The 57671-nt window shown below is 54.4% G+C and carries 49 protein-coding genes and 4 tRNA genes (2 of these 53 only partly in view); 42 read left to right on the top strand and 11 right to left on the bottom strand.

The genetic code is table 11. The features are described 5' to 3' along the window. The 5 genes from ACN0VL_RS01025 to ACN0VL_RS01005 form a co-directional block, all read left to right on the top strand. Window positions 1-356 carry the final stretch of a CoA-acylating methylmalonate-semialdehyde dehydrogenase gene (locus ACN0VL_RS01025; protein ID WP_417614238.1) on the top strand. The gene continues 1138 nt to the left of window position 1, outside the view, so 356 of the gene's 1494 nt are visible here — the last part of the coding sequence; its start codon lies off the left edge, out of view; its stop codon occupies window positions 354-356. Between the two features lie 95 nt (window positions 357-451). Further along, on the top strand, window positions 452-1606 hold the full coding sequence (locus ACN0VL_RS01020; protein ID WP_417614236.1) for an acyl-CoA dehydrogenase family protein: 1155 nt from the start codon (window positions 452-454) through the stop codon (window positions 1604-1606). 296 nt (window positions 1607-1902) lie between these two features. Beyond that, entirely contained in the window at window positions 1903-3030 is a 1128-nt protein-coding gene (locus ACN0VL_RS01015) for an enoyl-CoA hydratase/isomerase family protein (RefSeq protein WP_417614234.1), read from the top strand. 11 nt (window positions 3031-3041) lie between these two features. Then, window positions 3042-3944: a 3-hydroxyisobutyrate dehydrogenase gene (gene mmsB / locus ACN0VL_RS01010; RefSeq protein ID WP_417614232.1), complete on the top strand. Its 903-nt coding sequence runs from the start codon at window positions 3042-3044 to the stop codon at window positions 3942-3944. A gap of 47 nt (window positions 3945-3991) precedes the next feature. Beyond that, on the top strand, window positions 3992-4753 hold the full coding sequence (locus tag ACN0VL_RS01005) for an SDR family oxidoreductase (RefSeq protein ID WP_417614230.1): 762 nt from the start codon (window positions 3992-3994) through the stop codon (window positions 4751-4753). Window positions 4754-5627: 874 nt separating this feature from the next. Here the strand turns inward: ACN0VL_RS01005 and ACN0VL_RS01000 are convergent. Further along, a complete protein-coding gene (locus ACN0VL_RS01000; RefSeq protein ID WP_417614228.1) occupies window positions 5628-7277 on the bottom strand; it encodes an electron transfer flavoprotein-ubiquinone oxidoreductase in 1650 nt (549 codons plus the stop codon). 151 nt (window positions 7278-7428) lie between these two features. Between ACN0VL_RS01000 and ACN0VL_RS00995 the strand changes: the two genes are divergently transcribed. The 13 genes from ACN0VL_RS00995 (at window position 7429) to rpoS (ending at window position 19220) form a co-directional block, all read left to right on the top strand. Further along, the gene (locus ACN0VL_RS00995) at window positions 7429-8178 is read left to right on the top strand and encodes an electron transfer flavoprotein subunit beta/FixA family protein (RefSeq protein WP_417614226.1); all 750 of its coding nucleotides are present in this window, start codon (window positions 7429-7431) and stop codon (window positions 8176-8178) included. Further along, window positions 8178-9104, top strand: a complete 927-nt coding sequence (locus ACN0VL_RS00990) for an electron transfer flavoprotein subunit alpha/FixB family protein (RefSeq protein ID WP_417614224.1) — start codon at window positions 8178-8180, stop codon at window positions 9102-9104. Before ACN0VL_RS00995 ends, ACN0VL_RS00990 begins: the two co-directional genes overlap by 1 nt. A gap of 278 nt (window positions 9105-9382) precedes the next feature. Then, on the top strand, window positions 9383-11020 hold the full coding sequence (pyrG, locus tag ACN0VL_RS00985; RefSeq protein WP_417614222.1) for a glutamine hydrolyzing CTP synthase: 1638 nt from the start codon (window positions 9383-9385) through the stop codon (window positions 11018-11020). Between the two features lie 87 nt (window positions 11021-11107). Further along, window positions 11108-12409 carry a phosphopyruvate hydratase gene (gene eno / locus ACN0VL_RS00980; RefSeq protein ID WP_417614220.1) on the top strand — a complete coding sequence of 434 codons (1302 nt, stop codon included), beginning with the start codon at window positions 11108-11110 and terminating at the stop codon, window positions 12407-12409. A gap of 157 nt (window positions 12410-12566) precedes the next feature. Continuing rightward, window positions 12567-12869 carry a cell division protein FtsB gene (gene ftsB, locus ACN0VL_RS00975; RefSeq protein ID WP_417614218.1) on the top strand — a complete coding sequence of 101 codons (303 nt, stop codon included), beginning with the start codon at window positions 12567-12569 and terminating at the stop codon, window positions 12867-12869. Continuing rightward, window positions 12866-13582, top strand: coding sequence for a 2-C-methyl-D-erythritol 4-phosphate cytidylyltransferase (gene ispD, locus ACN0VL_RS00970; protein WP_417614216.1), 717 nt, complete (start codon window positions 12866-12868; stop codon window positions 13580-13582). The genes ftsB and ispD overlap by 4 nt, the downstream gene beginning before the upstream one ends. 153 nt (window positions 13583-13735) lie before the next feature. Continuing rightward, complete coding sequence (gene ispF, locus ACN0VL_RS00965) at window positions 13736-14212, top strand: 2-C-methyl-D-erythritol 2,4-cyclodiphosphate synthase (protein ID WP_417614214.1); 477 nt, start codon at window positions 13736-13738, stop codon at window positions 14210-14212. Next, complete coding sequence (gene truD, locus ACN0VL_RS00960; RefSeq protein WP_417614212.1) at window positions 14209-15252, top strand: tRNA pseudouridine(13) synthase TruD; 1044 nt, start codon at window positions 14209-14211, stop codon at window positions 15250-15252. Before ispF ends, truD begins: the two co-directional genes overlap by 4 nt. After that, complete coding sequence (gene surE, locus ACN0VL_RS00955; protein WP_417614210.1) at window positions 15233-15979, top strand: 5'/3'-nucleotidase SurE; 747 nt, start codon at window positions 15233-15235, stop codon at window positions 15977-15979. The genes truD and surE overlap by 20 nt, the downstream gene beginning before the upstream one ends. A 3-nt stretch (window positions 15980-15982) precedes the next feature. Further along, window positions 15983-16609: a protein-L-isoaspartate(D-aspartate) O-methyltransferase gene (locus tag ACN0VL_RS00950; protein WP_417614208.1), complete on the top strand. Its 627-nt coding sequence runs from the start codon at window positions 15983-15985 to the stop codon at window positions 16607-16609. Further along, window positions 16606-17187 (top strand): YqaA family protein, encoded by a 582-nt coding sequence (locus tag ACN0VL_RS00945; protein ID WP_417614206.1) that lies wholly within the window; start codon window positions 16606-16608, stop codon window positions 17185-17187. Before ACN0VL_RS00950 ends, ACN0VL_RS00945 begins: the two co-directional genes overlap by 4 nt. Next, window positions 17187-18209: a peptidoglycan DD-metalloendopeptidase family protein gene (locus ACN0VL_RS00940; protein ID WP_417614204.1), complete on the top strand. Its 1023-nt coding sequence runs from the start codon at window positions 17187-17189 to the stop codon at window positions 18207-18209. Before ACN0VL_RS00945 ends, ACN0VL_RS00940 begins: the two co-directional genes overlap by 1 nt. Window positions 18210-18251: 42 nt before the next feature. Continuing rightward, complete coding sequence (rpoS, locus tag ACN0VL_RS00935) at window positions 18252-19220, top strand: RNA polymerase sigma factor RpoS (protein WP_417614202.1); 969 nt, start codon at window positions 18252-18254, stop codon at window positions 19218-19220. A gap of 79 nt (window positions 19221-19299) precedes the next feature. Here rpoS and mutS read toward each other — a convergent pair whose 3' ends face one another. Continuing rightward, the gene (mutS, locus tag ACN0VL_RS00930) at window positions 19300-21891 is read right to left on the bottom strand and encodes a DNA mismatch repair protein MutS (protein ID WP_417614200.1); all 2592 of its coding nucleotides are present in this window, start codon (window positions 21889-21891) and stop codon (window positions 19300-19302) included. An 866-nt stretch (window positions 21892-22757) separates the two neighbouring features. Here mutS and ACN0VL_RS00925 point away from each other — a divergent pair. The 5 genes from ACN0VL_RS00925 to ACN0VL_RS00905 all read left to right on the top strand — a co-directional run bounded on the left by ACN0VL_RS00925 (window position 22758) and on the right by ACN0VL_RS00905 (window position 29257). Next, window positions 22758-24476 (top strand): dynamin family protein, encoded by a 1719-nt coding sequence (locus ACN0VL_RS00925; RefSeq protein ID WP_417614198.1) that lies wholly within the window; start codon window positions 22758-22760, stop codon window positions 24474-24476. Window positions 24477-24490: 14 nt separating this feature from the next. Then, window positions 24491-26719, top strand: a complete 2229-nt coding sequence (locus tag ACN0VL_RS00920; RefSeq protein WP_417614196.1) for a dynamin family protein — start codon at window positions 24491-24493, stop codon at window positions 26717-26719. Continuing rightward, window positions 26716-28377 (top strand): dynamin family protein, encoded by a 1662-nt coding sequence (locus ACN0VL_RS00915; RefSeq protein WP_417614194.1) that lies wholly within the window; start codon window positions 26716-26718, stop codon window positions 28375-28377. Before ACN0VL_RS00920 ends, ACN0VL_RS00915 begins: the two co-directional genes overlap by 4 nt. A gap of 202 nt (window positions 28378-28579) precedes the next feature. Next, window positions 28580-28987 carry a hypothetical protein gene (locus ACN0VL_RS00910; RefSeq protein ID WP_417614192.1) on the top strand — a complete coding sequence of 136 codons (408 nt, stop codon included), beginning with the start codon at window positions 28580-28582 and terminating at the stop codon, window positions 28985-28987. A gap of 126 nt (window positions 28988-29113) precedes the next feature. Beyond that, window positions 29114-29257 (top strand): hypothetical protein, encoded by a 144-nt coding sequence (locus ACN0VL_RS00905; RefSeq protein ID WP_417614190.1) that lies wholly within the window; start codon window positions 29114-29116, stop codon window positions 29255-29257. Between the two features lie 163 nt (window positions 29258-29420). On the opposite strand, the gene ACN0VL_RS00900 is transcribed toward ACN0VL_RS00905, so the two are convergent. Continuing rightward, window positions 29421-29723 (bottom strand): hypothetical protein, encoded by a 303-nt coding sequence (locus tag ACN0VL_RS00900; protein ID WP_417614188.1) that lies wholly within the window; start codon window positions 29721-29723, stop codon window positions 29421-29423. Window positions 29724-30001: 278 nt separating this feature from the next. On the opposite strand from ACN0VL_RS00900, the gene ACN0VL_RS00895 reads away from it, so the two are divergent. Next, window positions 30002-30676 (top strand): hypothetical protein, encoded by a 675-nt coding sequence (locus ACN0VL_RS00895; RefSeq protein ID WP_417614187.1) that lies wholly within the window; start codon window positions 30002-30004, stop codon window positions 30674-30676. A gap of 316 nt (window positions 30677-30992) precedes the next feature. Here the strand turns inward: ACN0VL_RS00895 and ACN0VL_RS00890 are convergent, their stop codons facing one another. The 6 genes from ACN0VL_RS00890 to ACN0VL_RS00865 all read right to left on the bottom strand — a co-directional run bounded on the left by ACN0VL_RS00890 (window position 30993) and on the right by ACN0VL_RS00865 (window position 38790). Further along, window positions 30993-32027, bottom strand: a complete 1035-nt coding sequence (locus tag ACN0VL_RS00890) for a helix-turn-helix transcriptional regulator (RefSeq protein ID WP_417614186.1) — start codon at window positions 32025-32027, stop codon at window positions 30993-30995. Window positions 32028-32047: 20 nt separating this feature from the next. Further along, window positions 32048-34141 (bottom strand): AAA family ATPase, encoded by a 2094-nt coding sequence (locus ACN0VL_RS00885; protein WP_417614185.1) that lies wholly within the window; start codon window positions 34139-34141, stop codon window positions 32048-32050. Window positions 34142-34224: 83 nt separating this feature from the next. After that, complete coding sequence (locus ACN0VL_RS00880) at window positions 34225-34599, bottom strand: RidA family protein (protein ID WP_417614183.1); 375 nt, start codon at window positions 34597-34599, stop codon at window positions 34225-34227. Between the two features lie 102 nt (window positions 34600-34701). Beyond that, the gene (locus ACN0VL_RS00875; protein ID WP_417614181.1) at window positions 34702-36270 is read right to left on the bottom strand and encodes a BCCT family transporter; all 1569 of its coding nucleotides are present in this window, start codon (window positions 36268-36270) and stop codon (window positions 34702-34704) included. A gap of 54 nt (window positions 36271-36324) precedes the next feature. Further along, window positions 36325-37335: a dipeptidase gene (locus ACN0VL_RS00870; RefSeq protein WP_417614179.1), complete on the bottom strand. Its 1011-nt coding sequence runs from the start codon at window positions 37333-37335 to the stop codon at window positions 36325-36327. Window positions 37336-37347: 12 nt separating this feature from the next. Then, a complete protein-coding gene (locus tag ACN0VL_RS00865) occupies window positions 37348-38790 on the bottom strand; it encodes an aldehyde dehydrogenase family protein (RefSeq protein WP_417614177.1) in 1443 nt (480 codons plus the stop codon). 94 nt (window positions 38791-38884) lie between these two features. Here ACN0VL_RS00865 and ACN0VL_RS00860 point away from each other — a divergent pair, with 94 nt between their 5' ends. The 16 genes from ACN0VL_RS00860 (at window position 38885) to ACN0VL_RS00785 (ending at window position 53304) form a co-directional block, all read left to right on the top strand. Next, window positions 38885-39775, top strand: a complete 891-nt coding sequence (locus ACN0VL_RS00860; RefSeq protein WP_417614175.1) for a LysR family transcriptional regulator — start codon at window positions 38885-38887, stop codon at window positions 39773-39775. A gap of 617 nt (window positions 39776-40392) precedes the next feature. Continuing rightward, entirely contained in the window at window positions 40393-42114 is a 1722-nt protein-coding gene (locus ACN0VL_RS00855) for a hypothetical protein (protein ID WP_417614173.1), read from the top strand. Then, window positions 42114-42863: a DUF3726 domain-containing protein gene (locus tag ACN0VL_RS00850; RefSeq protein ID WP_417614171.1), complete on the top strand. Its 750-nt coding sequence runs from the start codon at window positions 42114-42116 to the stop codon at window positions 42861-42863. Before ACN0VL_RS00855 ends, ACN0VL_RS00850 begins: the two co-directional genes overlap by 1 nt. A gap of 210 nt (window positions 42864-43073) precedes the next feature. Then, entirely contained in the window at window positions 43074-43811 is a 738-nt protein-coding gene (locus tag ACN0VL_RS00845; RefSeq protein ID WP_417614169.1) for a sulfite exporter TauE/SafE family protein, read from the top strand. A 53-nt stretch (window positions 43812-43864) separates the two neighbouring features. After that, window positions 43865-44350, top strand: coding sequence for a CinA family protein (locus ACN0VL_RS00840; RefSeq protein ID WP_417614167.1), 486 nt, complete (start codon window positions 43865-43867; stop codon window positions 44348-44350). Between the two features lie 161 nt (window positions 44351-44511). Further along, entirely contained in the window at window positions 44512-45573 is a 1062-nt protein-coding gene (gene recA, locus ACN0VL_RS00835; RefSeq protein WP_417614166.1) for a recombinase RecA, read from the top strand. A 51-nt stretch (window positions 45574-45624) separates the two neighbouring features. Continuing rightward, entirely contained in the window at window positions 45625-46092 is a 468-nt protein-coding gene (locus ACN0VL_RS00830) for a regulatory protein RecX (protein WP_417614165.1), read from the top strand. A gap of 126 nt (window positions 46093-46218) precedes the next feature. Beyond that, entirely contained in the window at window positions 46219-48843 is a 2625-nt protein-coding gene (gene alaS, locus ACN0VL_RS00825) for an alanine--tRNA ligase (RefSeq protein ID WP_417614163.1), read from the top strand. A 181-nt stretch (window positions 48844-49024) separates the two neighbouring features. After that, window positions 49025-49216, top strand: coding sequence for a carbon storage regulator CsrA (gene csrA, locus ACN0VL_RS00820; protein ID WP_417614161.1), 192 nt, complete (start codon window positions 49025-49027; stop codon window positions 49214-49216). Window positions 49217-49351: 135 nt separating this feature from the next. Continuing rightward, a tRNA-Ser gene (locus ACN0VL_RS00815) sits at window positions 49352-49444 on the top strand. Window positions 49445-49450: 6 nt separating this feature from the next. Then, window positions 49451-49527 (top strand) — tRNA-Arg (locus ACN0VL_RS00810). A 61-nt stretch (window positions 49528-49588) separates the two neighbouring features. Then, window positions 49589-49665: transfer RNA gene (locus ACN0VL_RS00805), tRNA-Arg, on the top strand. Window positions 49666-49704: 39 nt separating this feature from the next. After that, a tRNA-Arg gene (locus ACN0VL_RS00800) sits at window positions 49705-49781 on the top strand. A gap of 282 nt (window positions 49782-50063) precedes the next feature. Continuing rightward, complete coding sequence (locus tag ACN0VL_RS00795) at window positions 50064-50306, top strand: OadG family protein (RefSeq protein ID WP_417614159.1); 243 nt, start codon at window positions 50064-50066, stop codon at window positions 50304-50306. Window positions 50307-50361: 55 nt separating this feature from the next. Continuing rightward, the gene (gene oadA / locus ACN0VL_RS00790; RefSeq protein WP_417614157.1) at window positions 50362-52164 is read left to right on the top strand and encodes a sodium-extruding oxaloacetate decarboxylase subunit alpha; all 1803 of its coding nucleotides are present in this window, start codon (window positions 50362-50364) and stop codon (window positions 52162-52164) included. A gap of 9 nt (window positions 52165-52173) precedes the next feature. Then, window positions 52174-53304, top strand: a complete 1131-nt coding sequence (locus ACN0VL_RS00785; RefSeq protein WP_417614156.1) for a sodium ion-translocating decarboxylase subunit beta — start codon at window positions 52174-52176, stop codon at window positions 53302-53304. 552 nt (window positions 53305-53856) lie between these two features. On the opposite strand, the gene ACN0VL_RS00780 is transcribed toward ACN0VL_RS00785, so the two are convergent. After that, a complete protein-coding gene (locus ACN0VL_RS00780) occupies window positions 53857-54720 on the bottom strand; it encodes a Tim44 domain-containing protein (RefSeq protein WP_417614154.1) in 864 nt (287 codons plus the stop codon). A 221-nt stretch (window positions 54721-54941) separates the two neighbouring features. Between ACN0VL_RS00780 and dnaB the strand changes: the two genes are divergently transcribed. After that, window positions 54942-56336, top strand: coding sequence for a replicative DNA helicase (gene dnaB, locus ACN0VL_RS00775; RefSeq protein ID WP_417614153.1), 1395 nt, complete (start codon window positions 54942-54944; stop codon window positions 56334-56336). Between the two features lie 9 nt (window positions 56337-56345). Continuing rightward, complete coding sequence (gene alr, locus ACN0VL_RS00770) at window positions 56346-57434, top strand: alanine racemase (protein WP_417614152.1); 1089 nt, start codon at window positions 56346-56348, stop codon at window positions 57432-57434. Window positions 57435-57538: 104 nt separating this feature from the next. Here alr and zur read toward each other — a convergent pair whose 3' ends face one another. Beyond that, a protein-coding gene (zur, locus tag ACN0VL_RS00765; protein WP_417614151.1) for a zinc uptake transcriptional repressor Zur crosses the window boundary here: on the bottom strand, window positions 57539-57671 show its final stretch. The gene runs 302 nt beyond the window's last position; only the last 133 of its 435 coding nucleotides appear in the window; its start codon lies off the right edge, out of view; its stop codon occupies window positions 57539-57541.

Raw genomic sequence — 57671 nt, 5'->3', positions numbered from 1 at the left:
AAGAAGAAATATTTGGCCCTGTGCTCTTGGTGATGCAGGTAAACAGCCTGGCCGAGGCCATCGCCCTGGTGAATGCCAACCCTTACGGTAATGGCACCGCCATATTTACCGCCTCGGGGGCAGCCGCTCGCCAATATCAGCAGCAAATACAGGTGGGTCAGGTGGGCATTAATGTGCCTATTCCCGTGCCGTTGCCGTTTTTCTCGTTCACCGGCTGGCGCCACTCTTTTTACGGTGACCTGCACGCCTACGGCAAGCAGGCGGTGCGTTTTTATACCGAAACCAAAACCGTCACCGCCCGCTGGTTTGATGACGACGCCAGTGGTGATCCTAATATGACGATACACCTTGAGTGACAGCTGTCAGCCATAAGCGATCGGCCTAAGTATCTGGTCTTGGTATGTTCTGACCGCTTCAGGCTGATGGCTGGCCGTTTTTTTCAGGAGAGCTTATGGACTTTGAACTGAGTGACGAGCAGCGGGCCTTCGTTGAGCTGGCCGATGACTTTGCCCGTAACGAACTGGAACCCCACGCCGCCGATTGGGACAGAGACCATCATTTTCCCGTTGAGGTATTGCGACAAGCGGGTGAGCTTGGATTTTGCGCCTTGTACACTCCGCAAGCTTGCGGTGGCCTGGGCTTGAGTCGACTGGATGCCAGCCTGATCTTCGAGCGGCTGGCCATGGGGTGTACCTCCACCACGGCGTTTATCACCATTCATAATATGGTCACCTGGATGGTGGCAAGCTTTGGTACCTCTACGGCCTGGTCTCGCTTTGGTGAGGGGCTGACCAGCGGCCAGTCACTGGGCTCTTATTGTTTAACCGAAGCCAATGCGGGGTCCGATGCCGCGGCACTCACTACCCGTGCGCAAAAGGTCGGCGAACAGTATGAACTGACGGGCAGCAAGATGTTTATTTCCGGCGCAGGCAGTACCCAGGTGCTGGTGGTCATGGCGCGCACGGGGGCAGCCGGGGCCAGGGGGATTTCCGCCTTTGTGCTGGATGCCGACAGCCCAGGCATAGAGTACGGCCGCGCCGAAGACAAAATGGGCTGGAACAGCCAGCCGACACGTACCGTGACCTTTAACGGCGTAAAGGTCCCGGCCGAGCAGTTGCTGGGTCAGGAGGGAGAAGGCTTTCGCATCGCCATGAAAGGGCTGGACGGCGGGCGCATTAATATCGCCAGCTGCTCGGTAGGCACGGCACAGCAAGCGCTGAACAAGGCACGGCAATATATGCAGGAGCGCAGTCAGTTTGGCCGAAAGCTGGCCGAGTTTCAGGCGTTGCAGTTTACCCTGGCCGACATGGCCACCGAACTGGTTGCCGCTCGCCAATTGGTCCGCTTTGCCGCCAGCAAGCTGGATGGGGCGCATCCTGATGCCACTACTTATTGTGCCATGGCCAAGCGTTTTGCCACCGATGTGGGCTTTCAGGTGTGCGATCAGGCGCTGCAGCTGTATGGCGGCTACGGTTATATCAAGGAGTATCCGCTAGAGCGCTATCTGCGCGACACCCGGGTACATCGCATTCTGGAGGGCAGTAACGAGATCATGAAGCTGCTGATCGCCCGTCGGGTGCTGGCGGAAGGAAGCGGGGAGTTGTGACGGTTGCAGGTGTAGTCGGAACCATCGAAGGGCTAAACAAATCGGCAAGCCAGCCCTTAATCACAACGGATTACCAAGAGGCAGCAGGATTACTTACGCCGACACGCTAAACCGCATCCCTGCGGCGCTCGGCAAATGCCCTCCCTGGCATTTGACGGTCGGCTACGGCAATTCCTGCAGCCTCTTCCTGCGATATGGAGTCGTCAGTGGATGATGACCGCAAGCCACATAGTTGCCTGATGTCACCACCCGCATCAAAAAATGGGTGACTAACTAAGAGACACAAAGGAGAGGGCATGAGCGGTGTGTTAATAACAGAGCATGTCACCCTGGACGGGCGGCGACTGGGCCATATTCAACTTGATGCCGAGCGCAGCCTGAATGCCCTGACGTTGGCGATGATAGAGCAGATGCTGGCAGTGCTCGGGCGCTGGCAGCAGGACGCCGACTTGGTTGCGGTCTTACTGGACGGCGCCGGCGACAAGGCATTTTGTGCCGGTGGTGATGTGGTGAGCTTATACCATGGCATACGAGCAACCGAACCGGCTGCGGCGGACGGGCTGGGGCCCATACCGGCACTGGCGGCGCGTTTCTTCGAGCAGGAATACCGGCTCGATTATTTATTGCATACCTTTGGCAAGCCGGTGCTGTGCTGGGGGAGCGGTGTCGTGATGGGCGGCGGCATGGGGCTGTTGATGGCCAGCTCGCATCGTATAGTGACCGACAGCAGTCGGCTGGCGATGCCGGAAGCCAGCATAGCGCTCTACCCGGATGTGGGGGGCAGCTGGTTTCTCAATCGTTTGCCGCCAGGAGTGGGTGAGTTTATTGCGCTGACCGGCTGTGCCATCAACGGCAGCGACGCGCATTGGCTCGGGTTGGGTAACCGGGCAATCGCCGCCGACCAGCGGAGTCACTTGCTGCCAGCCCTGTTGGCGGTATCGAACTGGAACCTGGCCGAAGTGGCGATCAATACCGTACTGCGCCAGTTGGAGGAAGACTCGCTGGCGGCGTTTGCCGGCTTGCCGTCGCCCTTGAAGTTACATCAGCCACAGATCCGCCGTTTGCTGGATAAAGACAGTCTGCAGGAGAAGATGGCGGCGATACTCGGCGCTGAGCTTGAAGACCCCTGGTATCACAAGGTCCGGCAAAGTTTGGCGGCGGGCAGTCCGCTGGCCATCGCGATCATTGCCGAGCAGTTGCGTCGCAGCCGACATTGCTCGCTGGCCGAGGTGTTTCAAAAAGAGCTGGCGCTGTCGGTACAGCTGTGCCGGTTTCGAGAGTTTCCCGAAGGGGTGCGGGCACGACTAATCGACAAGGACAACCAGCCTGACTGGACGTTCAACAGCCTGGCGGAGGTGAACGAGAAGCTGCTGGCCGAGTTGTTCGAGTCGCCCTGGGCGATCAATCCGCTGGCAGATTTGTAACGGAGGTGCACATGAAGGCAAACATCGCATTTATCGGTCTGGGCAACATGGGGCTGCCCATGGTCGCCAACCTGATCAAGGGCGGGCATCGGGTATGGGCTTACGACTTGCAGCCCGAGGCGATTGACCGTGCCGCCAGGCTGGGAGCCACTGCAGCCCGGTCGGCCGTTGAGGCGGTGCAACAGGCAGAGGTGGTGATCAGCATGTTGCAAACCGGCCACCAGGTGGACTCACTCTATGTCAGCGGGGGAGATCCTCTGTTCAAACACCTGGCGGCGGGGGCCCTGGTGATCGACTGCTCGACCATAGACGCGGCCACCGCCAAAGCCACGGCCGCCCAGGCCATGACCCATGGTCTGGACTTTATCGACGCGCCCGTGTCCGGTGGCGTGGCTGGCGCCGAGGCCGGCACGCTCACCTTTATTGTCGGCGGTACCGCGGCGCAGTTTGCGCGCGCTCAGCCTGTGTTAAGCCAGATGGGACAAAAGGTACTGCATGCGGGGGAGCACGGGGCTGGGCAAATGGCCAAAGCCTGCAACAACATGTTGTTGGCGGTGCAAATGGCCGGCACCTGCGAGGCGCTGAATATGGGGATAAATAACGGCCTGGATCCCGGGGTGCTGTCCGAGATCATGCAACAAAGCTCCGGCAATAATTGGGTGTTGCAGCACTACAATCCGGTGGCGGGCGTGATGGACAAGGTGCCGGCAGCCCAGGGCTACAGCGGTGGGTTTAAAGTCAGGCTCATGTGCAAGGATCTTGATCTTGCCATGGATCTTGGGCAGACGAGTAGCTCGCCGGTGCCCATGGGAGCGGCGGCCAAGGCACTGTTCAACCTGCATCAGGTGGCGGGCCATGAAGATCTCGATTTTTCCAGCCTGTTGATGTTGTTTCAAAAGGTCAACAGACCCTAGTGGCCGACGGAACACCCATGATGACTATTTTGCCAAGGAGGTAACCCGTGGATATTAAAGGTAAGGTCGTCGCCATTACCGGCGCAGGTCGTGGCTTGGGTCAGGCGATGGCGCTGCACCTGGCATCAAGGGGAGCCATTTTGGCCTTGCTGGATAACAACGAGCAGGATCTGGCCAAAACCGGCGAAATGATTGCCGCCAAAGGCTCGCGAGTGGGCGTTTATTGGTGTGATATCCGCGATGAAGAACAGGTCAATCAGGCGTTTTCCAGGCTGGTTCGCGAGTTGGGCGGGCTGCATCTGCTGGTGAATAATGCCGGTCTGATGCAAGACGCGCTCCTGGTGAAGTGGCAAGACGGCAAGCTGGTGAACAAGATGAGCCTAAGCCAGTGGCAGTCGGTGCTGGATGTGAACCTGACCGGTACGTTTCTGTGTGGCCGGGAAGCGGCGGCGCACATGGCCGAGTTGGGTGAAGGCGGCTTGATTGTGAATATTTCATCGGTGGCACGGGCGGGTAATCGCGGGCAAAGCAATTATTCAGCCACCAAAGCAGGTGTCGCCGCGTTAGTGGTGTGTTGGGCCGGTGAGCTCAGTCGCTATGGCATTCGAGTGGCGGGCATAGCGCCGGGCGCCATTGCCACCGACATGACGGCGCAAATGAAGCCCGAGGCCATGGCTCGCCTCACCCAGCAAATACCCGCCAAGCGCCTGGCCGAAGTGGACGAGTTGGTACACAGCCTGCAATACATTATCGAGAACGATTATTTTCACGGACGGATACTGGAAATGGATGGTGGCCTAAGGCTGTAAGCCAGTTGTTTAAGTAATACGGCATAACTGATGTGGATACTGGGGCTAGCTTTTCTTTCTCGTCACCCTTCAATGCCTTTGTTGCTCTTCGCCTGTGGGGTCCGTGGATTCCGTGGCAAATAATGCATTTTCGCTTTTAGGTTTTGATGTTCTGTAGTTGATCAGCTTGTCTCTTAGTCACAAGTCAGTGAATTAATGCCCAGAGGCAACCGGGTAGCCTCCTCCGACACGCTAAACCGCATCCCTGCGACGCTCAGCACATGACGTCCTGTCATGTGATGGTCGGCTGAGGCTATCCCAGTCGCCTCTTTTTAGGTCCCGAGTCGTCGGCGAGCACCACTGACCGACGGCACCGGTGTCAATGGGAAGGCAGAGGGTGTCTGCTCAACCGACCATCCGCGCCAGGGATGGCGCGGTTTGAGCCCCCATGGATGGGTTCACGGCGAGTCGGAGGAGTAGTGCCCTCTGCCTGACAAGCCACACTGATCTCAAAAAATATCAATAAATAGTTGTGACTAAGAGACAGGTTGTTGATCAGCTTATAGCTGACGGCTTACCACTATGTTTTTACACGCCTGCTATGCTGAAGTGCCTTATGAACTGGATATTGATTGAAACTGGCTTGTTTAGAGCCGAACGGTGCCGTTCAGGACTACAGCAGGACTGCAGATAGAACTAAAGTCTAGCTTGTGTAACACAGTCGTTAAGCGTAATCTTTTGCATTGCAATACAGGCGGAACTGTCTTGCATTAAACAGAGCCAATGACAAAAAATAATAATGACAGCCATATCCCTGAACGTATTGATTCTTCTCGCTCATTAGAATCACTGCCTTCAGGGATTTTTTATGCCCTTTGTGCGCCACAGGCTTCGGCTACATGTTTGGATAATTGGGGCCGCTGCCGCCTTCTGGTGGCGTCCAGCGGATGTTTTGCGCCGGGTCTTTGATATCGCAAGCCTTGCAATGCACACAGTTGGCGGCATTGATTTGAAAGTGAGGCTCGCTGGCCTGAGTGACGATTTCGTATACCCCCGCAGGACAGTAGCGTTGGGCGGGCTCTTGATAAAGTGGCAGGTTGTCGCGCAGCGGGAGCCGGGGATCCGCTAGCCGTAAATGACCGGGCTGATCTTCATGGTGGCTGGTATTGGCCAAGTACACGGACGACAAGCGATCGAAAGACAGTACCCCATCGGGTCTGGCGTAAGGAATTTTTGGGTGCTTGCTGGCCTGCTCAAGCCGAGTGTGATCAGGCTGCTTGTCATGCAGCGCAAAAGGCAGCTTTCCCCCCAGCCAGTTATGCTGAATGTAATTAAAGGCGCCGCCTAGCCAGGGGCCGAACTTGTGCAGTGCAGGAATGAAGCTTTTACTTTGCTCCAGCTCCTCTTGTAACCAACTGGCATTAAATGCGCTATTAAAATGCGCCTGAGTCGCCACCTCGTCGTCACGGTTAGTGCTCAGGTTGGCGATGAGGCTATCGGCGGCCAGCATGCCGGACTTCATGGCAGTATGAATCCCCTTTATTTTGGCGCCATTGAGTGTGCCCGCATTACAGCCCAGTAACAGGGCGCCGGGCAGGATCATGCGGGGCAAGGAATTCAGACCTCCCTTGGTCAGGGCGCGCGCGCCAAAGGCCAGGCGTTTACCATCATAAAGATAGCGTGCCAGCAGAGGGTGATGTTTAAGGCGCTGAAACTCCTTGAAGGGATCGAGCCAGGGATTGCGATAGTTAAGGTCGACAATCAAGCCCACCGCCAGCTGCGTTTCATCGCAGTGATACATAAAAAAGCCGCCCTGGGCGTCGCTCAGGGGCCAACCGCTGCCGTGGATCACCAGCCCCGGTTGATGACGCTCAGGCGCAACCTGCCATAACTCCTTGATGCCTAGGGCATAATGTTGCGCATCACGCCCTTCATTCAACTTGAAGCGCTCGATAAGCTCCTTGCCAATATGGCCCCGGCTGCCCTCGGCAAACAGGGTATAAGGGGCGCGTAGCTCCATGCCGGGCACATGATTTTCCTTGGGGCTGCCATCGGCTGCCAGGCCCAGGTCACCGGTTAAAACCCCGCATACGCTACCCTGTTCATCATACAGGGGCGCTTGTGCCGCAAAACCCGGAAAGATGGTGACGCCCAGTTGTTCGGCCTGGTTGGCGAGCCAGCGGCATAAATTGCCCAGGCTGATGATATAAGCATCCGTGTTGTGCATGGGCCTGGGCAGTAAGGCCTGAGGGAGCTCCACGCCGCCTCGTGCGCTCGACAGCATATAAAAACGGTCGTCGCAAACGGCGGTATTAACCGGTGCCCCTCGTGCTTGCCAGTCGGGGAACAACTCCTCCAGCGCGCGAATATCAAGCAGGGCGCCCGATAAAATATGAGCCCCCACTTCGGCGCCTTTTTCCAGCACACACACTTTAAGTGAACGCTGTGCCCGGTTGGCCTGTTGCATTAACCGGCAGGCGGCGGACAAGCCGGCAGGGCCGGCCCCCACTATCACGACATCAAACTCCATCGATTCCCTTGGCATGACTGGCCTCGCTGTTGTTCAGATTGGGGCGCTCAAAATTGGGCATGGCTAAAGTATTGTATTGATTGTGATATTTAACAAAGAGGAATAGGGCAGATTTGACGAGCTTGGCTAGAATTACATAAAGCACATCTTAAGGTCAGGGGACGGCATGAAGGTACTGGTCACGGTAAAGCGGGTGATTGATTATCACGTCAAGGTGCGGGTGAAGTCCGACGGCAGCGACGTGGATCTGAATAACGTGAAAATGGCAGCCAATCCCTTTTGTGACATCGCCCTGGAAGAAGCGGTGCGCATGAAAGAAGCCGGCTGGGTGTCCGAGATTATTGTCGTATCCATTGGGCCAACGGCGGCGCAGGAACAGTTGCGTCTGGCCCTGGCTCTGGGCGCCGACAGGGCGATGTTAATGGCCACCGACGAGACGGTAGAGCCGCTGACCGTGGCTAAATTACTGGCCAAACTGGTGGAGCGTGAACAGCCGCAGCTGGTGTTGCTGGGCAAGCAGTCGATTGATACCGACAACAATCAGGTGGGGCAAATGCTGGCGGGACTAACCGGTTGGCCCCAGGCGACCTTTGCCTCCCACATTGCGCTGGAGGGGGACGAACTGCTGGTCACTCGCGAAGTGGACGGTGGCTTGCAAACCCTGGGGTTAGCCCTGCCGGCCGTGGTGACCACGGATCTGCGCCTGAACGAGCCTCGTTATGCCTCTTTGCCCAACATTATGAAAGCCAAGCAAAAACCACTGGAAACCTTGACCCTGTCCGAGCTGGGGGTGACGGTAAAACAACACAGTCAGCAGTTGAAAGTGACGCCCCCCCCAAAACGACAGGCCGGTATCAGGGTCGCGGATACGGCCGAGCTGGTGGATAAACTCAAACACGACGCAAAGGTGATCTAATGGCAACTCTGGTGATAGCCGAGCATAACAATAGCGAATTAAAGCCTGCTACCTTGCATGCATTGGGTGCCGCGGCCGAGCTGGGCGATGAGACAGACTTGCTCATCATGGGCCACCAGTGCCAGGCGGTAGCGGATGCGGCCGCCAGGCTGAAGGTCAATACCGTGCTGCTGGTCGATGCACCCGAATATCAACATCAACTGGCCGAGCCCTGTGCCAGCCTGGTGCACTCTTTGGCCCAGGATTACAGCCACCTGCTGGCCGCGGCAACCACGGCCGGTAAAAACCTCTTGCCCAGGGTGGCTGCCTTGCTGGACGTGGGCATGCTGTCGGATGTGATCGCCATTGAGTCGCCCGATACCTTTTGCCGGCCCATTTATGCGGGCAATGCCATCGCCACAGTGCAGTCTCTCGATCCCGTCAAGTTGCTGACGGTGCGCACGACCGCCTTTGCGGCCGTTACTGACTGTGACCAGGGCGCCAGCATTCGCAAGCTGACCCACAGGGCCGAACCGGGTGGTAGTCGCTTTGTCAGTGAAACACTGGCCAGCAGTGCACGGCCCGAGTTAACGGCGGCGCGGGTGGTGATTTCGGGTGGTCGGGGCATGGGGGCCAAAGACAACTTTGCATTGCTGGAGCGGCTGGCCGACAAGCTGAATGCGGCAATCGGCGCGACCCGGGCGGCGGTGGACGCAGGCTTTGCCGCCAACGACATGCAGGTAGGGCAAACCGGAAAAATAGTGGCCCCCGAACTGTATATAGCCGTGGGGCTCTCGGGGGCGATACAGCATCTGGCAGGCATGAAGGACTCCAAGGTCATCGTCGCCATCAATAAAGACGCAGACGCGGCCATCTTCGAGGTAGCCGACTACGGCCTGGTAGCGGATTTGTTCGAAGTGTTGCCCGAGTTGGATAAACTGCTGTGAAGGGTGAAGCGTGAAGACGGCCAGGCTGCGATTGGCTACAGGTTAGAGAGCCCGATTCATCCCGGGTATTACTCTTATAATATCAATCTTTTAAAGGCATCGGCTGGCCGTCAGGCAGCCGATGCTTATCGTTAATTCTGTAGTGTGCAGCCGATGGCTTACGGCTGTCGGTATGGCTTTATGCATTGTTTCGTTGTCGTGCTGGGGCTTATTGCGTATACTTTCACCCCGTCTTGAATTCCACATTTCATTCGTTCCCTAGCTTCTTCAGGTTCTGCATGACAACTAAATATATTTTTGTTACTGGTGGGGTTGTCTCGTCCCTGGGTAAAGGCATTGCAGCCGGTTCCCTGGCGGCCATCCTCGAGGCTCGCGGTCTTAGTGTGACCATCATGAAGCTGGATCCCTACATTAACGTAGATCCAGGCACCATGAGCCCGACTCAGCACGGTGAAGTTTTCGTAACCGATGACGGTGCGGAAACCGACCTGGACCTCGGCCATTACGAACGTTTCATTCGTACCAAAATGACGCGTCGCAACAACTTCACCTCCGGCCGTGTATATGCGGACGTGCTGCGCAAGGAACGACGTGGCGATTATCTGGGCGCAACCATTCAGGTGATTCCGCACATTACCAACGCCATCAAGGATCGCGTGATTGCCGGTGCCGAAGGATACCAGGTGGCGATTGTCGAAGTGGGCGGTACCGTAGGTGATATCGAATCACTGCCGTTTCTAGAAGCATTACGCCAGCTGGCGGTGATAGTAGGGCGCGAAAACACCCTCTTCATGCATCTGACACTGGTCCCTTATCTGGCCGCCGCCGGCGAGGTGAAAACCAAGCCGACCCAGCATTCGGTAAAAGAATTACTGTCTATCGGCATTCAGCCCGATATTCTGATCTGCCGCAGCGATCGGGTGATCCCGCCGAACGAACGCGCCAAAATCGCGCTGTTCTGCAACGTATCCGACAAAGCGGTTATCTCGCTGAAAGACGTGGACTCCATCTATAAAATCCCGGCGCTGCTGCGCTCGCAAGGGTTGGATGAGCTGGTCGTCAAGCGGTTCCACCTGGATTGCCCAGCTGCGGATCTGTCCGAGTGGGAACAGGTTATTTACGAAGAAGCCAACCCGACCGGCGAAGTGACCATCGGCATGATCGGCAAGTATGTTGAACTGCCCGATGCCTATAAATCGGTCAACGAAGCCTTGAAACACGGTGGGTTGAAAAATCGTCTGTCGGTCAATATCAAGTACATTGACTCCCAGGATCTCGAGAGCAAAGGCCTGGGCCTGCTTGATGGTCTGGATGCCATTCTGGTGCCCGGCGGCTTTGGCGCCCGCGGCGTAGAAGGCAAAATCATGGCGGCTCGATACGCCCGTGAAAACCGGGTGCCTTACCTGGGTATCTGCCTCGGCATGCAGGTTGCGCTGATCGAATATGCCCGTAATGTGGCTGGCCTTGAAGGCGCTCACTCCTCAGAGTTCGATCCGGAAAGTCCTTATCCGGTGGTGGGCTTGATCACCGAGTGGATCGATGAAGAAGGCAACGTGGAAGTGCGTGACGAAATGTCGGATCTGGGCGGCACCATGCGCCTGGGCGCACAGCTCTGCCACCTTGAGCCGGGTTCCAAGGTGCACGCCCTTTATGGTTCGGACACCATTTATGAGCGTCATCGTCACCGCTATGAAGTCAACAACCGTCTGCTGCCGAAAATAGAAGCGGCCGGCATGAAGGTGACGGGACGTTCGGCCGACAAGAAACTGGTCGAAATCATTGAGAACCCGGATCACCCCTGGTTTGTGGCCGCGCAATTCCACCCGGAGTTTACCTCTACCCCGCGGGATGGCCATGGCCTGTTCGCCGGCTTTATCAAGGCGGCAGGTCAATATCAGCAGGGTGAGCAGGAATAACCGAACAACACGGCTGAGCATGAGGCTCGGCCGTCTTTTTTAGTGCTTTATCTCGTTTTTACCTTTCAATTAAGAGGAAGTTAGAGAATGGCTAAGATCGTTAAAGTGATCGGTCGTGAAATTATTGATTCGCGTGGCAACCCGACAGTAGAAGCCGATGTACACCTGGAAGGTGGCTTCATGGGACGCGCAGCGGCACCATCCGGTGCTTCTACCGGTTCACGCGAAGCGCTGGAGCTGCGTGACGGTGACCAGTCACGCTATCTGGGTAAAGGCGTACAGACCGCCGTTACCAATATCAACGACCTCATTGCCAGTACTCTGATTGGCAAGGATGCAACTCAACAGGCCGAAATCGATCAGCTGATGATCGATCTGGACGGTACCGACAACAAGGCCAAGCTGGGCGCCAACGCCATTCTGGCCGTGTCTCTTGCCGTGGCCAAGGCCGCCGCTGCCGCCAAGGGCATGCCTTTGTATGCATGGATTGCCGAGTTGAACGGTACCCCGGGTCAGTACTCCATGCCGCTGCCGATGATGAACATCATCAATGGTGGTGAGCACGCCGACAACAACGTCGACATTCAGGAATTCATGATCCAGCCCGTTGGCGCCAAAAACATCAAGGAAGCCCTGCGTATGGGTGCCGAGGTGTTCCATCACCTGGCCAAGGTGCTGAAGGCCAAGGGCCTGTCTACCGCCGTGGGTGACGAGGGTGGTTTTGCGCCCAACCTGGAGTCCAACGCTGCTGCCCTGGCTGCCATCAAGGAAGCCGTGGACCAGGCCGGCTACGTGCTGGGTAAAGACGTGACCCTGGCCCTGGACTGTGCCGCCTCCGAGTTCTTCGACAAGGAAGCGGGTAACTACAACCTGAAAGGCGAAGGCAAGGTATTCAGCTCCGAGCAGTTCTCCGACTACCTGGCCGAGCTGTGCAACCAGTACCCGATCGTGTCTATCGAGGACGGTCAGGACGAGTCCGACTGGGACGGCTTCGCCTACCAGACCAAGATTCTGGGCGACAAGGTGCAGCTGGTGGGTGACGATCTGTTCGTGACCAACACCAAGATCCTGCAGGAAGGCATCGACAAGGGCATCGCCAACTCCATCTTGATCAAGTTCAACCAGATCGGCTCCCTGACCGAAACCCTGAACGCGATTCAAATGGCGAAAAAAGCCGGTTATACCGCGGTTATTTCGCATCGCTCCGGTGAAACCGAAGATGCCACCATTGCCGATCTGGCCGTGGGCACTTGCGCCGGCCAGATCAAAACCGGCTCCATGAGCCGTTCTGATCGTGTTGCCAAGTACAACCAGCTGATCCGCATTGAGGAAGAGCTGGCAGGCAAGGTCGCTTACAATGGCTTGTCCGAGGTTAAAGGCCAGGCTTAATCTGCCAGGCCCCGGCGCGTTATCCCGGTCATAGCGACATTATTCAGACGATAAATCGCGCCCTTAGCCGATATGAAGATGAAACCCCGCCCAGTGCGGGGTTTCTTTTGTTCGGTGCTCGAATATGGGAAACTAGCGCACTACTTTTGGAGGATTGATGCGCACGCTCACGCTGATACTGCTCGCCCTGTTAGGCGCCCTGCAATACCACCTGTGGTGGGGCAAGAATGGCCTGGCTGAATACAATGAAGCCCAGGAAAATGTAAGCCGGCAGGTGGCAGACAACGAACAGCTGGTGACCCGAAACGCCTTGTTGTATCGGGAAATCGAAGATCTCAATAAAGGCCTGGCGGCAGTGGAAGAGCTGGCGCGTAATGACCTTGGCATGATCAAACCCGGCGAAACCTTCTATCGCCTGCTGTTGTCGGACAAACCCTTATCAAACAGGTCAGCGCCATGAGTCAGCACGCCTTTTCATCCGCTAATAATACAGTTCACAGCATTGCTCCTTACACCGCAGTCGTACCTGCGGCGGGCGTGGGCAGCCGCATGGCAGCCGACCGGCCCAAGCAATACCTGACGCTGGCCGGCCGTACCCTGCTGGAGCAAACCCTGATGCGATTGCTGGACCACCCTGGCATTAGCCGTATTATTGTGGCCACGGCAGAGCAGGATCCCTGGTTTGCGCAATTGCCCCTGGCCCGGCACCCTCGCATTTTACGGGTAAATGGTGGCCGGGAGCGGGCCGATTCGGTATTGAATGCCCTGCTGCAGGTGGAGACCGACCAGGTGCTGGTCCACGATGCGGCACGACCCTGCCTGCACCGGGACGATCTGGATGCGGTGATGGCTGCCGGTCTGCAGCCCCAGGGGGCCATTCTGGCCTGCCGGGTACGTGACACCATGAAACGGGGCAATGGCGAGGGCGCGATTGCCAGCAGTGTCTCGCGCGACGAACTCTGGCATGCGCTAACTCCCCAGTGTTTTAACACCGAGACCTTGCGACAGGCACTGACGGACGCCTTGGCGGCGGGGGTCTCCATTACCGATGAGGCGTCGGCCATGGAGTGGGCCGGTTTCCACCCGCAGCTGGTGGAGGGACGCGCCGACAATATCAAGGTCACCCGGCCGGAAGACCTGGCACTGGCCGGCTTTTTCTTGCAACAGCGTTAAAGTCGCTATCAGCCGACCGCTGCAGGCGTTAGGCGTAAGACGTAAATCGTTAGGCGTAAAGCGTAAGGCGTAAGGCGTAAGGCGTACAACGTAAGGCGTAAAGTGTCAGGCGTAAGACGAACGACTTAACAGATAACAGAGAGCAAACATTTGATGATGCGAATTGGACACGGTTATGACGTGCATAAATTTGGTGGCCAGGGGCCTTGTATTCTGGCCGGAGTCGCTGTGCCATATGAACAAGGGTTATTGGCCCACTCCGACGGTGATGTGGTCTTGCATGCCTTGAGCGATGCCCTGTTGGGGGCCATTGGTGCCGGCGATATTGGCCGTCACTATCCCGATACCGATGCGGCCTACGCGGGCATAGACAGCCGTGTATTGCTGCGGGACGTGGTGGCTCTGGTCAAGCGGGCCGGTTTTACCCTGGGTAACGCCGACATTACCGTACTGGCTCAGGCCCCCAAACTGGCGCCCTTTATCAACGACATGGTGGCCAATATTGCCGCCGATCTCGAGGTGGAAACCTCTCTTGTCAACGTCAAGGCCACCACCACCGAGCAGCTCGGTTTTGTGGGCCGCAAAGAAGGCATAGCGGCGGAAGCCGTGGTGCTTCTGGTAACAGCATGAACAACAACTGGCACTATCTGCACGGCCAACCCGAGTGCAGCGGTCGGCTGAAAGCCGTGCCCGAAGATTTTATCGTCCGCGAAGACCTGGGCTTTTTGCCTTGTGGTGAAGGCGAACATATTCTGCTGCACATTCGCAAACGCGGTCAGAATACCCAGTGGGTGGCCAGAGAGCTGGCACGGCTCGCCGGGGTGGCCCAGCGAGATGTGACCTGGGCGGGACTGAAAGACCGCCACGCGGTAACCGAACAATGGTTTGGCGTACACCTGCCTGGCAAGGCCGAGCCGGACTTCTCGAGTCTGGAGAGTGACGATGTGCAAATACTGGCCTGTGCCCGGCACAACAAAAAGCTCAAAACCGGTGCCCTTAAAGGGAACTGGTTTGAGCTGACGGTCACCGAGTTATCCAGCCAGGCGTCGTTGGCATCGCGATTAGCCGCCATTAGTGAACGGGGTGTACCCAATTATTTTGGCGATCAGCGCTTTGGTCACCACTTTGGCAACCTGGATCAGGCGCGGGCCATGTTTAATGGCCGACGCATTAAAGACCGCAACAAGCGCTCGCTGTATTTGTCGGCGGCGCGCAGCTACTTGTTCAATCTGGCCGCCAGCATGCGATTGGCGGCCGGACTTGGCGAGCAATTACTGGCGGGCGACTGCCTGATGCTGGCCGGTACCCAGTCTTTTTTCACCCTGAACGAAGACAACCCGCTGGATGATGCCATGCAGGCGCGCTTTGCCGAAGGCGATGTACGCATCAGTGCACCTATGTGGGGCCGGGGGCGACTGCCCAGTGCAGAGGTCGCCGCCGAGCTTGAGCAGTCGGCATTGAGCGAACAGCAAGACCTGTGCCAGGGGCTTGAGGCCAACGGGCTAAAGCAGGAGCGCCGTCCGCTGTTGCTCAAGCCGGTCAACATGAGCTGGCAACTGGAGCAGGACCGTCTGCGGTTGTCGTTCTGGTTGCCTGCCGGGAGTTATGCCACCAGTCTGGTGCGAGAGTTAGTTAAGGATGAACAAGCGAATGAAGATATTAGTGAGTAATGACGATGGCGTGAATGCCCTTGGTATTCGCACCCTGAGTCGTGTGCTGTCGGAGTTTGCCGAAGTGGTTACTGTGGCACCGGACCGAAACCGCAGCGGAGCCAGTCACTCATTGACGCTGGAGGTTCCGCTACGGGCCGATAAACTGGACGACAGTGGCTTTTACTCGGTGAAGGGCACGCCGACCGATTGTGTGCACTGGGCGGTCAACTGCCTGCTCGACCCCGATCCCGACATGGTGGTGGCCGGCATTAACCATGGTGCCAACCTGGGCGATGATGTGCTTTACTCGGGCACGGTCGCCGCCGCTACCGAGGGTCGTCACTTGGGGCTGCCCGCCCTGGCGGTGTCTTTATGTGGCAGCCGTCACTTTGAAACGGCGGCGCATTATGCCAGTGTACTGGTACAGGGCCTGTTGCGTGCACCGTTAGCGACCAATCAAATACTGAATGTGAACGTTCCCGACTTGCCCCTGGCCGAGATTCAGGGTATCAAAGTGACTCGTTTGGGTAGTCGACACCGCTGTGATCCCGTGCTCAAGGAATATGATCCACGAGGACGCCCCATTTACTGGATAGGCCCACCCGGCGCCATTCAGGATGCAGGAGAAGGCACCGACTTTGATGCGGTAGAGCGAGGCTATGTCTCTATTACACCGCTTACCATAGACATGACGGCGCATGACAAGATGGCGGCGCTGGCCAGTTGGATAAAAGAAGTGGAGTAAGGGGTGTTAACGTTAGCGGGACAGCAGCTCTATCGCATGCTGCAACAGCAAGGGATCAAGAACGAGCAGGTATTAACGGCCATTACCAGTTTGCCAAGAGCCCAGTTCGTGGATGAAGCCATCTCGCACAAGGCGTGGGAGAACAGCGCCTTGCCGATAGGCTTTGGTCAGACTATTTCTCAGCCCTACATAGTGGCAAGAATGACGGAAGTACTGATGCAGCAGCACCCCAAAAGGGTACTGGAAGTCGGCACTGGCTCCGGCTTTCAAACTGCCGTGTTGGCGCAGCTGGTCGAGCAGGTGTATACCATAGAGCGCATCAAGTCGTTGCAGTATCAGGCTCGTCGCCGGTTGCAACGGCTCGACCTGCACAATGTGGCCACCAAGCATGGCGATGGGTGGCAGGGCTGGGCCAGCAAGGCTCCCTTTGATGCCATTATGGTCACGGCCGCCGCCCAGGAGACCCCCCAGGCGTTATTATCGCAACTGGCCGATGGCGGATGCATGGTGATCCCGGTGGGGCAGGCACGACAATCGTTATGGCTGTATCAGCGCCGTGGCAATCAATTTTCTCGTACCGAACTGGAATCGGTGCGTTTTGTTCCTTTAGTGAAAGGCGATCTTGCGTGAAGATATTTTCCCGGTTGTATCAACAAGTGATGATTTGGGCCATGCACCGCCATGCGCCGGTTTACCTGTCTTTAAACAGTTTTGCCGAGTCCATTTTCTGGCCGGTACCGGTCGATGTCATGCTGGCGCCCATGGCGTTATCCAAGCCCAAGCGGGCCTGGTACTACGCGGGGCTGGCCACGGTATTTTCGGTACTGGGGGCCTGTTTTGGCTACCTGCTCGGTTATGCGCTCTGGGATCCCGTGGTGCAACCCTTTATTGCCACCATGGGCTATGAAGGAAAAATCGATGTTGCCCGCCAGTGGTTTGAAGAGTGGGGCATCTGGGTTATTTTTATCGCCAGCTTCACGCCGATTCCCTATAAGGTCTTTACGGTAACGGCCGGCTTGTTGCACATGGCATTGCTGCCCTTCGTGCTGGTGTCACTGGTGGGGCGGGGACTCCGCTTTTTCCTGGTGGCGGGCTTCATGGTCTGGGGCGGCGTGAGAATGGAAGCCAAGCTGATCCGCTATATCGATATTATTGGCTGGCTATGTATCGTAGCGGCCGTGGTGGCCTACCTGATGTTGAAAAGCTGATGCAGAGGTGGAATCGGCTGCTCAAACTGACGTGCATCAACCTGGTGTTGATCACGCTGCTGAGCGCCTGTTCCGCCTCTCGTCCCGCGCCGGTTTCTGCCGTTAATGCCCGGGGGCAGGTGAACGCCAGCGGCAGCCATTACGTGGTTGTCAAAGGCGATACCCTGTATTCCATAGCCTGGCAGGCCGGCACCGATGTGCCCACACTGGCACGTCATAACCGTATTACAGCCCCCTATGCCATTTACCCGGGGCAAACTCTGCGTCTGGATGTGCCCGGTGCCAAGCCAGCGCAATACAGAGTTCGCCGTGGCGATACCCTGAGCAGCATAGCGCGGCGAACCAACCACAGAGTCGCCGATCTGGCGACCCTTAACGGCCTTAAACCTCCCTATCGTATTTATGTCGGCCAGGCCCTGAAACTGCACTCCCGGGCCGCACCGCAGACTCGGCTCAAGCCACAAAGTGCTGTGCCTGCCGTTCAGCCGAAACCCGTATCGGCTCCCCCCACTACGGCAAGCAACACCCGGGTTAATCAGCCTGAAAAAACAGGTAACACAGTTGTTAAAAAACCGTCAAAGCCACTTGCACCGGCTCCGGGAAAAGCATACGCTGGTTCTGGAGTACAAAAAAGCGCCGCTGTCAATACCAGCATTACCTGGCTCTGGCCAGCCACAGGGCCCGTCATCTCGGGCTTTTCGCTGACAGAAACCGGTAACAAGGGGATTGATATCCGGGGCAGCAGAGGACAGGCTGTTAAAGCCGCCGCAGCAGGAAAGGTTGTTTACGCAGGGAATGCACTACGTGGTTACGGCAACCTGGTGATCATCAGGCACAACGATGATTATTTGTCTGCCTACGCTCACAATGAGGTGCTGCGTGTTCAAGAGCAGCAAACGGTGAGTTCCGGGCAGCACATTGCGGATATGGGAAGCAGTGATGCAACTGATGTGCGATTACATTTCGAAATCCGGTATCAGGGAACATCGGTGAATCCGATGAAATATCTGCCAAAGCGATAAACTCCGGGAAACAGGTAGTACCCGGATTAAGGGAGAACTGCCATGAGTCATAGTAAAAAAACAACCCGTAAAGATGACATGGACTTTAATGCTGATACCGCATTGGATGCAACTATCAGCACTGAAAAAGACACAGCGGACAAAGATGAAGTCGCCAGTGCGGCCAACAGCCGCACCCTGGATGTGACTCAGCTGTATTTGGGGGAAATTGGCTTCTCTCCGCTACTGACGGCAGAAGAGGAAGTGTTATATTCTCGCCGAGCGCTGCGTGGTGACTTAATCGCACGCAAGCGAATGATAGAATCCAACCTGCGGCTGGTGGTCAAAATCTCTCGCCGGTATAACAACCGGGGTCTGGCCTTGCTCGACCTGATAGAAGAGGGCAACCTTGGCCTGATCCGCGCCGTCGAAAAGTTCGACCCCGAGCGGGGGTTTCGCTTCTCAACCTATGCGACCTGGTGGATCCGCCAAACCATAGAGCGTGCCATCATGAATCAGACCCGTACCATACGTCTGCCCATTCATGTGGTAAAAGAGCTCAATGTGTATCTGCGTACCGCGCGCGAACTGGCCCAGCGCCTCGACCATGAACCCACCGCCGAAGAAATTGCCGATGCACTCGATAAGCAGGTGAGTGATGTATCGCGCATGCTGAAGCTGAATGAAAAAATCAGCTCGGTCGATACCCCTATAGGGGGTGACGGTGACAAGGCGTTGCTCGATGTGATCACCGACGAAAACGACCTGGATCCGGAAACCGAGCTGCAAGATACCGACATGAATAACAGCCTGGTACGCTGGCTGGAAGAGCTTAATCCCAAACAGCGTGAAGTGCTGGCTCGCCGTTTTGGCCTGCTGGGATACGAGGCCTCTACGCTGGAACATGTGGGGCAGGAAATTGGCCTGACTCGCGAGCGAGTACGCCAGATCCAGGTAGAAGCACTGCGCCGCTTGAAAGAGATACTGACCCAGCACGGGCTGTCGGTAGAAACCCTGTTTCACAGCGATTAAAGGTCAAGTAAGGGGATAGGCGTAAACGTGAGGGGCCCCCTCACGCCTGTAACCACGGCGCCACATCCCCCCGCATCATTTACGCTTCGCGCTTTTGCTTCAATTGATACAGTAGTTCCAGCGCCTGGCGCGGCGTCAGTTCGTCTGGCTCAACCTCATCCAGTAACAACAGGGCGGCATCCAGCGGCTGTTCGGCAAACAGGGGCAGCGTGGTTTGTACCTCTGCTGGCCGGGGCGCAGAGGTCTTGTTAACGGGCTTGGGCAACTGCAAGTGGCCGGTTTCCAGCTCGGCCAGTTTGTGGCGGGCCAGAGCCAGCACGGGTCTGGGCACGCCGGCCAGGGCGGCGACTTGTAAACCGTAAGAGCGGCTGGCCGCCCCTTCCTGTACCGCGTGCATAAAGGCGATGGTGTCTTCGTGCTCCACCGCATCCAGATGCACGTTAGCCACTTCCGGCCACAGACCGGCCAGCTCGGTCAACTCAAAGTAATGGGTCGCAAACAGGGTGTAGGCATGCAGTTGGTTGGCCAGTGCATCGGCACAGGCCCAGGCCAGTGCCAGACCATCGTAGGTACTGGTGCCGCGACCAATTTCATCCATCAGCACCAGGCTGTGCCGGGTGGCGTTGTTGAGAATGTTCGCGGTTTCGGTCATTTCCACCATAAAGGTAGAGCGGCCCGACGCCAGATCGTCAGAAGCGCCAATGCGGGTAAATATACGGTCTACCTTGCCAATGCTGGCACTCTGGGCCGGCACGAAAGAGCCCATGTAAGCCATTAGCACAATCAGGGCCGTTTGCCGCATATAGGTAGACTTACCCCCCATGTTCGGCCCGGTTATCACCAACATCTTGCGCTGCCCAGACATTTGCAGCGGGTTGGCTATAAAGGGATCGTTCATTACCTGCTCGACCACGGGGTGACGACCGGCTTGAATATCAATCACCTCATCCTGGGTGAGGGTAGGCCGGCAGTAATCGAGACTGTCGGCTCGCTCGGCCAGGTTGGCGAACACATCCAGCTCCGCCAGGGCGCCGGCACTGCGCTGCAGCGGATGTAACTGCTCCAGCAGGCGATCCAGCAAGGCTTCATAAAGCTTCTTTTCCAGAGCCAGGCCCTTGCCCTGGGCATTCAGTACCTTGTCTTCGTACTCTTTCAGTTCGGGGATGATATAGCGTTCGTTGTTTTTCAGCGTCTGACGACGAACATAATGCATGGGCACCAGATCGGCGCTGGCACGGCTGACTTCAATATAAAAACCGTGTACCCGGTTATAGGCCACTTTCAGGGTCGAAATACCGGTGGCGGCTTTTTCCCGCGCTTCCAGTGCTTCCAGGTAACGGTGGGCACCGGCCGCCAGTTCACGCAACTCATCCAGTTCGGCATTAAAACCGTCACGGATCACGCCGCCATCGCGTATCAACACCGGTGGCGTGTCTACGACTGCCTGCTCCAGCAGCTCTGCCAGCTCGGGGTACTGGCCAATGGTGGCACCCAGCTGGCTCAGGCAAGCGCCATCGGCGGCGGCAAGTTGCTGCTGGATCTCGGGCAGGGCCTGCAGGGCACTGCGCAAGCGACTCAGGTCTCGCGGCCGTGCCGAGCGCAGCGCCAGTCTGGCCAGCACCCGCTCCATGTCACCCACCTGGCGCAGCGGCGAGCGCAGATCATCATAACGACCGTGTTCCATCAGCAGGGCTATGCTGTCCTGGCGACGGGTCAGTGCGTCAATGTTGCGGCTGGGTTGATGGATCCAGCGTTTGAGCAGACGGCTGCCCATGGGGGTGGCGGTATTATCCAGCACCTCGGCCAGGGTGTTTTCCACCGTGCCTGACAAGTTAAGGGTCAGCTCCAGGTTACGGCGGGTGGCCGCATCCATGATCACCATGTCCTGGCTGCGCTCCAGGCTGACGCTGTTAATGTGCGGCAGGGCGGTGCGTTGGGTGTCTTTCACATATTGCAGTACACAGCCGGCAGCACAGAGTGCCGTGGTGGCCTGCTCGACACCAAAGCCAATCAGATCGCGGGTACCAAACTGCTGACACAAGAGCGTACGCGCCGTATCCAAATCGAACTCCCACTCGGGGCGGCGGCGCAAGCCCTTGCGCTGTTCAATGGCAGAAAAATAGGCAAAGGATTCGGGGTACAGCAGCTCTGCCGGCTGGGTGCGCTGCAGCTCGGCTGTCAGCGCTTCTTCACTGGCAAACTGGTTCAGCACGAAGCGGCCGGTACTCACATCCAGAATGCCGTAACCAAATTGCTGTCCATCGTGGAATACCGCCGCCAGGCAGTTATCCTGCCGCTCAACCAGCAAGGCTTCATCGGACAGGGTGCCCGGGGTGACAATGCGCACCACCTGACGTTCAACCGGCCCCTTGCTGGTCGCGGGGTCGCCAATTTGCTCACAGATAGCAACCGACTCGCCCATCTGTACCAGGCGTGCCAAATAGTTCTCGGCGGCATGGTGCGGCACCCCCGCCATGGGAATGGCACTGCCCCCGGATTTGCCGCGTTTGGTCAGGGAGATATCCAGCAGCCGCGAGGCTTTCTTCGCATCGTCATAAAACAGCTCATAAAAATCACCCATGCGATAAAACAGCAGGATATCCGGATGCTGTGCCTTAAGGCCAAGGTATTGCACCATCATGGGGGTATGTCGGGTGTTGTCTTGATTCATAGTAAAATCAACGCCTTATATCTTTATGAGACTGGTAGTGAAAGTGGCGCAGGCCAGCAGATGCCGATCCTTGACCAGGAGTGGCATGATACCAGCAACCGGGTTTGAAGGCATGGGCTTAGAAAAGCAGCGTGAAATGCCAAACCGATTAAATAACGGCTCTAATTTAGTTGCTCTGCAAAAATAGGATAAAGGTATCTACTCCTCCGACTCGCTCGGGCACATCTCTGTGACGCCCATCATATAATATCCCTGTTATATGATGGGCGGCGGAGCAGCTCTCTTAATCCTCCTTGATGCAACTGTGTTGTCTGTTGGTGTTGTCTACGGAACACTTGGGGTTAGGCAGCGATAAAGGAAGCCAGCACCACGAAAGTGAAAATCCAAGGCCTATAAAGTACTTTTAACGTTGGCATATTCAGCATTTTTTACGGTCAGGCTGCATTTATTATTCACATGGGATGAGTTTGTTTCGCAGTGACAAATTTTTAAGCTGTCGGGCTCGTATATCAAGGGAAATAAATACATTCCTAAATAAAAAATAAGCAATATTATTTTGCATTTATCCATCGATTAGGCAAGATAGTTAACATGCTTATTGTGTATCCAGCTCGGCATAATTTAGATAGCTCTTGCGAGTTTCTACTGCAGAAATGCAGCAGAACTGTCTCGTTGTTTTTAGCGATACACCAACGATAATGTGCAGCTCGAGAGGAAAACTGTATTTAATTTTGAGCTCAATAAACGCAACGATTTTAGTAGCTCAACCAGCAGGCGACGTAGTATGTCGCCTGCTGGGTTAGAGTAGGTCATGTCAATTGCACACATTTAAAGCCGGAAAATTATCAAAAAATAAGGTGCGGGTTATGTTTACAAGAAAGCAGGAACTGCTTAGCTATATTGAAAGTCTAAGCGCTGAATACAAGATAGCAGTGGAAGCCGCCCCCCAGTTATTGGATGACGCCAACACTCGCTTTGAAGAGCAATATCACAAGCTACATCAGACATTAGAAAGTGGTGAGTTGCTGGTGCCTGTAGTGGGGGGGTTTAGTGCGGGTAAGTCGACAGCCATTAACGGAATAATCGGTGATGAAATATTACCGGTAGCGGTAACGGCAGAAACGGCTATCCCGGCCGAGTTACGTTATAGCCATGATGAGTACATTCTGGCTCAGAACATCAACGGTAACGAAGAGCGCCACCCGGTATCGGCATTGACTGAGCTGAGTGCGAATGCTGCAAACTATGAAGTGGTAAAGGTGTTCCTGAACCGACAGGCGCTCAAAGATATCGCTCCCTTTACCTTGGTAGACATGCCTGGGTTCGACTCGGCATTAGAGCAGCACAACAACGCTATTCTTCGCTACTTAACCCGTGGTGCCTTTTATTTTTATTTGGTGAATGCCAAAGACGGCACCTTACGCAGCCAAGATATCCGTCGCTTGCATGAAGTAATGGACATGGGGCGAAATTTCTCAATATTTTTGACCAAAAAAGATCTGGCAACCGAGTCTGAGCTGGCTGAGGTTCAGGCATTTATTAATGATCAGGTTGCCATTGACCTTGCTACCGATGTCCATGTTGGGTGTATCGACATGGATGATGCTTCTTTGTTACTGAAAGAACTAGCGAAAGCCGATTCTAACCAAGTGTTTAATCAGCTATTTATCAGCGCCGTTAAAGATCTTTACTACATGGCCAGCGCGGATATTAACAGTGCGATTAGTGCCTTGAAAAAGAGCAAAGATGAAGGCCGTGAGCAAATAGCAACACTGCAGCAAGCCTTGAGCTCGATGATGAATGAGCGTGAACGGAACCTGAGAACGATTCAATCAGACTCTGTTGTTAGTGTGGATAGACGCATTATTTCTCGCCTCGAAAGTGAACTGAATGGCTCTGTTAATGAGTTTGTTTCACTGGCAAAAGCGGGTAACAATGCGCTTGGCCGAGCGATATCTGATTTGGTAAGAAGCTCGCTGGTCAGTGAGCTGCAAAAAGCCATCGGTCAGCTTTCTAACGAAGTGATCCGCAACGTATCCGGTTCGTTAAATGTCACGCTTGATGCAGACTTTAACTTCAGTGATGACTGGAAGCAGAACTTGATGTCTAACCTGCAAACTGAGGTGATGAGCTCGTTAACAAGCTCTGTTAATAACAGCGCTGTATCTAAAGGAATAGGTGTTGGTGGAGCATCAGGAATACTCTTTGGTATAGGACGGTTTATTCCCATTCCTCTGCTTAATATTGTGCTGGCTATCCTGCCAGGTATTGTTGATCAGTTGTTCCAAGGTGCACGCGAAGCGCGAGAAAAAGAGCGTTATGCCGAAGCAATCCGCACTCAGGTTATTCCAAGTGTACTACGCCAAGTTGCTCCTGAGGTAAGTAGCGCATTGGCACAAGTAAGTCAGAGCATGGTTCAGGCAGTTACTGAACAATTTGAAGTGAAAATCAGCCAGCAGCAAGAGATCTTAGAAAAAGCACAAGCTGATTCCGATGCCAGTGCCACAGATATTGAAGCCAGTGTTACTGCGTTAGAATCCGTACGTAAAAACATTAATACCATGGCCGAAAGCAACATTATTTAAGGGAGATAGCACTGATGGATAGTACCAACTTAGAAAGTAAATTGTTGAGCATTGATAACATCTTTACTCAGTTTGAAGATGTATGTGACGGTCATGCCAAGGAAATTCGTAACTCCACCTGTAGTTATACGGCAGAGAAAATTACCAATCATCTTACTGCGATGCAGAATACGGATCGGTTACTAAAAATTGGCATAATTGGCCGAGTAAAGGCGGGTAAGTCTTCACTGATTAATGCGTTGTTATTCAATGGTCGAGATGTGCTGCCAAAAGCTGCCACCCCCATGACTGCCGCCTTAACGACCATTGGTCATAGTAAGCAGTTTACTGCCACAGTAGAGTTTTTCTCGCAAGACGATTTAACTTCGCTACGAGAAAAAGCACTGCGTTATCAAACCGAGTTACAAAGCGCGGTGCAAGAACAAATAGAAGAGGCACAGCGCAGGCAGCAAAAACGTTTGATGCCAGGGCAGTCCGCGCCTGCTATTGATGAAGAGCGCCTGCGCTCAATGGCATCACGTCAGTTGGATGACCGAGAACCTACTCTGAAGTCAGCTGCCGATTTACACGAGCGTATTAAAAAGTCTAACGTGGATATTCATAGCTTAAGGGAAAGCAAAGTACTGCAAGCGAGCTCTGAGGCAGAGCTGAATAAAGAGCTATATGAATATGTGGGTTCAGAGGGCAAGTTCATGCCTTTTACTCGCTCGCTGCACATTGGCTTGCCACTTGGTTCGCTTAACGACATGTTGGTGGTGGATACCCCAGGGCTTAACGATGCGGTGGCTTCTCGCGAGCAACGCACCTACGACATGCTAAAAGAATGTAACGTAGTGTTTATTGTTAGCCCGGCGGGGCAGTTTTTGAATGCACAAGACTTAGAGCTCGCGGGTCGCTTGACCAAGCGAGAGGGCATTCAGGAAATTTTTGTGGTCGCCAGCCAGGTAGATACGCAGTTGCACAGCAGTGAGCGTCAGAAACACCAAGGCCAGTTGCCATTGGTTATTGAAGGCCTGCAGGGCATATTGGCACAGCAGTCTGCCAGTACCTTGCGTAACCAAGATAATGAAGTATTAAGTGCCGTCGCTGACCAGCAGCATGAAAGACTGTTTGTTACTTCCGGCATTTGTCAGACCTTGCTGGCTCAGCCAGAACAGCAGTGGGATGACACCGCTAAGCACACCTTAAGCTTATTAAAAAGAAACTACGCTGACTACTTCACCACATCAGAACAGCAACAGGTTTATCTAAAAATGCTGGCGGGTCGAGAGCCATTACTGAATACCATTGATACGGTACGTCATAAGAAAAACGATATATTAGCCAAGCAGGCTCAAGACTTTATTCGTGCCCAAGAGCAATCTGTTACAGAAGTTGCAATTAAGCTAACCGACTACTTTACTACCGAAATCGAAAAAATAACAAATGCAGATCTGCACACCGTAGAGCAAGACTTACAACAGCTAGAAACAGTACGCAGTGCAGGAAAAAACACTGCTAATAACCTGTTCAAAGATCACGCAGAAGAGTTTGAACTGTTATTGGCGGACGAATTAAGATCCCTGCTCAAGCAGTTTCGCAGTGAAATCAGGGGAGATATGGAATCTGCAGAAGGCACTGTGACCGAGACTTACAAGCGAGAAAAAAGGGGGGCTACTTCCTGGCTCGCCAGAAAATTATGGGGTGGTGGTCATGAAACTGTCAACGAGACTTTAACTACGTTGGATGCACGTAGTGTTCGAGCTGCTCTTGAAGATATGTACAGGTTTATCCAGGATGGACTACTGGATGTAGCTCAGCATCGCCTGTTGCTGTGGCGTAAAAAGCTGACCATGGAGCTGATTAGCAAGCTGCGCGAAACGATTGGCGATGACAGAGTGGATGCCGACAAGTTGGCTTCCGTGTGCCGCACTGCCATTAATAGCATGCAGGATTTACCGCAACCGACGCTGCCTGAGCTACCAGCCGAACTGGCAAAAAGCGGTAAGCTGAAAGGTTACAAAGCTGAAGAATACATTGAGCAGGCTGGCAATTATTTATCGTTATTGCTAACAGAAGCGGATAATTACGCCGACCAAATTCGTACTGCCACTAAAGGTCTTTCAGGTTTCGATATGGGCGGTAAGCTGTTCGACAGCCTACAGCAAGAAATGATGCAGTTACGGGATATGGTTGAAAACAAACGACTGACTATCGATAAAATGAACACAGTACTACAACGTCTGCGTGAGGTGGCGGCATGAATCAAAATATAAATCAGCATTTAGAAGTGGCTCACGCAGAGCTGCAAAGTCGTTACCACCTCGTATCTTCGGCTATTTCTGCCGAAGTAGTACAGAGTCCGCGTTATCTGCAGTTCACTCAGTTGCTTAAAGATATGTTTCTCCCCTTTGCCAATAGAGTAAATGTATTGGCAAACGAAGCGGAGGCAATAATTCGCTTGAAAGCGGTTGAAGATCAGGTGCGTCTGGTTGAATCCTTGTCTCGTTTTAAAAATAAAACAGTAGTCGCCGTGTCTGGCGGATTTAGTAGTGGTAAATCCTCATTTATCAGTAGTCTGTTCTCGGACAAAAATATTCAGCTACCGATAGGTGTGCAGCCGATTACCGCCATTCCGACCTATGTGTTTCACTCGGAGCAAAACCAAATCGTCGGTTATAGCGCCCACGGCGGTGAGGTGAATATTCCTGCCGATATTTATGCGCAGCTTTCTCATGAGTTTGTACAGGAATTCGGCTTTAATCTGCGCGATCTACTGCCCTTTATCGCGCTGGAAACGCCAATAGAGCACTACGAAAACCTGTCATTTATCGATCTTCCCGGCTATAACCCGGGGGATAGAGAAGGGTTTACCGGCCATGATGAATCATCGGCCTCCGAGTATATGACTCAGGCCCAGTGTATTCTTTGGGTAATTGGCTTAGATGCCAACGGTACTATTTCTCGGGCCGATATCGACTTTTTGCTTGATCATGTTCCCCCTGGAGTACGCTTGTACGTGATCCTGAACAAGGCAGATCTTAAGCCTTTGTCGGATGTGCAAAAAGTAATGCAAGAAGTGGCCGACATGTTGTTTATGGATGGCGTCGAGTTTGAAGGGATCAGCGCTTACAGCAGTGAATGGCAAGAAGAATTAGCATTTGAACAGCAGTCGTTGCATGATATTTTATCTGAGTGGAATCAGCCAAAAGACACCTATCATGTGTTGGTGGAAGAGGTTGATCAAATATTCATCGAATATAAGCAGGCATTTCTTGCGGATATTAAAAACCGTAAGGCCAAAACTGCGCTACTTAAAGCACTGGAGCTGGATTTATACGAGCTCGGTGCATTTGATGACGGTATTCAGGCTGAACCTTTTGATATGAGTGCTTATCGTAGTAAACCCAAAACCAAAAAAAACAACAAAAAACCAAAAAATACAACTGCAGATAAATTATCATCACTACTTCAAATGCTTGGTGAAAATGAGGAGGGAGAGGATGATGAAGCGGAAGAAACTACATCACAATTAGATCGACAGACCAATCAACCGGACTCGCAAGAGCAACGTATGGATAAAATCATGCTGATTAAGCAGCACCTGAGTGAGTTACGTTTAGACTATGCAGTAAAGTATCGAGAGGCTGAACTTGATGAGTTAATGTCTCTATGGAATGCTTTCCGCGAAGCCTTATCTGCTGGTCCCTATCAGGACGTTGAACGGAAAGAGAGCACTGATAAAGCTCCCGACATTGCGAACCCGCCGATAATAACAGCATCAGAAAGTGTTGATGAACCACAGACACTAGATACTCGATCGGAAATGAAAAATAAAGAGCAAGAAACTCAAGAGAATATAGATAAACATGCTCAGTTACTTTCAATGTTATCTAGTCTATCAACAAGAACATTTGGTTAGCAATGATCTTTTATTTTTACTGACTAAGGTGTTGGGTTGCTTCTCTGAAGTGATTGGAAAAAATCTATAATAGATACTTATCAAGTGGTTCGGTAAGTGCTTGATTGCAAGGCGTGTTTTGTACGTTGTGTCAGACCTGTTCTAGAATAAATTAAAAATATTAATATGTAAACTTTGTTATTTTATTGAGGGGTTTTTAAAGATGACTAACAACGAGAAGGTGAATATCGCAGATTTAAGTGCATTAGAATATTTATCTATGATTCAGGATGCTTTGGTTGTTAGCTGCCTGCGGGGTTCGGATATTGATTCTCTCGCCAAGTGTGTTGTCTTCGAAACATTGGTAGGCCCGAGAGCGATTGTCCGTTCTTTGGATTGGGAGGGCGAAGATATGTATCTGATGGGCATTCCAAAACTCATGGATATGACAGGGTTTATTGTCATAAATTCGTCAATGCATTTAAGTACCATAGAAGGAGATCGAGCCATGTTTAAAGATTATTTGCCCAAAGGAGTAACGTGGCAAGCTGTTTTTAGTGTGGCTAAAGTAGCACTGCAAAAAAAATCGATTGGAGTTACATCTAAAGTAGTGAAACTTCCCTCTATTTAGAATGCTCTGGATAATTAGGTGTCAGTTATGCTGAGCTAATTATTTGATGTCGATTATTTTTATCATAAATTAACTTAACAAGCTCCTGCTAGGGGGCTTTAAATGACAGTGATGTGAGTAGTTTTCATGAGTGAAAAAGTGCTCAGTGTATATGGCAGAATTGTTGTTTCAATATTCACATGGGCAAGGATTGTTTCTTTATTTAAAGCGGGTGTTATATCTGCTGTTAGTCAGTTTTTATTTTTAATTATACTTTTAAAAGCTGCATAAGTATTTGGGAGCTGGATTTTTTCAGATAAGTAAGAGTTTATACTGCGTGTATGTGTCTATATTTCACACAAGGGTTAATAGCGATATTCACATCCTCGCAGATCGTCGAGCAACTTCTTGGTGCTCTGGAGCGAGAGAGAAAAAAACGGTTATTTTTTCTGGTCTAAGTACACATCAAACTACTCGGCAGTCTGAATTGTTTCCTGAACGCATGCCAGTCATTGTCGTCGTTACGCCAGCCCACAGATTCTGGTATCCAGTAGGCATTGCCGTCGATCAGTAATTTAACGGTATTGTTGTCACTGGGTGAAAGATCTTCTCCATTGGCAAGGTTGAAATCAATAATATTTCTAAGGGTGAGCTCGCCGTTTTCCGAGTAGCCAATGCCACACTTGATGATGAGCCTGTCTTCGTTCTCGTTGGATATGCCATAAGCCTGAACCCTTGGCCAAACTAGGATGCCCATATGTTGGGAATGCCTTGAGCCGCTGTGGTGGTCAGCTGGTTGGTGGCAAAGATAATGGGCTTTACAAGAACTCTTATATTTATTCCTTTTTATTACCCTGAGTGTGAGTATTTACTTGTTACGGAGTAGCAATAGCTCTGTGCTCTGTAATGTGACCAATAGCCGAATTTTTTTCGGTTAGCTTTTATTTTTAATCAGCCTGTTGACATAAGCTGTAGCTTGTTAGAAAGGAACTGTCTGGTTAATATACAAACATTTAAATAATAAGGAATGCGAGCATGGCAGCGGAATATAAAATATTAAAAGAGCGTCAGCGCGAGGAGCGTGAAAGTTATCCAGAGGGCTTGGCACTACGGGTGCATCGTGCCTTGAGTTGGTTGCATAGAGCCGAGCAAAGTGAAGACGAAGATGGCCGTTTTATTTTTCTGTGGATTGCCTTTAACGCCGCTTATGCCAATGAGCTAGGTGAGCAGCGGATGTTTGAGGGCGAGCGTTTTAATCGTTATTTAGAAAAATTAGTAGGGCTGGATAGCCGCCAGCAATTATATAACCTGGTGTGGCAGCGTTACTCTGGGGCGATTCGAGTGCTACTGGATAACATTTATGTGTATCAGCCGTTTTGGGATCACTCTAATGGCTTGGTGTCCGGTGATGAGTGGCAATCGCGCTTTGCAGCTGCCAAACAGACCGCTAATATTGCTTTGGCCAGCAAAAATACCACCCTGGTATTGAGCGTGGTATTCAACCGGCTTTATACCTTGCGTAATCAGCTGGTGCACGGCGGAGCGACTTGGAACAGCAGTATGAATAGGCAACAACTCAAAGATGCGAATGCCATTCTGGGGGATGCGGTGCCCATTATTATCAGTATTATGATGGATAACGCCGATGCTTTATGGGGCAATGCCAGCTATCCACCAGTAACAGGTGAAAATCGTTTAAGTCCTGCTTAATTTTCACTGCAGAAGTAGTGGCTTACAAGAACGGCGGTATGCCCTCACCTCCATGCTCCTGTATGGAGGTGAGCCTTGGCTGCGGAGCGAGCAGAGCGGCATTTCGTTGCTGGCATGGGAACGCGACAAGCTCGTTCATCGCTAAGGGACTTGTGTACCCGATCCAGCGCTGCCGGATTTCGCGGCTAAAGCGCGCGACTACATTCGTGTAATATGTAGATATCGACGCCGTCTGTTCACTCTTGTCAATGAGAGCCCTTTCAGATCTGCTCGCTATTTTTCCGTGGATTATGTGGGTTCCGTGGCAAAGGAATCTTTAATCTTTAAGGTTCCGGGCGCTCGGCGCTGGCTCATACATCGCCAGCATCTGTTTGGCTTGTTCGGCAATGGCGTCTCTCCATGAGCTGGGTTGCAGTACTTGAATGCGGGCGCCAAAGCCCATGATCCACCATTGGGTTTGTTGATCGTTGGGCACTGTGGCAGTCAAGGTCACCCAGCCTTCTTGGTCTGGCCCAGACAGTTGCTGTTGTGTGCTGACTGGGGTTTCGGCCAGTAACCAAGCCATGCCTCGATCTATTTTAGCCACCAGCTCGAGTTGTTGTTGGTCTAACGGATACCCAAAGGCACCCTTGGCAATATAACCCTCTACGCTAAAGCCCGGATGTTCGCGATAGCGATTTTCGCTGGGGTTGAGCTTACGAATGCGATGCAGGGCAAACTGGCGAATGTCGTCATAATTATTCACCGTGGCCAGCAAGTAGCTGACGCTGTGGCGCACCACCAACCCTTGGGGGTGCAGCGTGAAAGGTTTAACTTCTCGTTGCTGGCGACTTAAATATTCCACATCAATCGCCCGGCGCTCGAGTAGCGCATCACTGATTCCTTGCCATACGGGAGGATCAATGGCGGCCGGCAGCAGTGCTTTACCATTGGGAATGGCGCGCACTTGCCGTGCCCAGCTGGCATAGCTGTTTTCTTGCAGGGCATCGAGAAACTTGCGCGCGGCATCAAATTGCGGGTTGAGCTTGTCGATGGCAATTTGTGGTAGTAAGCCTTTTAAATACTCTTCGGCTAATACTAAAGTGAGCGCGGTTGCGGTATCCATGGCGGGTAAGTTGCTCTTAAAGCCGGGATCAAATGACCAACGATAAGGGCGTTCGTCTTTGTTACATAACAGCGGAAAGTGCGACGACATTTTCTCGAGATCACGCTGAATTGAGCGCAGTTCAATGTTAAAACCGCGTTCGGCTAACAGAGCCTGCAGCGTGGTGGTGGCTTTATAATGGGGCGAGCGCGGAATAAGCTGCAGCATTGCCAGATATCGAAACAGGGTATCGCGTTGCGTCGCCATGGGGCCTCTTGTGGTGTTATTTATGTGTTGGCCAAAAAGCCGATGGGTTTGCTTTGGCCAGCGGTTTTAAGGCTGTATTCTTGCTGTAGCCCCGCCAATAAGCTGCCTGGGCTGATAGATTCGCCCATAACCTGGTGGCGGCGAACCACGGCGGAAAAATCACCTGGGGTGAGTTGCGTAAGTTGACTCACTGCCGGGTGTAAATGGGCGACGTCTTGCTCGCAAAAATCGTCTTTGATGGCCAAGCCTAATACGGTATTAAAATACATCCAGGCTTGTTCGGCATTAAAGTAAGTAAAGCGCACTTTAAAATCAAAACGCCGCAAGGCCGCCGCATCCAGGTGGGTCATAAAGTTGGTCGCCATCACTAGAATACCGTTAAACTGTTCCATTTGAACCAATAATTCGTTCACTTGGCTCACTTCCCAGTTGCGTACTGCACCGGCGCGGTTGGCCAACAAACTATCGGCTTCATCTATTAACAGTATGCCGTTACAGGCTTTAGTCTCGGCAAACGCTGCAGCCAGTTTCTTTTCGGTACCCCCGACGTAAGCGTCCAGCAGATCCGAGGCTTTTTTGGAGATGAGAGTTTTATCAAGGGTAACGGACAAATGACGGGCCAGCGCCGTTTTACCGGTGCCGGGAGGGCCAAATAAGCACAGTCGGCCCATACCACTGCGCTGCAGGCCATTGATCATAGGCGTTAATTTAGTATCGGTGGCGCACAAAGCGGGGTTAAATAGCGAAGAGTATTTTGGCTGAGCCAAGGATTGCCATTGATAGCCCAGAGCTTGGTATAAGTTAGCTAACAAGTCCTCCATTGCGGCTTCTATTTTTTCTGCTTTACGATAACCCAGCTTTTTCACCACCTTGACTGCTCGCGCCAAATGAGCCGGCTCCAATTGCTTCTGTTTTGCCAGTTGTTGTAACCAGGTCTCCGTGACATTCAGTTTACTCAGTAGTCGCCTAGCGATGCTCAACCGTACTTCTGCTGTGAGCTCTGGCATGGCTAACACCAAGTCGAAACGACGAATAAAAGCGGGGTCCATACTCGATACATCATTGCTTAGCCAAAAAGTTGGGCGTGGATTACTTTCCAGTAGCCGGTTCACCCAAGCCTTTTGACCCTCACTGGTGCGTTCGTTAAAGACGTCCTCTACCTCATCAAATAACACCAGACTGTGGGCATCATTGCGCAGCACCTGCTGGCATAACTGGTAACGAGCAAACCGTTCGCGGCCGCTAAGTGCCTCACCTTGATTATTGGCAAACTTGACTTCGTGCAAGCACCACTGCAACTCGGCCGCCAGAGCGCGAGTCAGCTCGGTTTTTCCTGTGCCGGGAGCGCCATAAATCAATACGTTCACGGCCAGTTGTGGCTGGCGAGCCGATCGAGACAAATAACGTAACAAGCGCTCGATAAAAGGCTGCAAGTGCGCAAAGTCATTCAGGGTTAACGAGGGAGTTTGATTGCTGATAGAAAAAGCGGTTAGCAAAGAGTGTGGGCCATCTTGTTCATATAATAAGATATCGTCGAGGCCCCGCATTATCTCTAGCCCATTACCATGTCGCTCGGTTTGCACTAAGCCACAGGCCAACAGTGGCATATCGGGTGCCAGGGCGTGCGCCACCTGTCGACGGGTGTAAGGCAGGGCGCAGGCCAACAGACTCACCAATTGCTGAGGGCCAATCGAGTGTTGATGAAACATCCCCACGGTTTGGGTCAGCACATTGTCTTGTTCCAACAAGATCAAAAAAGCCAATATATCCAGCTCCACGGCGGATAGGCTCAGGTTGGTTGCTAACTGTTGCAGGTTATTACACAGGGGAGCGGGTATTGAAATTCGCAGGCTCTCTTGCTCGGTCAGTACCGCTTTGAGCAATGACATTGCGGCAGCAGACGATAACTCGTCTGCCTCAATATCGGGCGCCAGAGTTTGCAATAACTCATCCAGTTCATGTCGGCGCTTGGTGAGAGCAACCTGTGCGGCCCCACCCAATACCAGCAGGCGCAAGGCCCATAACAATGGCAGCGGCGGATGAACCGGTAGCGCAGCACTGACCGAACGTTTTTTCTTACGAAGAAAGTCAGGAATAGGCGGCTGGATGGGCATGGGATGCTCCTAGTTGGCGGTGGAGTCATCAGAGTACAAGATAAGGCGACACTTTGTGTCGCCCAGTAATAAGGTTGAGGGGATCAGGGCTGGGCGGCGTAGGCCACGATTTCGCAGAGCATTTCTTCCCGGGCCAGGCCGGCCACTATCATGGCGGCGCGGTTGGGATAGGGGGCCTCGAAGTACTCGGCATAGACCTTGTTGAATACCGGTAGTTGATCCCGGGCGGTGACGTAGATCAGCACCTGGGTCACGTCTGCCATGGTCAGGCCGGCCGCTTCCACCGTGTGCTTGAAGTTGTCCATGGTCTGGCGAGCCTGGGCTTCAATACCGCCGTCGACGACTTTACCTTCGGCATCAATGGGAATTTGCGCGGTATAGAATTGACCGTTGGCCATCACCGCCCATTCCAGCGGCGCCTTGGAAGCAAAAAGATCGGTTTTTACGGCTGTTTTCATCGGTATACCTTTTAATTGATTGAACAGAATGAAAAAAAGAGCGGCAGTCGCCGCTCAAAAGTAGTGCCCCGGCGAGGTAAACCGGGAGCGTGCTATGATGGTTTACAGCCCCTGTTCCGCCGCCATTTTCTTGATGATTTGCGGTGCCGTCCACAAGGTGGGCAGCAACACCAGCGACACAGGGACCGCCGTGACCACGATGAAGGATTGCAGGGCCGTGATACCGCCGGAGCCGATGGAAATCAGGATGGCTGCAACAACCCCCATCATCACACCCCAGAACACCCGTACACCCGCATGAGGATGGTCGGTGCCGGTCATGACCATGGAGACTGCAAAGGTCATGGAGTCCCCTGTGGTGGCCACGAAGATGGTGGTCAGTATCAGGAACAGTACCGAGATAATGAAGCCAAAGGGCAGCTGCTCGGTGATCGCCAACAGGGCTGCGGGCAGGTTGAAACCGGTAAAGGGACCGGAGACGCTGCCGGGATTGGCCAGTTCAAAGGCCAGGCCGCTGCCACCCATGATGGTGAACCAGAAGCAGGTGATCATGGGGGCGACGATGGAAATCAGCATGATCACCTGACGTACGGTACGACCGCGGGAGATTCGGGCCACAAACATCGCCATCAGCGGACCATAGCCGAGGAACCAGCCCCAGAAGAACACAGTCCACCAGTCCAGCCAGGCCGGATCGGCGCGGAAGGTCGCCATGGGAATGAAGTTGTTCAGGTAAAGTCCAAAGGCATGCAGATAGGTATCGACGATAAAGGCGGTCGGGCCGAACAGAAAGATAAACAGCATCAGGAAGGCGGCCAGCACCACGTTGATGTTACTCAAAATCTGAATGCCGCGGGTTACGCCGCTCACAGCCGACAGGGTATAGATGGCAATCAGGCCGACCAGAATGGCAACCTGGGTGCTATAGACATCGGGAATACCGAACAGTTTTTCCAGACCGAAGCTGACCTGCAGGCCGAGAAAGCCGATGGGACCTACGGTGCCGGCAACCACCGCCAGTACGCAGCAGGCATCCACCAGAGAGCCGAGCCAGCTTTTCATCACCCAGTCTCCAAACACCGGATACAGCAGGGTGCGTGGCTTCAGCGGCAGGCCTTTGTCGTAATGCAGGTGCGCGAACACGATGCCGGTCAGGCTGCCAAGAATGGCCCAGGCGAGAAAGCCCCAGTGCATGAAGCTCTGGGTCATGGCGTTGATGGCCATGTTCATCTTGTCGGTTTCACCGGCATACATGGGCGGCGGCGAGATAAAGTGGGCCAGGGGCTCGGCGGCGGCCCAGAACACCCCCCCTCCCGCCAGCAAGGTACACATGATGATCGACATCCACTGAAAGGTGGACATCTCGGGGGTGCTCAGGTTACCCAGGCGAACATTGCCACCCCGGCTCACGGCCATGACCAGACCGATCAGGAAGGTGAGGAGTAACAAGACCTGCCAGTAAGCGCCAAACAAGCGAGTTGAAACGGCAAAGGCACTGTTGACAAAGGCCGATACCAGCTCGATGTCATACAGTGCCATCACCACGAACAGCAGCAGGGCGCCGCCGCTGAGCAGGAATACCGGCAAGTCGAGCCCGGCAAAAAAGCCGGTGGGGGCTTTTATGTCCTTATCTTTTTCCATGGCCAGGGTAGCCTCTGTTTTATTGCTCATGTTCGCCTCCATAGTGGAACATCTGCACAGGGGAGCCGAAGCTCCCCATCATCCTTATCGAGCAGTGGCCTGCGGCTGCAGGGCCTCATCCAGAAAGTTGAGCCAGTTCAGGCCCATGATCTTGGCCACGTCTTCCTGGCTGAAGCCCCGGGCCAGCAGGCCCTGGGTCAGGTTGGGGAAGTCGCGGCTGTCGCGGAACCAGGACAGCGGGCGGGGCCAGTCCGCATTGGACTTGGAGCCTTCACCGTAATCCATGGACTTGGACCAGCGACCGTTGCGCATCCATTCCAGCACCGACAGCGGCTGGTTCTGGCACAAATCGGTCCCTATGCCGAGCCTGTCCACGCCCATCAGGTCTGCGGTGTCGGCAATCATGTCGCAGTACTCTTCCAGGGTGCAGTCGGGGCCGTTTTTCAGGTGGAAAGGATAGGCACTGAAGCCCAGCAGACCACCGGATTCGGCCAGTGCCTTCAGCACAGTATCCGACTTGTTGCGCTTGGCGTCGTGAAAACTCAGCGGGTTGGCGTGGGAGATCACTATGGGACGCTCGGATATTTCGATCGCTTCCAGAGTGCTGCGCTCGGCGCTGTGGCTCATGTCCACCACCATGCCGACCCGGTTCATTTCCTTGATCACCTGGCGGCCGAAGCGGGTCACGCCGCTGTCAACCGCTTCATAGCAACCGCACGCCAGCAGGCTCTGGTTGTTATAGGTCAGCTGCATGATCATCAGATTCAGATTACGCATGACTTCCACCATGCCGATATCGTCTTCGATGGGGGAGCAGTTCTGCGCCCCGAACATCACACCTACTTTACCTTCGGCCTTGGCGCGACGAATATCGTCGGCGCTGCGAACCGGCATGATGAGATCGCCGTGTAGCTCGAACTGGCGGTTCCACTCGGCAATGCGCATCAGGGTCTCACGGATCTGTTCGTGATAGACAATGGTGGCATGCACCATGGTGACGCCGCCTTCGCGCAGCTGCTCGAAGATCTCCCGGTTCCAGTTGGAATACTGAAGCCCGTCGATCACGATCATGTCGTTATGAAGTTCTCTGCTCATTGCCGGTCTCCGTTAGGCGCGGATGTAGGTGGTTTTTACGACCGTGTAGAATTCCTTGGCGTAGGTACCCTGCTCACGCGGGCCGAAGCTGGAATCCTTGCGACCGCCGAACGGCACGTGGTAATCGGTACCGGCCGTCGGCAGGTTGACCATCACACAGCCGGTCTTGGCGTTGCGTTTGAAGTCGGTGGCGTACTTCAGTGACTCGGTGCAAATGCCGCCGGTCAGGCCGAAGTTGGTGTCGTTCAGGGTGGCCAGGGCTTCGGCGTAATCCTTCACCTTGATCACGCAGGCGATGGGAGCGAAGGCTTCTTCCCGGTTGATGGCCATGTCGTTGGTGGTCTCGGTGAACAGCGCCGGCTGCATGTAGTAGCCTTCGGTATCTTCGGTGATCACTTCACCGCCGTAGACCAGCTTGCCGCCTTCGCTCTTGGCCAGTTCCAGGTATTTCAGGTTGGACTCCATCTGGCGGGCATCGGCCACGGCACCTATGTGCACGCCTTCTTTCAGCGGGTTACCGACCACCAGCTTCTTCATGCGCTCGATAACGGCGGCCACGAAACGGTCGTGGATGCCTTCGGTCACGATCAGGCGGGAAGAGGCAGTACATTTCTGACCGGTACCACCAAAGGCACCGTTCACGGCGCACTCTACCGCGTTGTCCAGATCGGCGTCGTCCAGTACCACCAGGGCGTTCTTGGAGCCCATTTCCAGCTGGCACTTGACCAGGTTAACGGCAGTAGCTGCGGCGACTTTGCGACCGGTTTCCAGCGAGCCGGTAAAGGTCAGGGCATTGATGTCGCGAGAGTTGATCAGCACATCACCCACCTCGGCACCCGGACCCATCACCAGGTTGAAGGTACCGGCAGGCAGGTTCTGGCGAGAGATAATTTCGGTCAGTGCCCAGGCAGAAGCGGGCACCTGGTTGGCCGGTTTCCATACGATGGCGTTACCGAAGGCCAGGGCCGGGGCGATTTTCCAGGCGCCGGTGGCGGTCGGGAAGTTCCAGGGAGTAATGATGCCGACCACGCCAACGGGCTCGCGACGGGTTTCAATTTCGACGCCGGGGCGCACGGAATCGGCGGTTTCGCCCATCTGGCGCAGCACTTCGGCGGCATAGTAATGGAAGAACTGACCGGAGCGGTAGACTTCACCGGCACCTTCGGCCAGGGTCTTGCCTTCTTCACGGGCCAGGATGCGACCCAGCTCGTCCTTGCGGGCGATCAGCTCGTCACCAATCGCCATCAGTACGGCGTAGCGCTGTTCCAGACCACTTTTCTGCCATTCCAGCTGGCCCTTGGCCGCGGCGGCGATGGCGGATTGAGTTTGGGCAGCATCGGCCTGGGCGTAGTGACCAATCACATCGCTGAGATCGGATGGGCTGATGTTGGCAATAGTGCTTGAACCTTCAACCCATTCACCGGCGATGTAGTTACGAAATACTGAATCAGACATGAGTGCTCTCCTTTACGTGATTGGAGTCATCATAGGAGTTGTGCTTTAATAACAAAAATTAATTAATGATATCGTCTGATAAGGAAGTCTTATCATGTTGCCGGAATTTAAAGTCGCACAACTACGTCACTTCGTTTGGGTGGCCGAGCTCAAGGGCTTTCACCTGGCCGCGGAAAAGGCGCATCGTACCCAGCCTGCCATTTCGCTGTCGATTCGTGATCTGGAAAACAAGCTCGGCGAGGCCCTGTTCGAAAAGCGTAACAGCCGGGTTGCCAAAACCGAGCTCACCCCCTTTGGCAAACATTTTCTGCCCAAGGCGAAAGAGCTGCTTGCCCACCATGACCGTGTGGCCGAAGACATGACCCTGCTGGCGGAGCACAAGACGGGACATTTACGACTGGCGTCGGTGCCGTCCATTGCCAGCCGTTTTCTGCCGGAGTTACTGCTGAACTTTATGGGGGATCGCAAGCTGCATGTGAGTGTGTTTGATGATAACTCGGGGGCGGTATTGAAAATGGTAGAAAACCAGCAGGTGGACTTTGGCATTGCCAGCCTGTTCGACGAGCAGGATCAGAGCGAAAAGCACTTTACCCCGGTATGGGAAGACCGCCTGGGGGTGGTGTGTCCCCATGAGCATCCATTGGCCAGCCATAGCGAGCTGCATTGGCAGGCATTGCAGCAATATCGATTAATCAGCAATGGCACCTCTCGCTTACTGGAAGGCAGTGTCGCGGAGTCGCTGCTGGCCCACTCGCAATATTATGTGTCCAACATGATTTCACTGGTTGCCATGCTGGAGGCGGGCTGTGGGGTAACCACGCTGCCCTGGTATGCTTTTCCAAAAGATAACTCGCGACTCACCTTTATCCCCCTGCACACGCCGGTGATCACGCGGCGCATTGGCATCATTCGGCTGAACAACAAGTCGCTGACCCCTCCGGCTCAGGCGCTGGTTGATTTTATACTTGCCAACCCCCCACAGTGAACCGACACACCCTGCCGGCTGATGACCGGCAGGGTATTGCTTTATCAACCTGCTCTACCTCTCACTTCTTGTTAATTAGTGTCTTAACCCAACAGTCAATTATTAACATTGGTATCAGTGTTAATGTGCATTTCAAGCAACCTGATAAATTATTCTTATCAATTGATATAACCATTTAACTTGTCGGGTTTTGTTGATTTGCACGATGATGCACCTCATGAGGCAGAAAGCTGAGTCGTTAACCCTGAGCGTAACGGAATAGTATTTTCTCTTTCTGACCCTGCGTTATGTCGGGCGGCTGGCTCGATAAATAACGCAATAAGGACACCCAGGGTCTGTTGACCTTTCGAGATTATTTTTGCAGCCGTTTGTGGGGCATTTATACAAGGCATCGCTTGTGCCATGGAGTCATTCTCCATAAATAAGCGATAACGCTGTAGAAAAGCTCCACAAACACTGCCCGTAGGGTTCGGCTAAACGCGTTTTTCTCTTTGTTGAGAGGTACTTGCTTAGAAGACTAAGCGACACACCTCTCGCCGCGATAAAAACGCGTTTAACTCGAACAAAATTTAACCGCGAAAGGTCAACAGACCCTAACAATAATCGAGGGTAGAAACATGATGAGGTTAGCTGCGATTAAAGCCTCTTTGCGGGGGCCAAATGCACTGCCGCTGCGACCCGTTGACCAGGTAATGGATCTGGAACGGTTGGGCGCCATGCATCAGAGTCGGCTGAGTTTTATGCGCATCCTGGTGCGCCGCATCATGCTGGAACGCTGGCAAATTAATACCGCTCGCCTGGACTTGTGCGCAGAAGGCTACGGTACTGTTATTTATGAAATCAACACTGCGCAAGGGTTGTTCAGCTTCGTTATTTTCTCAGACTACCTGAACCCGGAAGAGCGTAACGACCGGGTCATTGCCAGCAAATGGGATCTGACCATGGCGCTGGTAGAAGGGCGGGTCGAAGACGAGTATCTGGCCTTCTTGCGGCAGAATGTTCCACTGCAGGAGGCAGGCCGGGTCGATTCCCGGGTGTTTGTGCTGTCTCGCGCCAACCGCAGCGCCCGCAACTTCGATTATGTGGTCGAGCAGCTGGCCAAGGGTGAACAGCCCGATGTGGCTCAGATAGCCAGGGTTGGTTATCTGTATCGCACCACCGCCGTTTACGGCAGTGGCAAGCTGGGCATGGCCGACTGGGATAAAGTCTGCAGCCGTTACCCCGACTTTGCCCGTCCCTTTGCCGCCGAAATGTTTGCCTGCTTTATGCTGAGAAACTTCAGCTTGCTGCAGGTCGAGCACATTGCCCAACAGCGCAATCCCCGGCAATACGCCCCCATGCAGCCCGAGATCAAGCGTTACTTCGGCATTGGCAACTCCACCGGGCTTGGCATGGCGCCTTATCTGATCAATCACCCCATTCTGATCAACCGCTGGGTGGAGCTGCGTGAGCTGGCGCTGGCCCTGGTGCGCAGCCTGGGATTCATCGACGACAGAATACGCCAACAGCTGGATGCCTTGTTGGCTCGCAGCGGCCAGCACATGGCCGAAACCCTCACCGAAGATCCCTGGCAGTCCGATAATAATGTCCGGGTGATTGAAGATATCACGGCGTTGCGCAAGCAGGCAGGAGCATCACTACACGACTGGAACGAGCTGCTGGCGTGGAGCGAGCAGCACTGCTCGCTGCAGGGGCAAGAGCTGCTGGTGTCTATCATGCTGGAGCTGTATCCGCAGCTGGTGGATGGTCTGGATGACAATTACAGCGTGGAAGAGTTTCTCGATCTCAACCCGGTGATGCCATTGCAGGAGCTGAAAGCCGTCATAGAACGTCGTTACGACTGGGCACTGAAAATAGACTTTAATGCCGTCGGTTCACGGGACATCTTCTGGTATCGCTCCGAGGATAAAATGGAGCCCAGGCTGGGGGAGTGCGCCCTGGATCAGGGGCGAGAAAAGCAGATGCCACTTGGAGTGGGATATGCGGTGTACAAGTGTTATCAGCAGTTGTGCGAATACATTAAGGAACACCCGGAGCACACCACGGCCCGCTTTATGGTGGCCCGGCCCAAGCTGCGTGGCATAGTGCGGCGTATTCAGAGTATGGACCGCTGCGTATACGGCGACATACAGGCCAACCTGTTGGCCAAAGACGTACTGCCCATGCACCTGTTGCGGTGCAAGCTGTCGTTTTTTGGGGTGAGCAAGTTCGATCCACGCTCTAAATTATGGGTGCGCAATACCATGTATCAGGGCGCACCGCTGCTGGAGGATATCGGCAACATCTATAACGATGACTGGTTTATGCCGCTGGCCCCCACACCAGGAGGAAATGACTGATGCAAGTGTCGATGAATGAATTGAAAGCGGCGTTGCGCCGTTGTTTTGAAGCGTCCGGTTATTTTGTGGGTAACTATGAAGATGCGGCCAATATGGTGTTATGGCTGGAAAAACATGGCCTCAACGGGCTGGAGGAGCTGAAGCGGGCGCTGCCTTATATCGGTCTGGATAGTGACAAGCCGCTGAGTACAGTCGTGTATGAAGACAGCACCTCGGCCATTATCGACAGCAATGGTCGCAGTGCCCTGAACTGTATCGCCTCGTCGGTTGATCTGGCACATGCCAAGGCGCTGGAAAGCGGCATCGCCACCATTACCGTGCATAACTGCCATAATCGCATGTTTGCGCTCAAGGCACTGACCGACTGTGGGCGGCGGGGCATCAGCGTCACGGCCTATTGGCAAAATGGCAGCAAAACCGTTAAAGAGTATGCGGCGGCGATCAAGGCGGGGGAGCGCTATCCCAGTTTCAGTGAAGCGGCCACTACTCTGGTGACCAACCCGGATGAACCCCAGGCATTGACGATTGTCTGCAGTTCACGAGTGAACCTGGCGGGATCTCTGCAGCGCTCCAAGGGCAACCGTAATGCCCGTTACATGAGTCCCGAGGATCTGGCCGACAACAAGGAATACATCATAGATAACGGCATCGAGATTGATGAGGCGCTGTGGGCCGACATCAATCGCCTGGGGGCCGGTATTCTGGTCGAAAACAGCGAACGCTCTCGTCATGGAGCGGGCAGCCGGTAACCCAACATCAGGCACCCAGCTGCAAAACAGGCACCTTTCTTTATCGATGGGTGCCTTTTTCGTTTATGTCGCCCGTTGAAACGCGCGCCAACACTCCTGCAAGATGCAAATTTCGGCGCCGCCTTTGAGTCTTGCTGGCGGTGAGCCATGTCTTCGGCTCGACGCCATTATTGCGTGCTAGAATAGCCGCTTTTCACGCAGGATAACGGCATGCTGTATACCCCTATCGATTTGCTGGCGCTGTTGATTGTTACCTGCAGCATACTGGTGCAGGCCTGGGTGGGCATTGGCTTTGGCCTGCTGGCCGCTCCCTTGCTGTATCTGATCGATCCCGCCTATGTGCCAGGACCCGTGCTGGTGCTGGGGTGGATGCTGTCGGTCGTGGTGGTGCTTAAACAGCGCCACACCCTTAACTGGCGCCGGGTTTTGCCCGCTATTGCAGCGCGGTTGCCGGGCTCCTGGTGTGGCGCCTTGTTGCTGGTGAGCATAGCGCCCTGGCAACTCAGCCTGTTTTTTGGCAGTGCTCTCTTGCTGGCGGTGTGGCTGAGCTTGCGGCGTTACGCGGTGGCACTGAATGGTTATAGCCTGACGGTGGCGGGCTTTTTCTCGGGCATTCTGGGCACTGCGACCTCGGTAGGGGGGCCACCGATCGCCTTGCTGTATCAGCATGAGTCTCGGCTGACGGCACGTAATGAAATTGCGGCTTTCTTTTTGATTGGTACTCCGTTGTCGATAAGCATGCTGTGGCTAAATGGCGGGGCCGAGCTGTTGAATGGCACCCTGATTTTGAAGATGATGCCGGGTGTTATACTGGGGTTCTGGCTGTCGCGCCGCCTGGAGCGGGTGTTTCAGAAAGACAGTGCCCGGCCCGCCATTTTATTGATTTCGGCCCTCTCGGCTCTGGTGGTATTGTGGCAGGGCATCACGGGGGGCCTGGCGACCACATAGTCGCATCCCGGGCCTGAAATCGATAAGGTATTGAGCTATGAGGGGAGGTACCAGTGGGGCAGACACAAGTATTGGCGCAGCAATTAGGTGAAATACTGCTGGCACGTAACATGACCATCACCACCGCCGAGTCCTGTACCGGCGGGGGGATTGCCAGTGCCATTACCGACATTGCCGGTAGTTCGGCCTGGTTCGAGCGGGGTTTTGTCACCTATTCCAACGGTGCCAAACGTGACATGCTGGGCGTAGATGCTGGCGTGATTGACCGCGACGGAGCCGTCAGTCAGGCGGTGGTGATCGCCATGGCCAAAGGCGCCTGTGCGCAAAATGGCGATAGCCTGGCCGTGGCGGTGAGCGGGGTGGCAGGCCCGGGTGGTGGCAGCCCGGAAAAGCCGGTGGGTACCGTTTGGCTGGCCTGTTATCTGGCTACCGAAGATAAAACTCATACTCGACTACTGCAGCTAACCGGTGATCGTCTGGCGGTGCGTCAGCAAACCATAGTGGCGGCCCTGGAAGATTGTTTGGCGCTACTGGTTTAATAAAAGACAATACGAACCCAATTCAAGGCGTTAACAACCCCATTAAAGAGAGCCTGATGAAAGACCGGCTTTCACAGAGATGTACACTTGATACTGTACGAATAACCAGTATACTTTGCGTATAAATTTTTCGACGCATTAGCTTAATCAGCGGAGCTTTCATGGATCAAAACAAAGAAAAAGCCCTGGCCGCAGCCCTTGGCCAAATTGAAAAACAGTTTGGTAAAGGCTCTATCATGCGACTGGGTGACAACAAGGCGTTGAATGTCGAGTCCATCTCCACCGGCTCTTTGTCACTGGACATAGCGTTAGGTATTGGTGGTTTGCCTACCGGTCGTGTTGTTGAAATTTATGGTCCTGAATCTTCCGGCAAGACCACCCTGACCCTGCAAGTGATTGCCGAAGCGCAGAAGGCGGGCAAGGTGTGTGCCTTTGTGGATGCCGAGCATGCGCTGGATCCGCAGTATGCTGCCAAGCTGGGTGTTAATGTCGACGACTTGCTGGTATCCCAGCCCGATACCGGCGAGCAGGCGCTGGAAATTTGCGACATGCTGGTTCGCTCCGGCGCGGTCGATGTCATTATTATTGACTCGGTAGCGGCCCTGACCCCACGAGCCGAAATAGAAGGCGAAATGGGTGACTCGCACGTCGGCCTTCAGGCTCGCTTGATGTCCCAGGCGCTGCGCAAGCTAACCAGTAACATCAAGGCCGCCAACTGCCTGGTAATCTTCATCAACCAGATCCGGATGAAAATCGGTGTGATGTTTGGTAGCCCGGAAACCACCACCGGCGGTAACGCACTCAAGTTTTACTCGTCGGTTCGTCTCGATATTCGTCGTATCGGTGCCATTAAAGAGGGCGACGAAGTGGTGGGTAACGAAACCCGGGTGAAGGTGGTAAAAAACAAGGTAGCGCCCCCCTTTAAGCAGGCCGAGTTTCAAATTATTTATGGGGCCGGTATTTCCAAGCAGGGCGAACTGGTTGAGCTGGGGGTCAAGCACAAGATAGTGGATAAAGCCGGCGCCTGGTATAGCTACAAAGGCAATAAAATTGGCCAGGGCAAGGCAAACTCCATCAAGTATCTGCTAGAAAACAAAGATATTTCTGATGAAATCGAGAAGACGCTACGGGACATGCTGTTGTTGACTCCTGGCAGTGAAAAGCCAGAGGTAGCGGAAGCATTTGCCGAACCGGGCACCCCGGAAGATAACGCAGAGTTTTAACCATAAGGCCGGGCTATCCCGGCCTTTACTTTTATACCTAACTGTTAATAGATGATGATGACGCAAGCAAAGCAGACGCCACAGCAGTTGTGGGATTGTGCGCTCAGAATTTTGTCTCGTCGGGATCACAGCCGGCTGGAGTTGTCGCAAAAATTACGACAGCGCGAATTTGAACGTGACCTCATAGAGCAGGCCCTGGATAAACTGGAGCAGCAACAATGGCTGTCCGACAGCCGCTTTGCCGCCGTGCAGGTGCGCCAGCATATCTTTAAAAAACACGGCCCGTTACGCATTCGTATGGAATTAAGGCGCAAGGGCGTGCATGAGGCTGATATAGAACAGGCATTGGCCGAAGAAGACGTCGACTGGTTTGAGCTGGCACTGGCCTGCTACCAGTCCCGGTTCAGAGACAGGGACCTTTCCGATATTAAAGAAAAAGCCAGGCGAATGCGTTACTTGCAAAGCCGTGGTTTTAACTCCGATCAAATACGTTATGCCCTGGAGTCACCAGCGGAGTAACACTTTTTGCCGACATTCCCTCGGCAAACCCCAGGCAAACGCAAGCCTGCGTTTTACATTAGCCCGGATACCTTTTAAATTAGCTGGGTTAACGCCTATGAACCCAGTAATTGAACAGGATTATCCATGCAGATGACCACATCTGAGTTACGCACCGCGTTTCTCGAGTATTTTCGCCAGCAAGACCACCAGGTGGTGAGCTCCAGCTCACTGGTGCCCCATAATGACCCCACCCTTTTGTTTACCAATGCCGGTATGAATCAGTTCAAGGATCTGTTTCTGGGCCTTGAGCAGCGCGCCTACAACAGAGCCACCAGCTCCCAGCGCTGTGTGCGTGCCGGTGGCAAGCACAACGATCTGGAAAACGTGGGTTACACCGCACGCCACCATACTTTTTTTGAAATGTTGGGTAACTTCAGTTTTGGTGATTATTTCAAGCAAGATGCCATTCGTTTTGCCTGGGAGTTTTTAACCGACGTCGTCAAGCTGCCAAAAGACAAGTTGTGGGTCACGGTTTATGCGACCGACGACGAAGCCTTTGATATCTGGTCTAAAGAAGTAGGAGTGCCGGAAGAGCGTATTGTGCGTATTGGCGACAACAAGGGCGCGCAATATGCCTCCGACAACTTCTGGACCATGGGTGATACCGGCCCTTGTGGCCCCTGTACCGAGATATTTTACGATCACGGCGAGCATATCTGGGGCGGTCCTCCCGGCAGCCCGGAAGAAGATGGCGACCGTTATATCGAAATCTGGAACCTGGTCTTCATGCAGTTCAACCGCCAGGCAGACGGCACCATGGAACCATTACCCAAGCCATCGGTTGATACCGGCATGGGGCTGGAGCGCATCGCGACTATCTTGCAGGGCGTGCATTCCAACTACGAAATCGACCTGTTTCAGGCCTTGATCAAGGCCGCGGCGCAGGCCGTGGGCACCGATGACTTGGATAATAAATCGCTGCGGGTGATTGCCGATCACATTCGTTCCTGTTCCTTCCTGATTGCCGATGGGGTGATGCCATCCAACGAAGGCCGTGGTTATGTGCTGCGCCGTATTATTCGTCGCGCGGTGCGCCATGGTCGCAAGCTGGGTGCCGAACAGTCGTTCTTTTATACCCTGGTTGGCGCCTTGTGCGAGCAAATGTCGGACGCCTACCCCGAGCTCAACACGCAACGGGCCATCATCGAAAAAGTACTGCGCCTGGAAGAAGAGCAGTTTGCCCGTACTCTGGGCCGGGGCCTGCAGTTATTGGAAGATGCCATCAGCGAGCTGGGCGAGGCCAAGGTATTGCCAGGTGACGTGGTATTCAAGCTGTACGACACCTACGGCTTTCCTGCCGACCTCACCGCCGATGTGCTGCGTGATCGCGAGCTCAGTATCGACGAAGCCGGCTTTGAAGAGCTGATGCAACAGCAGCGTACGCGCGCCAAGGAAGCCTCCAACTTTGGGGTGGATTACACCAAGGCGATAAAAGTGGCAGGGTCTACCGACTTTACCGGCTACGAGCATCTGGCGGAGCCGGCCAGGGTGACCGAGCTGTTTAAAAATGGTGAGTCGGTGTCGGCGCTGATTGCCGGTGAAGAAGGCGCCATCGTGCTGGATAAAACACCTTTCTATGGCGAGTCTGGCGGCCAGGTCGGTGACACCGGCGTGATCAAGCTGGAAGAGGGCCTGTTTGTCGTTCAAGACACCCAAAAGGCCGGCAATGGCGTCTTGCACCTGGGCACCCTGGAGCTGGGCACCCTGGAAGTGGGCGAGTCGGTCACGGCGGCGGTAGACGGCTATCGTCGTCAGGCCACGGCGCTCAACCACTCGGTGACGCACCTGATGCACGAATGTCTGCGCAAGCTGCTGGGTGACCACGTCATTCAGAAGGGCTCTCTGGTAGGGCCGGAGCGGATGCGCTTCGATTTCTCTCACCTGGAAGCCATGACGGCGCAGGAAATTCGTGAAATCGAAGACATGGTCAACAAGGAGATCCGTGCCAACCATGAGGTCTCTACCCGGTTGATGGATCTGGACTCCGCCAAGGAAGCCGGTGCCATGGCGCTGTTCGGCGAGAAATACGACGACGAAGTGCGCGTGGTCTCCATGGGGGATGCGTCCACCGAACTGTGTGGCGGTACCCATGTAAAACGCACCGGTGACATCGGCCTGTTCAAGATAGTGTCGGAAAGCGGCATTGCCGCCGGTGTGCGTCGTATCGAGGCAGTCACCGGTGATGCGGCGCTGGCCTATTTGCACCAGTTGAATCAAGAGCTGGCACAAACGGCCGGCTTGGTGAAGGGCGATCTGTTCTCGGTGGCCGACAAGGTCAAGCAAACCCTCGACCGCAGCCGTCAGCTGGAAAAAGAAATAGAACAGCTAAAAGCCAAATTGACTGCTCAAGCCGGTACCGCCTTGCTGGAGCGCGTGACCGAAATCAATGGTACCAAGGTACTGGTTGCCGACCTGGACGGCGTAGACGGCAAGTCGTTGCGCGGCTCCCTGGACGATCTCAAGGTCAAGCTGCAGTCAGGCGTAGTGGTACTGGCCACGGTCAATGATGGCAAGGTGAGCCTGATTGCCGGCGTGACCAAGGATTTAACCGGCAAGGTAAAGGCGGGCGAACTGGTTAACCTGGTGGCTCAGCAAGTGGGCGGCAAGGGCGGTGGACGCCCCGACATGGCTCAGGCTGGCGGTAGCGAGCCGGCACAGCTGCCTGCGGCGCTGGCGTCGGTCACGCCCTGGTTGGCAGAGCGCCTATAGTATAAACTGGATTCAAAATAGACTGCTAGAATGATAAAAGAGGCCTGTCATCGACAGGCCTCTTGATTTATGCGCTGTACTCCCCCATTTGTTAACGGGGGAAAGGCTAGGTTTTTACACACCTTTAGCGGATAATAAATAACATTATTGACCATGACATAGCGGATACAGGAGCAGCAAGATGCTGATTTTGACAAGAAGAGTAGGGGAAACCCTGATGATTGGTGACGAAGTCACCGTAACTGTGCTGGGTGTGAAGGGTAACCAGGTTCGTATTGGTGTCAATGCGCCAAAAGAAGTGTCTGTGCACCGCGAAGAAATCTATATGCGTATACAAGCCGAAAAAGGCAACGCAGAAGGCGAGCAGTTTTAAGTAGAAATGGGGTGGATTTTGTTCATGTTGCCGGCTTTTAATGCAGAACGTTTAAAGTCTGTGCAAACGAACAAATCAGGCAAGAAAAGGGTTTGACTTATTTTCGGCTGACGGTAATATACGCCCCAACAAACCGGTGAGGTGGCCGAGAGGCTGAAGGCGCTCCCCTGCTAAGGGAGTATGCGGCTTATACCCGCATCGAGGGTTCGAATCCCTCCTTCACCGCCATATTAAGCATCCTTAGCTCAGCTGGATAGAGTACTCGGCTACGAACCGAGCGGTCGGAGGTTCGAATCCTCCAGGATGCGCCATTTAGTAAGGCAGGCGTTAATAGCAAACGTTTGCGACAACAGAGCAAGTAGTTTCAGAAATGCACCCTTAGCTCAGCTGGATAGAGTACTCGGCTACGAACCGAGCGGTCGGAGGTTCGAATCCTCCAGGGTGCGCCATCTGAATCTCATAGTTAAAATAAGTAACAAGTTAATAATGCATCCTTAGCTCAGCTGGATAGAGTACTCGGCTACGAACCGAGCGGTCGGAGGTTCGAATCCTCCAGGATGCGCCATATTAAAAAAGCCTGCCCCGAGCAGGTTTTTTTGTGGCTGTCTGCCTACTCCCTGCCAGAAACAGCTCTCACTTCCCACCCCCCGCAATACTTTGTATATAAATCACAATTGACACTTCAACTTGAATTTTTATGCCTTATTTTTGGTTTTAAATGTGATTAATTGCACTTTTTGAACTTTTATTTGTAATCTTTACAACATTTTTGAGCATGTAGCATTGCCAATACCCGCGTAAGCTGAGTATGCTCATGGCCGGATCGCAGGCAGTAAGGAACATGCCAATGAATAACGTCTCTTCTCAACTATCGGAAGCCGCCGGACTGATGGGGCTGGGCATGATGTTTGTCTTTGCCTTCCTTTCACTCACTATTCTGGCCATCAAGGTATTATCGCTGATCGCCGGCGAACCGGCACCGAGGCCGGTTACCGCCGCCGTCATGGCGACCGGCAATGGCCTGACCCCACAAAAAATGGCCGCCATTAGCGCCGCCATCAACCATTACAAAAACAATAAAAAAGACTGAGTCAGGCAAAACATCGACCGGACTGATATAAACGGAACTTAACGGAGTTAGTCAAATGACCAAACCACTTGCCATCACCGATGTGGTGCTGCGTGACGCGCACCAATCCCTGCTCGCCACCCGTTTGCGGTTGGAAGACATGCTACCCATCGCCGAAAAGCTGGATGACATCGGCTACTGGTCCCTGGAAACCTGGGGAGGCGCTACCTTCGATGCCTGTATCCGCTATCTGGGCGAAGATCCCTGGGAGCGCCTGCGCGCCCTGAAAAAAGCCATGCCGAAAACCCCTCAGCAGATGCTGCTGCGGGGCCAGAACCTGCTGGGCTACCGCCATTACGCCGATGATCTGGTGTACAAGTTTGTGGAGCGGGCCCGCACCAACGGCATGGATGTATTCCGCATCTTCGATGCCATGAACGATGTGCGTAACCTGGAAACCGCCATCAAGGCCACGGTGGCGGTTGAAGGTCATGCCCAGGGCACCATTTCCTATACCACGTCCCCGGTGCACACCCTGGAGATGTGGGTCGACATGGCGAAGAAGCTGGAAGACATGGGTTGTCATTCCATCTGCATCAAGGACATGGCCGGTCTGCTCAAACCCTACGAAGCCGAGAAGCTGATCAAGCGCATCAAGGCCGAGGTCAAGCTGCCACTGGCGTTGCATTGTCATGCCACCACCGGCCTGAGCCTGCCGACACACATGAAAGCCATCGATGCCGGTATCGACATCCTGGACACCTCCATTTCCTCCATGAGCATGACCTACGGTCATTCGCCTACCGAGACCTTGGTGGCCATGGTGGAAGGCTCAGAGCGCGATACCGGCCTGGATCTGCTCAAGCTGGAAGAAATTGCCGCCTACTTCCGTGAAGTACGCAAAAAATACGCCAAGTTCGAAGGCAGCCTCAAGGGCATCGACTCCCGCATCCTCTTGTCTCAGGTGCCCGGTGGCATGCTGACCAACATGGAAGGCCAGCTGAAAGAGCAGGGCGCGGCCGACAGAATGGACGAAGTACTGAAAGAGATCCCCCGAGTGCGGGAAGATCTGGGCTTTATTCCGCTGGTGACTCCGACCTCCCAGATTGTCGGCACCCAGGCGGTGATCAACGTCCTGACCGGCGAACGTTACAAGAGCATCACCAAGGAAACCGCCGGTGTGCTGAAAGGCGAATACGGTGCGGCTCCGGCTCCGCTGAATGCCGAGCTGCAACAGCGGGTGCTGGACGGCGCCGAGCCGATTACCTGTCGCCCCGCCGATTTGCTGACCGACGAGCTGGCCAAGTTGACCGGCGAGTTTCAGGCATTGGCGAAAGAAGAAAAACTGCGGGTCGCCACCGACGAGGTGGACGATGTGCTGACCTACGCCCTGTTCCCGCAGGTCGGTCTCAAGTTTATTCGCCATCGTGACGATGCGTCCGCCTTCGAACCGGCCCCGGGTACCGAGCCCGAGCCGGTCGCGACGCCTGCCGCTGTTGTCAGCCAAGCGGCGGCCGGATCCGAAGTCTATGCGGTCAAGGTTGATGGTCAGGTCTATGAAGTGGAAGTGGGACCGGCCGGCAGCATCAGCGCCGTACACGGTGCCCCGAGTGCCGCCGCCCCGGTTGCTGCGGCCCCGCAGGCCGCCCCTGCGCCAGCCAGCTCAGGTGAGGCTGTTCCGGCGCCGTTGGCCGGCAATATCTTCAAGGTGGTGGCCAAGGCCGGCAGTCAGGTTGCCGCCGGTGATGTGCTGCTGATCCTGGAAGCCATGAAGATGGAAACCGAAGTACGGGCGGCCCGGGCCGGACAGGTGCTGAATGTGCTGGTGAAAGAGGGCGATGCCGTATCCGTTGGCGACCCTCTGGTCAGCCTGGCCTAAGGAGCTGAAATGGATGCGTTACTGACTCTGTGGCAGGAAACCGGCCTGGCCAACTTTCACTGGAAGCAGCTGGTAATGATAGCGGTGGGCCTGGGCCTCATCTATCTTGCCATCGCCAGGGGCTTCGAGCCCCTGCTGTTGCTGCCCATCGGCTTCGGCGGTGTGCTGGCCAACATTCCCAATGCGGGCATGGCCGAACCGGGCGGACTGCTGTATTACATCTATGAGGTAGGGATTGGCACCGGCGTCTTTCCGTTGCTGATCTTCATGGGGGTGGGGGCCATGACCGACTTCGGCGCCCTGATTGCCAACCCCAAGACCCTGTTGCTGGGCGCGGCGGCGCAGTTTGGCATCTTTGCCACCCTGTTTGGCGCCATAGCCCTGAACGCGCTACCGGGCTTTGAGTTTACCCTGGCGGATGCCTCGGCTATCGCCATCATAGGGGGGGCGGATGGTCCTACGGCCATCTTCCTGGCCTCCAAGCTGGCGCCGGACTTGCTCGGTGCCATCGCGGTGGCAGCCTATTCCTATATGGCACTGGTGCCGATAATTCAGCCGCCGATCATGAAGCTGCTGACCACCAAGGCAGAGCGTGAAATCAAGATGGAGCAGCTGCGTCATGTCAGCAAGCGGGAGAAGGTGTTGTTCCCGCTGATGGTGCTGACCCTGACCATACTGTTTCTGCCGGCGGCGGCACCGCTGATCGGCATGTTCTGTCTGGGTAACCTGATGAAGGAGTCCGGAGTGGTGGACCGGCTGTCCAAGACGGCGCAAAACGAGCTGATCAACGTCGTCACCATCTTTCTGGGACTGGCGGTGGGCTCCAAGCTGTCGGCGGAGCAGTTCCTGACCCTGAATACCCTGGGCATTCTGGCGCTGGGCGCGGTGGCCTTCTCCATCGGTACTGCCGGTGGCGTGCTGATGGCCAAGCTGATGTGCAAGCTGTCCGGTGGCAGGGTTAACCCGCTGATCGGCGCGGCCGGCGTGTCTGCGGTCCCCATGGCGGCCCGGGTGGTCAACAAGGTGGGCCTGGAGGCCAATAACCAGAACTTCCTGCTGATGCATGCCATGGGCCCGAACGTCGCCGGTGTACTCGGCTCGGCGGTCGCCGCCGGTGTGTTGCTGGCACTGGTTGGCTAACCCGCCTTTTGCGGAACGGTTTTACAGATGGAAACAAGGCGCCTGCGGGCGCCTTTTCTGTTGCCCGGCGCTTTGCGCCATTGCGCAGCGATCACAGCGCCTACAGTAGTACCGCGTCTAACATACAGCACGGATGTAGTAGCTGCTTTAGCTGCTAAATCCTGCGCAGCAGGATCTGATGCACCTGTTCCACCCTTTGCCACCGAATAGATGCACAGGTATTAGGTAATACGGCGAGGTATGAAACATTGGAGCAAAGATGCCGCGTAGCGGCATTGCGGGATGTAGCTGCGCTACATTGCACAGCTGAAGCAGTGCCTACAGCAGCGCCTTCCGTGCAACATATTGGCAGCGCAGATGTTTGCATGGTGTACGAATGTAGTAGCTGCTTTAGCTGCTAACCCCTGTGCAGCAGGATATGATGCGCAGGTTTTAGGCAATATGGTGATATCAATCCCATTAAGCATCTGGTCAGATATTGGTTCGGATCGCCAGAGGCAAAACAAAAGGCGCCCTCGGGCGCCTTGTATCTTCTTGCTTGTCTAACGGAGGTTAGGCGTTATCTTCCAGACCGACGATCAACCAGGGAGCATTCTCCTTGGTTAAATCGCGCTCCAGGTGCCAGACTTCGCGAATGTCTTGCTCGACGCCTTCCTGGCTATCGCGGTAGCGACCGCTGAACTTCAGGCTGACCTGAGCGTGGTAAGAGGTGTGGTCGGCACGAACCAGCTCGGCATCGACAAACATCACTTCAGTATGTTGCTCGCCGCTCAAGGTGGCGCGCTCTTTGCTTAAATCGGCAAACAGCTCGGGGGTCACGTACTCGCGGATTTTTTCCAGATCGTCCTTGTTCCATGCTTCCTGCAGGGTGCGGTAATGGTCGCGAGAACCTTGCAAGAAGGCCTGCATGTCAAAACCCGGAGGCAGGTTAAAGGGCACATCGCTGGCCGCAAAGCCACCGGCACCACCAGTCGAGGGTGAAGAGGCCACAGGCTGCTGGGGAGCTTCAAATTGCTGGGGCCCATTATATGCCGCTCTGGAGGCGGGCGCTGGCGCCTTGCCTTTACGCAGGGCACTAAAGATTTTGAAGGCAACAAAGGCGAGGCCGGCCATCATCAGAAAGTCCATGATCTGGAAGCCTTCAAACGCGCCCGAGCCCATCAAGGCGGCAATCAGGCCACCGGCCAGCAGGCCGCCCAGCAAGCCACCCATAAGGCCACCGGATTTCTTCGGTGCCTGAGCTTGTCCGGCGGTGTTTTGCCCGGCCGCTTGCTGATTGGCAGGTTGGGCCGGGGCAGTTTTATATGACTTGCCCATAGAGCGGCCACCGCCCATTTTACGGGCTTCGGCATCAAAAGCGGTGGCGGTAATGCCAATCGCAAAAATTAGAGTAAACAGGGTTAGAAGTTTGCGCATGTGAGCTTCCTTGAATGACAGACCAGCACATCCTAAAGCAGAGACATGTTATGTCAACAGGCGATTAAGAAACAGCCAGCGTCGGCAAGCCGGCCCCTGTCCCCTGGTGTCGTCACACGGTTGGCAGATCCCAGATCTAGATGCTCGGGAAGGGCATCGGATGTACAATGCCATCCTAAGCCTAAAGTACACTCACGTTTGCTAAACCAGAGAGAACCCCGATGAGCGAAAAAACCGTTACTAAGGTCGATCAGGCTGTGGCCCAGCTGAAAATGCCACCCCATTCCTTTGAAGCGGAGCAATCTGTGCTGGGTGGTTTGTTGCTGGATAACAATGCCTGGGACCGGGTGGCGGAAAAAGTATCGGAGCCCGACTTTTACAGCCGGCCTCACCGGCTGATCTTTCAGGCCATGCAGCGGCTGGGGCAGCTCAACAATCCCATCGATCTGATTACGGTGCAGGAAGAACTGGAGCGCCATGAGGCATTGGAAACCGTCGGTGGTTTTTCCTATCTGGTCGAAATAGCCAAAAATACCCCCAGTGCCGCCAACATAGGTGCCTATGCCGACATAGTGCGCGAGCGTGCGCTGGTCAGAGAAATGATAGCGGTGGCCAATGACATTGCCGAGTCGGGCTTTGATCCTCAGGGGCGAAATGCCGGCGATCTGATCGATCTGGCCGAAACCAAGGTCTTTAAAATTGCCGAAAGTCGAGCCAATGCCAACGAAGGGCCACAACCCTTGCGGGTGCTGCTCGAAAAAACCGTCGATCGCATAGAAGAGCTATATAAAAATCCGCATCATGGCATCACCGGAGTCTCTTCAGGTTACTCGGATTTGGATAAAAAAACTGCCGGATTCCAGTCTTCGGACCTGATTATAGTGGCAGCTCGACCTTCTATGGGTAAAACGACTTTTGCAATGAACCTTTGCGAGCACGCTGCACTAACAAGTGACAAACCTGTACTCATATTCTCCTTGGAAATGCCATCTGAGCAGATTATTATGCGGATGCTTGCCTCGCTGGGACGAATCGATCAGACCCGCATTCGTACCGGGCAGCTAGATGATGAAGACTGGGCTCGATTGTCTTCAACCATGGGCATGTTGCTGGAAAAAGGTCAGCTTTATATCGATGACTCCTCCGGCCTGACCCCCACCGAAGTGCGTGCTCGCGCCAGGCGTATTGCGCGGGAGCACGGGGGGATCAGCATGATCATGATTGATTACCTGCAGTTGATGACGGTCCCCAGTCTGGCGGATAACCGAACGCTGGAAATTGCCGAAATATCCCGCTCGCTCAAGGCCCTGGCCAAGGAGCTGGAAGTGCCGGTAGTGGCGCTGTCTCAGCTTAACCGAAGCCTGGAGCAGCGCGCCGACAAGCGCCCGGTTAACTCGGATCTGCGTGAATCTGGCTCTATTGAGCAGGATGCCGACTTGATTATGTTTATTTATCGAGACGAGGTATATCACGATGACAGCCCCGAAAAAGGCATCGCCGAAATCATCATCGGCAAGCAACGAAACGGACCTATAGGCAGGGTGCGGCTGACGTTCCAGGGGCAATTTTCTCGCTTCGACAACTATGCCGGCCCCGCATTTGATGATGAATATTAAGGAGCAGAGATGGATGCACATGGAGCAATTGCTCGCATCAGTCTGGCCGCAGTGCAACACAACCTGCAGCAGGCTAAACGGCTGGCGCCCACGGCCAAGGCCATTGCAGTAGTAAAAGCCAATGCTTACGGCCATGGCGATCTAACAGTGGCAGCCGCACTTAAAGATACCGCGGACATGTTTGCCGTCGCCCGTTTTGAAGAAGCGCAAAAGCTCCGTGCCGGCGGTATTCGCCAGCCTATCCTGTTGCTGTCGGGCTTTTTGAACGCCGCCCAGCTCGAATTTGCTGCATTAAACAACTTCCATCTTTGTATTCACGAGTTTGCCCAGCTGGATCTGCTCGAGAAAACGCCACTGCCGGCCCCCGTCACTATCTGGATGAAAATCGACTCGGGTATGCACCGCATCGGTTTCAGCCCGGAGCAGGCCGATCAGGTATTGGCCCGTTTAAGCGAAATCACGCAGGTGGTGCAGCCGGTAAATGCATTTACCCACTTTGCCCGTGCCGACGAACCCGAGCAGCGAGCGGTTACAGAGGCGGCCATTGCCCGTTTTCAGCAGGCTACCAAAGGCAAGGTCAAGCACACCGCCTTGTGTAACTCTGCCGGAGTGATTGCCTTTCCCGAGGCTCATGCCGATTACATTCGCCCCGGTATCATGCTCTACGGCATTACCCCCTTTGGTGATCAGCAAGGCACCGACTTTGGTCTGCGCCCGGCCATGAATTTTACCAGCAGCCTGATTGCGGTGCGCGAGCACAAAGCCGGCGAGCCCGTCGGTTACGCCGGCTCCTGGGTCAGTCCGAGAGATACGCGTATCGGCGTGATTGCCGTGGGCTATGGCGACGGTTATCCACGCATGGCCCCGCCGGGCACACCTGTGCTGGTCAATGGCCGCCGCGTGCCGCTGGTGGGCCGGGTGGCCATGGACATGGCGACCGTGGACTTGGGGCCGGATGCCACCGAACAGGTGGGCGATGAAGTGCTGTTGTGGGGAGAAGGTCTGGCGGCGGAAGAAGTGGCTCGCCACGTGGGTACCATTGCCTACGAACTGGTTACCCGCCTGACGGCACGCCCACGGCTGGAATACGTCGACTAGCAGGCAAGTCGTTGATAGTGAGGCGTGAGGTGGCCAACACCGGCTCCAAAGCCGTGGTGTTTACACCTCTCGCCTCATCTCTCACCCCCCCCACGTTTTTCATCTCATTCGGCGCATTGCCGGCAACGGCCATGGGCTTCAATCGACTGATTGGTAATGACAAAGCCATTCAGCTGAGCCTGATGCTCAAAGGCTTGGTTAATGGCCTCATCATGCAGCTCTATTACCAGACCACAC

Source organism: Oceanisphaera sp. (genome assembly GCF_048268965.1).
In the GTDB taxonomy this organism is placed as follows: domain Bacteria; phylum Pseudomonadota; class Gammaproteobacteria; order Enterobacterales; family Aeromonadaceae; genus Oceanimonas.
Note: the sequence above shows the minus strand (reverse complement) of the source record. Positions and strands in the feature narration are given on the sequence as shown.

What these genes read in the sequence shown, in the direction of transcription:
- ACN0VL_RS00865 (WP_417614177.1), bottom strand. Translation starts at nt 38,790, where the DNA reads ATGTCTGATTCAGTATTTCGTAACTACATCGCCGGTGAATGGGTTGAA.
- recA (WP_417614166.1), top strand. Translation starts at nt 44,512, where the DNA reads ATGGATCAAAACAAAGAAAAAGCCCTGGCCGCAGCCCTTGGCCAAATT.
- truD (WP_417614212.1), top strand. Translation starts at nt 14,209, where the DNA reads ATGAACAACAACTGGCACTATCTGCACGGCCAACCCGAGTGCAGCGGT.
- ACN0VL_RS00860 (WP_417614175.1), top strand. Translation starts at nt 38,885, where the DNA reads ATGTTGCCGGAATTTAAAGTCGCACAACTACGTCACTTCGTTTGGGTG.
- csrA (WP_417614161.1), top strand. Translation starts at nt 49,025, where the DNA reads ATGCTGATTTTGACAAGAAGAGTAGGGGAAACCCTGATGATTGGTGAC.
- ACN0VL_RS00795 (WP_417614159.1), top strand. Translation starts at nt 50,064, where the DNA reads ATGAATAACGTCTCTTCTCAACTATCGGAAGCCGCCGGACTGATGGGG.
- ispD (WP_417614216.1), top strand. Translation starts at nt 12,866, where the DNA reads ATGAGTCAGCACGCCTTTTCATCCGCTAATAATACAGTTCACAGCATT.
- ACN0VL_RS01015 (WP_417614234.1), top strand. Translation starts at nt 1,903, where the DNA reads ATGAGCGGTGTGTTAATAACAGAGCATGTCACCCTGGACGGGCGGCGA.
- mmsB (WP_417614232.1), top strand. Translation starts at nt 3,042, where the DNA reads ATGAAGGCAAACATCGCATTTATCGGTCTGGGCAACATGGGGCTGCCC.
- ACN0VL_RS00785 (WP_417614156.1), top strand. Translation starts at nt 52,174, where the DNA reads ATGGATGCGTTACTGACTCTGTGGCAGGAAACCGGCCTGGCCAACTTT.
- ACN0VL_RS00855 (WP_417614173.1), top strand. Translation starts at nt 40,393, where the DNA reads ATGATGAGGTTAGCTGCGATTAAAGCCTCTTTGCGGGGGCCAAATGCA.
- mutS (WP_417614200.1), bottom strand. Translation starts at nt 21,891, where the DNA reads ATGAATCAAGACAACACCCGACATACCCCCATGATGGTGCAATACCTT.
- ACN0VL_RS01020 (WP_417614236.1), top strand. Translation starts at nt 452, where the DNA reads ATGGACTTTGAACTGAGTGACGAGCAGCGGGCCTTCGTTGAGCTGGCC.
- ACN0VL_RS00830 (WP_417614165.1), top strand. Translation starts at nt 45,625, where the DNA reads ATGATGATGACGCAAGCAAAGCAGACGCCACAGCAGTTGTGGGATTGT.
- ACN0VL_RS00850 (WP_417614171.1), top strand. Translation starts at nt 42,114, where the DNA reads ATGCAAGTGTCGATGAATGAATTGAAAGCGGCGTTGCGCCGTTGTTTT.
- ACN0VL_RS00780 (WP_417614154.1), bottom strand. Translation starts at nt 54,720, where the DNA reads ATGCGCAAACTTCTAACCCTGTTTACTCTAATTTTTGCGATTGGCATT.
- ispF (WP_417614214.1), top strand. Translation starts at nt 13,736, where the DNA reads ATGATGCGAATTGGACACGGTTATGACGTGCATAAATTTGGTGGCCAG.
- rpoS (WP_417614202.1), top strand. Translation starts at nt 18,252, where the DNA reads ATGAGTCATAGTAAAAAAACAACCCGTAAAGATGACATGGACTTTAAT.
- ACN0VL_RS00995 (WP_417614226.1), top strand. Translation starts at nt 7,429, where the DNA reads ATGAAGGTACTGGTCACGGTAAAGCGGGTGATTGATTATCACGTCAAG.
- ftsB (WP_417614218.1), top strand. Translation starts at nt 12,567, where the DNA reads ATGCGCACGCTCACGCTGATACTGCTCGCCCTGTTAGGCGCCCTGCAA.
- dnaB (WP_417614153.1), top strand. Translation starts at nt 54,942, where the DNA reads ATGAGCGAAAAAACCGTTACTAAGGTCGATCAGGCTGTGGCCCAGCTG.
- ACN0VL_RS00870 (WP_417614179.1), bottom strand. Translation starts at nt 37,335, where the DNA reads ATGAGCAGAGAACTTCATAACGACATGATCGTGATCGACGGGCTTCAG.
- ACN0VL_RS00920 (WP_417614196.1), top strand. Translation starts at nt 24,491, where the DNA reads ATGGATAGTACCAACTTAGAAAGTAAATTGTTGAGCATTGATAACATC.
- ACN0VL_RS00925 (WP_417614198.1), top strand. Translation starts at nt 22,758, where the DNA reads ATGTTTACAAGAAAGCAGGAACTGCTTAGCTATATTGAAAGTCTAAGC.
- alr (WP_417614152.1), top strand. Translation starts at nt 56,346, where the DNA reads ATGGATGCACATGGAGCAATTGCTCGCATCAGTCTGGCCGCAGTGCAA.
- oadA (WP_417614157.1), top strand. Translation starts at nt 50,362, where the DNA reads ATGACCAAACCACTTGCCATCACCGATGTGGTGCTGCGTGACGCGCAC.
- surE (WP_417614210.1), top strand. Translation starts at nt 15,233, where the DNA reads ATGAAGATATTAGTGAGTAATGACGATGGCGTGAATGCCCTTGGTATT.
- ACN0VL_RS00915 (WP_417614194.1), top strand. Translation starts at nt 26,716, where the DNA reads ATGAATCAAAATATAAATCAGCATTTAGAAGTGGCTCACGCAGAGCTG.
- ACN0VL_RS00940 (WP_417614204.1), top strand. Translation starts at nt 17,187, where the DNA reads ATGCAGAGGTGGAATCGGCTGCTCAAACTGACGTGCATCAACCTGGTG.
- ACN0VL_RS00990 (WP_417614224.1), top strand. Translation starts at nt 8,178, where the DNA reads ATGGCAACTCTGGTGATAGCCGAGCATAACAATAGCGAATTAAAGCCT.
- ACN0VL_RS00910 (WP_417614192.1), top strand. Translation starts at nt 28,580, where the DNA reads ATGACTAACAACGAGAAGGTGAATATCGCAGATTTAAGTGCATTAGAA.
- ACN0VL_RS00900 (WP_417614188.1), bottom strand. Translation starts at nt 29,723, where the DNA reads ATGGGCATCCTAGTTTGGCCAAGGGTTCAGGCTTATGGCATATCCAAC.
- ACN0VL_RS00880 (WP_417614183.1), bottom strand. Translation starts at nt 34,599, where the DNA reads ATGAAAACAGCCGTAAAAACCGATCTTTTTGCTTCCAAGGCGCCGCTG.
- ACN0VL_RS00845 (WP_417614169.1), top strand. Translation starts at nt 43,074, where the DNA reads ATGCTGTATACCCCTATCGATTTGCTGGCGCTGTTGATTGTTACCTGC.
- ACN0VL_RS00890 (WP_417614186.1), bottom strand. Translation starts at nt 32,027, where the DNA reads ATGGCGACGCAACGCGATACCCTGTTTCGATATCTGGCAATGCTGCAG.
- ACN0VL_RS01000 (WP_417614228.1), bottom strand. Translation starts at nt 7,277, where the DNA reads ATGCCAAGGGAATCGATGGAGTTTGATGTCGTGATAGTGGGGGCCGGC.
- alaS (WP_417614163.1), top strand. Translation starts at nt 46,219, where the DNA reads ATGCAGATGACCACATCTGAGTTACGCACCGCGTTTCTCGAGTATTTT.
- eno (WP_417614220.1), top strand. Translation starts at nt 11,108, where the DNA reads ATGGCTAAGATCGTTAAAGTGATCGGTCGTGAAATTATTGATTCGCGT.
- ACN0VL_RS00905 (WP_417614190.1), top strand. Translation starts at nt 29,114, where the DNA reads ATGAGTGAAAAAGTGCTCAGTGTATATGGCAGAATTGTTGTTTCAATA.
- ACN0VL_RS00885 (WP_417614185.1), bottom strand. Translation starts at nt 34,141, where the DNA reads ATGCCCATCCAGCCGCCTATTCCTGACTTTCTTCGTAAGAAAAAACGT.
- ACN0VL_RS00875 (WP_417614181.1), bottom strand. Translation starts at nt 36,270, where the DNA reads ATGAGCAATAAAACAGAGGCTACCCTGGCCATGGAAAAAGATAAGGAC.
- pyrG (WP_417614222.1), top strand. Translation starts at nt 9,383, where the DNA reads ATGACAACTAAATATATTTTTGTTACTGGTGGGGTTGTCTCGTCCCTG.
- ACN0VL_RS00895 (WP_417614187.1), top strand. Translation starts at nt 30,002, where the DNA reads ATGGCAGCGGAATATAAAATATTAAAAGAGCGTCAGCGCGAGGAGCGT.